The sequence below is a fragment of the Acidithrix sp. C25 genome, from assembly GCF_904848545.2.
The window spans coordinates 1-57,671 of sequence record NZ_CAJHCI020000003.1; the positions used below are offsets into that span (position 1 = coordinate 1).

The window sequence follows — 57,671 nt, forward strand, 5'->3', positions numbered from 1 at the left end:
TGAGACTTTGCTCGAAAGTGCAGGAGTGCTTGTTTCTGCGCTGACCGAGGAAGAGTTGTTGGACCCACTCTGCAAAGCGCTTGTCTCCAAGGGAGTTTTTAGCACCGGAATCTTTCTAAAGAGGGATAGGAAGTTGCGAACCCTAAGAACCGTGGCAGCCAGTGGAATCGCAGTGGATGAATTTGATCGGTTGTTAGTCGCGTTTGAGTTAGAAAAAAAGAGATCAGTTTTGGCCAAGTTGGCCTTCGGGGATTCGGTTCAAGTCTGCGATCGTAACCATAGGGATGTCGATCTGGCCCATTGGCATAAGCTTCTGCACTCAAATGGATGGATTTCGGCGGTAGCCGCTCCTGTTCGGCGGACGGTCGCGCATTTGGAGTCTTGATTGTTACCTCTAATCAGCTTGAGGCTCTATCTGACTCCGTTGTACAGATGATAAAGACGGTAGCGATGATGATTGAGCATGGATTTGGTGAGATCGATCTCAAAGTGAGTCTCAACCAAGAGCGATCCCGTCTGAGCACCTTAGCTAGTATGGACTTTTTGACTGGTATCGGCAATCGAGCTGCTTTTGAGTACCAATGCGCGATTGCGCTTGAAAATAGAAAAGATGAGATTATTGCCATTGGAATTTTGGATCTTGATGGCTTTAAGGATTTGAATGACTCTTTTGGCCATCAGGCTGGGGATCGATATCTAAAAGTCTTGAGTCAGAAGATTTTGGAAGCATCTCGCAGTAGCGAAATCGTTGCTCGTTTGGGTGGTGATGAGTTTGGCTTTTGCCTTCGAATCCAAGATGTAAGCGAGATTTCAAGTTTTGTAGATCGAATTAGTGACTTGATCCGTGATAGCACGTTTGAACTGAGCGTTACGGGTAGCTTTGGATGGGCTTTTGCACCTTTGGATGACGCTTCTTTCGACTCCCTCTTAGCTAAAGCAGACGAAGCTCTATATGCAGCCAAATCAGGAGGTGGAGATCAATTTAAGTTCTATGGTGGTGAAGTCGCTCGTAGCGTAGGTGTGCGAACTCAGTTCGTGAAAAGTTGCCTGATGCGATTGAAAAAGGTGTAGTTAGCTTCAAATATCAACCTAAGGTCCAAATTTCTACGGGAGATGTTTGTGGGTTAGAGATGCTACTTCGCTGGGGAAGCTTTGAGACCTCGGTAGTCATTGGAGAGCTTAAAAACAATCCCGTTTTAGCTCGAAGTGTTGGCAGGTATCTGATCAAAAGAGCCAGATCCGCGCGAGAGATCTTGGATCGTCAAGGGCTAGAGGCAGTGGATCTCTCGTTGAATTTTTCACCGTCGCACTTTCTTGGTTCGGACTTTGAGAATGACTTAGAGCCCCTATCTTCCAGGAGCAGATCCTTCGTAATCGAGATAACTGAAGATGTAGCAATTGAGGATTTTGAAGAAGCTCGTCTTAGAATCTCAGCACTTAAGGGCAGTGGATTTAGGATCTCCATGGACGATTTGGCAGTGGATTTACCTCTCTTTCTTCGATTGCTAAGTTGACTGTGGATGAGATTAAGATAGACAGGTCTTTCCTCTTAGAGGCTGATAATGATCCAAATACCTATGCTGTATTTAGCTCTTTATTGATGCTTGGGCGACTCGCGAACGCAAGGGTCGTTTTAGAAGGAATTGAAAGCCGAGCCCAAGAAGAACTCTGGGTGACCCTTGGCGGTAAGTTTGCTCAAGGATATCTATATGGTAGACCAAGAGACCTTGGCGAAAGCATTTCGATTATACGAAATCAACCAATAAAACCCAATTTGGATGTGGCTTTACCAGTGGAAGACTTTGAGCTGATAGGCCACTTCTTGCACTTCAGCACTTTCATACCAATAGTCGATTCCTAAGTTCCACAGATGCCTCATGTGGGCTAGGGGATTGGTTCGATCGACGTTTTGAAAAATGGGGGCTCCTCGATGAGTTCAATAGTGCAAATATGGCACATGGTCGACTTCATATCTACCTTCAAGATGCAAAGTCAAATCTTTCAAGGGCGTATATAGACGAACTGGAAGGCGAAGTTCGCGATAGGATCGTATTACTTGCTCGAGCAATAAAGGCAATCTCGGCAAACAGACAGGCTAAAGCTCATCAATTGTCTCTATCGTCTAAATTATTAATGGGATAGCGATTAAATTATTAATTGCGAGACTATCACTTCAGTCGCCTGTTTCTATATCGAATAGGGCTCGTGCGCTAGACGTCTAACTCCCCTCTATGTCAAAGTAAGGCTATTTGTTTTAACTATTTGGTTGCCGTGGCATCGTCGTTTCTTTGTGTCTTGTTTGAATTTTCTTGGGTTTGGCTCTCATCTATTCGCATAACACTCTGAAATGCTCCAATGAGCCCTTTTAATTTCTTGTAAAGTGTGTTAATCTTCTCATGACATGCTTACACCCGAGGAACTCGCCACTATTGAAGCATTCATGGCGAAGACTGAAAACATCGACGAATATAAGCGGGCGCTGGCAGTTCTCACCCTTGAAGATGGGAGTCCCCTCAACAGGACAGGCCTCTCTGTCAAGCATGTACAGCGAATTCGACGGTCATTCCGCAGCATTGGCACTGAGGCATTCAAGGACAAGCGCCATAACAACGCTCCGGTACTTCTCTCAAAGTCTCAAAGAGATGAAGTGGCAATCATGCTCACGACTACAACTCCCAATGACCACGGCTATAGCAGTTCCCCGTTTTGGTCAACACGGATCCTGGCTACAGTACTCAAGCGCAGATACGGTGTTCTCTATGCCTCTAGGACTAGCTATTACGTTCTGTTTCGGGAAAGTAAGTTCAGCTTCCATCTGCCGGGCAAACAGTACGAGAAGGCTGATCCACAAGCGGTAGCTGAATGGAAAGACGAGCAGCAAGAACGTCTGAAAGAGGCATTCTCTGATCCAGATACGGTGATTCTCTGTGAAGACGAGATGGTTCTCACTCAGGCGACAACTACTCAGAAAGTGTGGATACCGAAAGGAACCACACCAGCTGTAATTGAGACCAATGGAACCAGAATGAACCGGAGCATCTATGGGTTTTTGAACCTCAAGACAGGCAAGGAGCATGCATTTGCAACAGAGCGCCAGACTATGCATGAAACAGCGGCCATACTGCTGGCGATCCGCAAGATCTACCCAAGAGAGAAGATTCTGCTTATATGGGATGGGGCAGGATGGCACAGAGGGAGCGTCGCTCAAGAGGCAATTAGGGAGCATCACATCGAAGCAGTCCATTTCCCTCCGTATTCTCCGCAACTCAATCCCCAGGAACACGTTTGGAAGCAAGGGCGCTCTGCTGTAACCCACAATCGCTTCATTCCCAAGATTGAACCAGTCACAAAGGAATTAGTCGACTATCTCAACACGACGACATTCCCATACTCTTTGCTTGATTTCAAGGAGCAAGTCAGAGTGTGAGCTCTATAGTGTCTCTTTTGGTAATTTCCTTGTAGTATGCGGAATTAATGATTTGTGCCTTTGTTTTACCTTATGAGCGATAGAGCTCGATAAGAAAAGGACATAGGAATAAGCTCCGACCAATTGGATTAGTAATCGATGAGAATGATCGCAAATACCTTGAATCGGTGATTAGAAAGACTACCGCACCTGCAAATCAGGTATTTCGAGCAAAGATTGCCTTGATGTGTGGTGACGGGGTTGTAACAGTTGGCACAAAGATGTTCTATAACGATATGTAATGAACTTACGTGAGTGGGCACTGTCCCAAGGTATACATCCTCAAACGGCATATAAGTGGTATCGTGCCGGTACTCTGCCTGTCCCTGCGCTAAAGTAGGGCAACCCATATTGGTGGGAGATCTAGAGTCTCAACCGTCCGTATCTAAGTCTGCCGTCATATATGCACGAGTGTCTTCTGTAGATCAAAAATCAGACCTAGATCCTCAGGTTGCCAGAGTTCTTACCTGGGCTACAGAGCAGGGGTACTCAACAGATCGCGTAGTCACAGAAGTTGGTTCGGCCCTTCGCAGACATAGGCGAAAGTTTCTGTCGTTACTTAAAGACCCCACTGTAGACACAATTTTGCTACAGCACAGAGACCGCTTCTGCCGGTTTGGAGCTGAATATATAGAGGCTGCACTTGAGGCTCAGTCCAGGAAATTGGTTGTGGTAGACCCAGCCGAGGTAGATGACGATCTAGTGCGCGACGTCACGGAACTGCTCACGTCTCTCTGTGTCCGCCTCTACGGTCGCAGTTCGGCTACTAACAAAGCTCAGCCTGCTATTGATGCGGTGTGCTCATGATCGCAGTAATGCGGACAAAAGCACAGGCTCAGAAAGTGTCCGAACTAACTGTGTGTAAAGTTCTTCTTGACGAAGGTAACCCAACAAGGAAAGTATCGCTCACCGGAGATTTCGAGCAATACCGAGATGCACTAGAGTCAGTCAGCGTACTATTTGCAGCTATGTGACGATACCGGCGAGAAGGTTCACTTTGATCGTTGCCGCATCTCCTGACGGCAAGGTGCTGTACGTAGTCACCAGTGGCCCTAATGGATATGAGATCGAGACAATTAGCTTGACCTCGAATCCTCCCACGATTTCCAACACTACCAATCTTCCTAGCGGAACTCCAACCGACATCGCAATATCTCCAGACGGTAGTCATCTCGGGGTAACTTTGAATACCTCCGCTTCGCAAAACGTATCCACGGGTGAAGTGGCGATCTATCAGGTCAATCGAGATGTGATTCAGTCTTCAACTGCGCCAGCAATAATCCCAATTGCTACCACAATTCCAAATTCTCTGGCAATGAGTAACTCCTCAGTCTTCGTAACACCGAGTGCCATCACCACCAAAAATAACAAGAGCTTTTACAACTTTTCGAGTTTCGATATAGCAAGTGGTAACGCCAACTACACAACTGCCCTAACCCATCTTTCGCAGAATTCCCGAAAAATCGCCCCAATTGGCCCCTTTTGAGTTGATTTTTGAGGATTTTCGGCTTGGGTGATTTATAGATTTCCTGGTAGATGGGTATTAGGTCTTTTTGGGTCGCGAATGTAGTGTCCTAATTTTTGAGTAGTTTTGATTATGACTTGCATTAGCTCTGACATGGTGCTATTGTCTTGTTGTGTTTATCCGTGAAACTCCAACAGTTAATAAAAAGACCGGCGTTAGCTACAGTAAGTACCAACTCGTTGAGTCCTACCGCTGTGAAAAAGGTCCCCGTCAACGTATAGTAATGACCTTGACCGAACTGGACCTGGATAAGTCATTGTGGCCAGCTCTGGCCAATGCAATTGCCCAGAGACTCTCTGGAGTAACCTCACTCTTTGAATCAGATCCTATTATTGCCAGATACGTCGATCTAGCAATCACTAAGTATGCAATTCGTTCCGAAGTTGCAGCCGCTAAAGAAACAAGAGCTACTGAGGCTGACCTTGAGATGGTGGATCTCTCTAGTGCTAAGACTATCAATAGTAGAAGTATCGGTCCAGAACTCATAGGAAACTCGTTCTATGAAGCTCTTAGCTTCGATAAGATCCTAGAGAGTGCAGGTCTATCGGGTGAATCCCTTGGTATTGCCAAGGCAACGATAATAGCTCGTCTTATTCATCCTGGATCTGATCGAAAGACGTATTCGTATATCAACTCCAACTCTTCATTACCTGAGATATGTGGTATCGATCTCTCTAAGTTTCACAAGGATAAGGTCTATGCAATTGCAGATAAGCTCTATGACGCTAAAGGCGTCATAGAGCCAGCACTCTATAGAGCTAGCTCTGATCTCTTTAGGACGAATACCAGGCTCTTTCTCTTTGATCTAACTAACACCTACTTCGAAGGTTCTACTAGGGGGAACTCCCTAGCTAAACATGGACATTCCAAAGAGAAGCGTTTTGATTGCACATTAGTTTCTCTGGCACTACTTGTTGATCACAGGGGACTACCCATCTACTCAGAGATACATGAGGGCAATACCTCTGAGCCTAGAACTCTCATTAGCGTACTTGATGCCTTGGAGTCTCTATCGGATGGATCTCTCTTTGGGGATGTTGTTCCTACCATTGTGATGGATAGGGGAATTGCTACCAAGGCAAACCTAGAACTTCTTATTAAGCGCAATCTCAACTACGTAGTAATTGAGAGAGCTAACAAAAAGAGTCTCTATCGAAGCCATTTCATGGAGATGGAAGGCTTCACCGAGATCTACGATGCCCAAGGATCCCCAGTACTGGTGAAAAAGCTCCAAGTGGAACCACAAAAGCCACAAGGACAAGTGAAAACACAAGTACAAGGACAAGTGCAAACGCTAGAAGAAGACACCGGCACTGACGACAATAACAGTTACACCACCTCCGGCAACACTAGCAACAGTATCAGCAACAGCAGCAACGACACCAAAATCATCAAGAGCGACAGTAGCACCGACACTGACGAATATATCCGTAATGGTGCCACCGGCAACAATATCAGCGACAGCACCGACACTGATACTAACGCCACCTCCATCTCCTCCTCTTCCTCTTCCACCTCCATCTCCTCCTCTTCCTCCAACAACAACACCACAACCGTGGTGTTGTGTCGTTCTTTGGGGAGATCCAAGAAGGAATCAGCGATCTCTAGTCAAGCTAACGAGAGATTCTTAGTAGATATCACTTCGTTGAATACCTCAATCACAAAGGGTTCTATATCTAAGACCACAGTTGTCTCAGAGCGTATCGGACGCATCAAGGCCAAGTACCCAAGTATTGCTTCCAAATACGAGATATCCCTTGAATATCATCAAGACCATGGCAAGATCATCAAAAAGAGACGCTTTGACAAAGTAATCAATCTCACTATTACAGAAAAACCCACTAAAGCCAAAGATGATAATCTCCAAGGAGCCTACGTCATAGACACCAGCCATAGCGAGCTAGATGCAGGTGAGATCTGGAATATCTATACGACTCTCACTAAAGTAGAAGATGCCTTTAGATCCCTCAAGAGTGATCTTGGACTTCGACCGGTCTATCATCAACTAGCTAGCCGAACTGCTGCTCACCTCTTCATCTCAGTACTTGCCTATCACCTCCTTAGTGCTATTGAGCTGACCTTGAGGCAAAATAACGATAAGAGAAGATGGTCAACCATTAAAGAGCAACTCAACAGTCACCGCCGAGCCACCATAGTTCTTACATCAGATAAAGGCGTTGTCTATCACATCCGCACTAGTGGTGTTTCTGAGCCGGTTCACAAAGAGATCTACCGTCTCTTAGGAGTTAGTGATCCCCTTAAACGGATAAAGACCATTGCGACGCATTTGTAGTGTCCCAACGTAAGACCACATACTCAACTAGCTGGGAGAATAGGTTGATTTTCGGAAAGATGGGCTAACCAATGCTGGCGATCAACCGATTTGGATCACTTTGAGTCCAGACGGATCAACATTGCAGATGACGGTAAATGGCAATGGTCCGAGTTACGTAGCAGTACGTTCTGCGTCTTCAGGGTCAACGATCAAAGATGTTCCTATTACCCCAGCGTATAGTTTGCAGGGGATTGCCTACGCTCCAGATGGAAGTGCGACCTACTCGGCTGAGATCCAGCAAGTCGGTACAGACAGCGTTGCGGATGTCGACCCTTATAATTACATAACATCGGTATCGTTAGATAATATTGGTCCAGGTGTTGGCACTTCGATTGACCCGACCTGCTTGGCTGTTGGTGTGCCTTTAGCACCGGCGCCGGTGACGCCTGCTACGGTCGCACCGACGATAACTTCTCCAACTACTACTGCACCAACTACTACTTCTCCAACTACTACTTCTCCAACTACTACTGCACCAACTACTACTGCACCAACTACTACTTCTCCAACTACTACTTCTCCAACTACTACTTTGCCGGTAACAACGACTATTGTACCGACGTCGGTCTCGCAACCGTCGTCGTCTCCGACTACCGTCGCTGCTCAGCCTTCGTCCACGACTCAGTCGTCCGTGATCGTACCGGCGGTCCATACAGGTAAACCCTGGAGCTCCAATCTGTGGTGGCTGTTAGTCGCGACTGTGGGTCTTGCAGGTCTTGTTCTTTTGCGTTCCGGAAGCAATCGCCAATTGGGTGACACTGAACAAAGTTGACGGTTTGAAGTAAGTCATTCTCATCGCGTGTAGTGCGGAATGACGAATTTGTAGATGCGTAAATAAACAGAGGCTACGAGGGCGGTTCGCTCACTTAGCCTCTGTTTTATTGATCGCTAAGAATCGTCCTTTTTGCAGAAACGGATTGTCGATGAAATTGAAGAATCGGGGCTGTCAATGTTTGACTTGATTTTCTGGCACACAAAGTGTGCATGGTCTTCACGGCTTATGCAAAGGTAAAATGGTCGCGAGCTGGGTCAATCCCCGGGCTTTCCTCTGATGAGCGGAGGCGCAAGTTACGTAATCTACTTAATCTGTAGTAGCGAACGGTTACAGTTGAATCCCCATATCAGCATCGTCGATGGATCTGCTACGAAAGTAAAGTTGGGCCGCTTCACTCTGTAAGCGCAACGAGCTCGGTAAGTTTCTCCGTAGGTTTGAGAATGCCTTGGGTCTTGCGCGAAAGATCTTCCATGCCATCTTGGATGTGTTTTCGATCTGCGCTGGATTGCTAGGGAGGGTCGGTGCTTTTTGGCATGTCTTGACGAGTGAGGGCATTGGAGTTTTAGTTCGACACTCGGTGCTACGGGGAATGTGGGTCGTAAAAGCGGCAATAGTAGCTGGTATCAATTGCGCACTTGAGATGAATAGTCCGAAGGCTTCCTATGTTGAGATCAAAGCTCGAGAATATCTAGAGCCAAAAGAAACTGTTCCTCTTTCTAAATGTCCAGAGGTTACCAACGAGTTGGTAGACCTTGGTCAATATGAGCAACTCCTAATGGGCCAGGTGGCCTCATGAGCCAAGAGTCCGAACTTCTAGATATAGCTAATTACGCGAAAGCTCTACGCCTGCCTGCAATTGGTGCCAACTTCGCCGATATCTTGGCCCAAGCCAAAAGAGATGGTTGGAGTCATCTGCGATTTATCACCGAGCTTTTATCTCTAGAGCTGACCGAACGCGAGGCCCGACGATGCCAACGTCTTTTAATAGAGGCAAAGATACCTCGTACTAAATTACTAGGTGAGTTCAACTTGGCAGATTCCTCTATAACTACAGAGACTCTAGAGTTTCTCGTAAGAGGAGACTTCTGTGACGTTGCTACCTCGGTTGTTCTAGTTGGTGGACCAGGGACTGGTAAGACCCATCTCTTGATTGGAACACTTGTCTCCCTGACAGCAAAAGGAAAGAAAGTGCGCTACACCAACGCTGCCACTTTAGTAAATGAACTCCATGAAGCACAAGATGACCATAGATTGTCCAAGGTCATTGAAAGGTATCAGCGCCTTGATGTCCTTGGGATTGATGAGCTTGGGTACCTTCAACTCGATAGACGCGGTGCCGAACTACTCTTTCAGGTAATCACAGAGAGAGAAGAGCAATCCTCGTTGATGGTTGCTACCAATCTTCCGTTCTCTCAAATGGAATGGTATTTTTAGCGATCCAAGACTTGCTGGTGCAGTGGTTGATCGAATCACCTTCAACTCCAAGATCATCGAAACTGGATCTTCGTCTTTTCGTCTTCGCTCAGCAATAGCGACAAAGCAGAAGAAGTAGCACTCAATAGCTCCAAATAAACCTTGAGAGGCAACTCTTGTCAATGGTCTTTTGTGAACGTCAAGCTAACGGCTAAGAAGATGCACATGGGTAACCATACCCGTGCATCTTCTTCGGCCTTAGTGAACAACTCTCAAATGCCACCTCCATTGCCACCTCCATGGCCGTAGTGGGTTGTTATTTAGTCAATCTCAATCTGGATGAATGCAGATGGCCACCAACAGGGGTCGGCAATTACTTGGGGTGATCACTTGGGACCCAATTACAACTATCAATAAGGAGACGTAAGTGGAAGACAAAATCCCGTTAGGCAACGCTATGGCAATGCCAGCGTGTCGTTACTGTGGGAATGCAATTAGTTCAACTAGGCCAAGAATCTACTGTAGCGACAGATGTCGAGTAAATGCATGGAAGCTACGAAATAGAAACAAAGTTACCGTAGCAGAATTGCCAAAGGGTAATAAGAGAAAAGATTGCACTGTCTATGAATGCCCACAGTGCGAAACAAGATATCTAGGAGTCCAAAGATGCGATGACTGTGGCTTGTTCTGTAAGAAGGTGGAAGGTGGCGGACTCTGTCCTTCTTGTGATCAAGTAGTTGCCTTCATTGATCTCATTTGAGGATAAGGCTAAATAGTAAAACTGTACTGACCCATAGATTCAGCACATAGTGGGCCACACGAGCTCATCTGTCATCGATTATCAAGACAACCTTTGCAAGTTCAGCTATGGAGCAGATAAATTCAATTTTGCTTAGATGGGTAGAGACTATCCAATTGGAGAGTTCGAAAGGAGCGTCAAACAGCTGAATCTAACCGAAATTTGGAAATTCAAAAGGGATCTCTAAATACCAACCAAATCTCTCATGGCGCGTTGTTATAGTTGAAAGTTGAGTGGGGCCATTAACTCAAACGTGCTGGGGCCAATTCAGTCAAGCGTTTCCACAGTTTTGTTGTATCGGCCGATACCCCTCCGTGCCAACGTAAATTGGATACGGGATGGCGACACCTCTAAAGTTGCAAAATGTACTTGGTGGCTTTGAGGTCTTCGTTGAGGTAACTCTCGTTTCGGTTATACTTCCATGGCAAATTCGTTCCCTGGTAAAGAGGACATTGTGCTGCACTCTTTAAAGCAAGCTTACGACTTGGATAACGCCCTCCAGTAAGAGGGTGTCGTGCAGACTGACAGCCATTTTGCGGAGCTTCTTTTGAATCCCGCTCTACGAAATAGGGCTTTGATTAGCTGATCGAAGATGCGCAGTTCTAGAGATTGAAGTGGTTACTTGGATGTGTCGCCATTGAAGATTTAAAAACGGCCGTTGGTTTGAATTTGACTATCGATAGTGGTTCGGAGATGTCGTTGGTTGACGTCGTGCTTGCAACCCATGAATTGACGGCGGATTAGACGTAATTTCAAGGTTTCGGTTTTTCCCTTTGATAATCGTCTGCGCCTTTCCAATGTTTATCATCTCGCGTTTTGGTAGTTAACCCCCTTCGCGTTTTGGTAGTTAACCCCCTTCGCGTTTTGGTAGTTAACCCCCTTCGCGTTTTGGTAGTTAACCCCCTTCGCGTTTTGGTAGTTAACCCCCTTCGCGTTTTGGTAGTTAACCCCCTTCGCGTTTTGGTAGTTAACCCCCTTCGCGTTTTGGTAGTTAACCCCCTTCGCGTTTTGGTAGTTAACCCCCTTCGCGTTTTGGTAGTTAACCTCCTTCGCGTTTTGGTAGTTAACCCCCTTCGCGTTTTGGTAGTTAACCCCCTTCGCGTTTTGGTAGTTAACCCCCTTCGCGTTTTGGTAGTTAACCCCCTTCGCTGCACTATAATAATGGTGTGAGTGAAAGCTATCGTTCTCTTTTTAATCGTCGAATCTATAAAGTCGCTTTAGATCGCATGGAAGACGAGCCCGTCATCTTCTTACATGGACCTCGTTCGGTTGGTAAATCCACATTACTTCTTCAACTTGCAGATAATTTGAGCGTGGCTGTTATTGACTTAGATGATCCTGTAGTTCGAGATGCGGTAAAGGCAGGTCCGGTAAATGCGATGAATGACTCCACGCCGATCCTTTTGGATGAGTACCAGTATGTGCCCGAAGTATTAGATGCCATCAAAGCGCGACTCAACAGGGAGGGATCGCTACCCGGAACCGCGGTAATGACCGGGTCCACACGCTTTGATACTTTGCCACGTACGGCGCAGGCGCTTACTGGCAGATTGCACCTATTGAATATTTGGCCTCTTTCGCAAGGTGAGATATGGGGTTCGGAAGAGAATTTGATTCTAAAGTTGTTGGACGATCCGGAAAATACAGTGGCTTCATTGCCAAGATCAGACTCAACCAGACAGGAATATGTTGCCAGGATCATTACGGGTGGTTTTCCAATGGCGATCTCGCGGTCGTCAAACGTATCTCGAAATCGGTGGTTCGATGACTATTTAATGCAATCGATTGAACGTGATTCGGTGGAACTTGTTCGAATTCGTCAACGTCAAATATTACAAAGGCTCTTTTCTACGGTGGCCTCCCAAACTGCACAGATTCTAAATGTTAGCAAGGTGGGCGCGGGGTTGGAGATTGACAGGAAGACTTTAGAAAGCTATCTTCGGCTTCTCGAAGACCTCTATCTCATCGTACGTTTACCTGCGTGGGGTAAGACGCTCAGGACAAGAGCAAATTCCAAACCAAAGATTCATGTAGTAGATTCTGGTTTAGCGGCCCGGGTTTTGAGGTTGTCTTTAGAGCGCGTTTTAAGTTTTGACGCAACGGCAATTACCGTGCTTGGTAACGTTTTAGAGACTTTTGTCGTCGGAGAGCTGCGTAAGCAGATCTCTTGGCTTGACGAGAAAGTTCTTTGCGGTCATTGGCGCACTTCGGCCGATGATGAGGTTGATTTTGTTATCGAATTCGATGATGGATCCGTTATCGCTTTTGAGATAAAGGCAGGAGAGCGCATTACGGGAGCCGAATTCAGAGGACTACGTAAACTTAGGGACGCGCTAGGGAAGCGTTTTATTGCGGGGGTAGCTTTCACTATGGGATCAAGGTCTTACAACTATGAAGACCGGCTTTACGTGATGCCTCTCGATCGACTCTGGCGCACAGTCCCGTAAAGCGTCCTACCTTGTACTTAGGCCTTTGGAGTTTCGATGCTCGATCCCGATAGGTAATTGAGTTGGTTAGGTTGACTCAGTTGCGTGAAGATGACGAGCAGTCCCCCTGGAATATTGTTTCCTCGAGATTTGGTGTCCCGCCATATCGGGCAGTCTGGTGTCTCTTCAGTGGGCACTAAAAGTAGTAACGAGTCATCGATGGATCGATCTATTTTGCCTTGACAGTGTGTCAAATGACGATGGTGTTAATAGAACTGATCTTTTGGCTCGTCTCTCAATTGGCGGGATTGCAAGTAAGTAAAGAAGCGAGATTTGACGTTTGCCTAAGAGCCTTGACCAATTTGCTTGACGAATAGCTATTTCAGTAAATAGCGATTATAAATTTTCAATGACCAAGCTTAATTAGGGTTGATTCTCAATTAATCCCAAGTTAGGGCCGTGATCATGGTCACATGGCAATAGCGATCAATGAGATTATAACTTTCGCACGCAGAAGAAAAATAACCGTAGAGGCGACCTAGCGGTAGTAATCTTCGCTGTTTTTGCGATATTCGTACTTGTGACATCCCATAAGTACCTAGTGTCGGAGCCTGCCAAGGAAGTTGTCACTTTCGCACAATCTAAGCTACCTCCCTTTGGCCCCCTTTTGATTCATCTCCCACCGAACTATTCGTAGGAATAATTGGTACCTCTGATACTGGATCCCAGTCTCTGCATTTGCCCGAGATCCACCGTCCTGGTTTGGATTTGCGAGCTCCCTCGTAGAGCTCGCGCCGTCTATTTAGTAGCTCGATATGCTCTCCACTGTGTGCCTGTTGTGGGGTTACGAACTTGATACCAGAGTGCTGGTGATCGAATTTGGAGTGGATCCATCGACACTCTTCGCTAATTTCAAGAGGAGAGGTGCTATATAGCTGTGACCCCGCAAACGCTAGCGGAAAGGCAATATCTGGAGCGATCTCTCTCCACCAGGACTGTTGATCCGCTTCAATTGAGTTCAGCACAGTAAACCACCCCTTCAATCCGGCAGCCTCCACAACGAGTGGATCGTTCGACTGCTGAAAAGCGTTACTTGGGTTGCCAGTAAAGGTGAGTTTGCCCTAAGTAGCATGACTTTAGTAGTTCAGATAAGGCTTTATCGAACTCCAAGATCTCCATCTCTATAATCCAGCCAATTGCCCAGTTCTTATAGCTAGATGTCTCTACTAGAAGTTGGATGAAGCAGTTGGTTTTTTCTGCTAGCGCAAGTAGATTTTGGATCGAATCGTCTTGCGAAGAGTTCGACAACTTCAGATGGGTTTGGATCAATTCGTTTGCGCTCTCTATTATTCTGCAATCGAGATCGCCTTGTCTTGGTGCTAGATTGAGCCTTTTGGCGGCTTCGTCAAATTGGGACATCTGTCTTTTTGCGTCTCGCTTTATCTGCGACTGCTGAGATTCCAGCACTCTTTTGATATTTTATTTTTTCGAAGGCCGCTTGAGCTTTGATTTGTGAATTGCAGAGTAAATCTAATCGATCTCACTAAGTCGAAATCACGATGATAAGGTTTTGCCATGGAGATTAATTTTGTCAGCTAATAAAGAAAATCGATACGAATGGGAAGAACCCGGAGCATTCGAGGTCGTTCCAAATGTTTATCGCATTCCTTTACCGCTTCCAGGAGACTCACTTCGGGCCGTTAATGTCTATCTTTTGCTTGGCTCTGATCGAGTAGTCCTGATCGATTCGGGTCAATTTCTTGAGGTGGCACGTAAGGCCCTGACTGGGGCGCTGGCCTTAGTAGGTGTGGAGGTAGGTGACGTCTCTGAATTTCTGATTACGCATATTCATAGGGACCACTACACCCAAGCGATTGCGCTTCGGCGCGAATTTCACGGGAAGGTCTCAATTGGCGCTGGTGAACGTTCTTCCTTTGATATGATTCAACGAAATGAGCAGGATTCCTTGGAACGACAATTTGGTCTACTGAGACTTTGTGGCGCACAAGCACTCTATGAGACTGTCTCTGCCTTTGGTAGCGACGATTCAGAGATCATCAATCTATACGAGAGGCCAGATGATTGGCTCTATGATGGAACGGTTTTGCATGTCGGTGGCCGCAATTTGAGTGTGATTTCGACTCCCGGTCACACACGCGGTCATGTAGTCTTTCTCGATTCAGATTCTAAAGTATTATTTGCGGGAGATCACGTTTTGCCCCATATAACACCTTCGATTGCTCTTGAGGCCGATCGGCCGCGCCTTCCTCTTGGAGATTACTTGGGATCGCTCAACAAAGTTAGACAGATGCCAGATTCGATGTTGCTGCCAGCTCACGGCCCAGTGGTCCCAAGTTCACATAAGCGAATCGACGAGCTTCTTTTGCATCATGACCTTAGGTTGCGTCAAACCTATAGTGCTCTTGGCGTCGGTGGTATGAGCGCCTTCGAGGTAGCCAGACATCTGAAATGGACACGTAGAGAGACCGATCTAGGTGATCTGGACCTCTTTAATTCGATGCTTGCCATCTTTGAGACTAAATATCATCTGGATCTCTTGGTGGAGCTGGGAGTTTTGTCCTCTAAAGTTGAAGATGAAGTAGAGTTTTATGCTCCAAAAGCAACTCAATACCCAGGGGATCTTATCCAAAGTCGATTATTGGTTTAGTGTCTCTTTGGCTCCCATTGGCCTGGCTTCGACTTGACAGAGGGTTCGACAGTGGTACCTTGATTGAGGTACTTTGACAGAGGGCAACCTCTCTTTGATGCCTCTAGTTAATTTGCTTTGGGGTCAGCAGCTGAAGGCAGATTTGAAGATCGAGTGACAGTGGCTATCTCTGTAGCGTTGCTTAGAAGTTTTTGATTAGCTTCCAACTTTTAGGGGAGTAATTTGGGTTGGCGGTTGCGGCTTGGCGGACTTGTTCGATCTGGTCGTTTGCCAATCTTGCCAGGATCAAGGGGTGGGTTTCTTTTAGTGATGCTATGACTATGCGGACTCTGGGATCAACATCGTTGGAAAGGCGTATTCGCATCTCCTCGGTTAGTTGCAAGCTTCGAGCTGATAAAGATCTAGCGACTGGATCTGGATCTAGGGTTAGTTTTTCAAGTAGGTCCAACGAAACGTCGTAGTTTATGGTTGCACAAGCCCGAACATAAGGGTCGGGATCTTCTCGAAGTTTTTCTATAGCTTCGTAGGAAATGCAAAAGGAGCCAACTAGAGCGGATCGAACTTCGGCGCTGGGATCGTCGGTTAGCTCGAGATATCTGTCGTATGGAATTAAATCTGTTTTGGTGACGCTTGCACGAATCTTTGGGTCGGGGTCGTATGAGAGGATTAGGGCCGTCTCTTCATCCATGTTGGCATTTGAAGAGACGGCCAGACGGACCTCGAGAAGAGAATCTTGCGATAGGTAAGAGAGGATTGCAGGATCGCAGCAGGGATTTTGGGCAATTGCACACCTGATTTGTGGATCTTGGTTACGGCTCAGAAGATAGGCAATGTCGACTTCTAAATTGGAGCTATGGGCTAGATGAATTCGTAGTTGAGGCATCTCTGAATAGATTTTTAGGTGGTCATTTTCATTTAACCAATGACCTTGTGCTGCGGCGCCTTGAACTGTGATCTCTGGATCTAGAAGTAGTTCATCGATATATGGTTTGGTGCAAAAAAAGCTTCGAGCTACTGCTTGTCGTACTAGTGGACTGGGATCCTTTACCAGGCGAACAATTACGGCTTTTGGTGTTTCGATCTTTTCAACTACTAATTTACGTATCTCTGCTTCGTCGTCAAATGAGAGTTTGGTTAGAAGTTCGGGATTTTCGCTCAGCTCTATGAGATCGCTTTTAGAGATCAAGTTCAGTTTCATGAGTTCATCTGAAAAATGTGGATTTCTAGAGGTGGCTGCCACGTAGCACCAATTGACACTTTTTTGGTTCCCTGTCTGGGTGAGCCATAGCTCTTTGGGTAGCTGTTCGTTTTGGGCGAGAGCCTCAATCGTCTCAAATTCGAAACTAAGCAAAATGCGGATTACGCTCTCCCAGGAGAGATTTGGATTTCGAGAGGCTGCGATTCGAATCGACTTTTCTTTGTCAATGGCAAATTTATCCAAAAGGGCGTTGTCGATCGCGGGATTCTCAATAGCACTAATGCGTACCGATAGATCCTGGTCATGCGCGAGAAAAGATAAGATCGATTGCGGTATAAACATCGAGGACGCAGCGCTTTGTCGTTCGGTAGGGTCGCTAGATCTTGATGCAGCCAGCAGTTCTTTTATGTAGTCATCTTCTGAAAAGTTGTTTTCATGATGATTCATCAAAATTTTCGCCTTCTTGGCTGGTAGGAAAGTAGTCTTATCGCTGTTGTCCTTATAATTTACATCTAAAAAATGTTCATCGTTTAAAGATACGATCTGATCTATTGATCTTTATGGTTTGGCACTTCGAGCAATCTTGCATATGGCAATATTGGCCATTATTTGGGCTATCTCTCTGATTGAGATAGTGCTGGAATAGGTTTTTGTCCCGAGATTGGCAAGCCAAGGTGGCTCCATGATGCTATCGACTCTTAGACGAACGCAGATTTAGTGGAGCCGATCTGCTTTCGTCGGGGGGTTCGATGTGGTTAAGGTTCGGAAATAAGGCTTCTTTTTTTTCGAGGTGTGCAACAAAAGATCAGAGTTCGCTTGTAGGAGAGCAAATCGATAATTGACGCCAATCAAAGTTCGGGTTAGTGTAGTTGACGTGGCAATTGAAATTGGTAGTGGAGTCTTCGAGGTCGATACGAAACTCGGTGGTTGGGATAATATAACTGCAGGTTACCTCATTAGAGGTGATGCTCCGTTATTGATCGAAGTGGGATCACAGAGTTCGGTTGATACCGTTTTAGATGAGCTATCTAATATAGGGTTGGGCGCTGGAGACTTGGCCGGAATCGCACTGACTCATATTCACTTAGATCACGCCGGGGGCGTTGGCGACATCGCTAATGCCTTTCCAAATGCCACCATCTATGTTCACGAACGAGGTGCGAGGCATCTAGCTGATCCAAGCCGATTGATCAGCTCTGCGGAGACGGTCTACGGTGAGAAATTGGATACCCTATATGGGCGACTACTTCCAACTGACGCCTCAAGGATACGTGTCGTGGGAGATGGTGACGAAATTCGAATTTCCACTAACCACACCGTCGAGGTCATCAATTCGCCAGGACACGCAAAGCATCATTTGGGTTATTTCGACAATGTATCTGGTCTAGTTTTTACTGGAGATGCCGCTGGTGTGCTCTTGCCCGAGATTAGGTTGCTTCGGCCCGCTACACCTCCCGCTGACTTTGATTTAGCGAGCGCACTTTCATCATTGAGGAGATTTAAAGAGTATTCTCCAATCGCTCTAGCCTTTGCTCACTATGGAGTCTATGGATCTCCCGAAGAACTTTTGGACGAGGCGATTGAGTCGCTTATCTCTTGGGCAACAGTTGCAGAACGTGCCTATCTAGATGGAGATGACATCGAATCTGCTCTATATGCGCAGTTCAACTTAGAAGCCGGTGAGATTGCTCAAGAAGCGATTGAGCGCTTTGACACGTTGAATGGCATTCATTCAAACGCACAAGGTTTGAAGATTTGGCTTGAGCGGGGTGGAGCCAGTCAAAGTGCCATTGGGGAACACCATGGTCATGCCCATTAGGCCATTGCGACTTTCTCCTCGAAGACAATTGCGCAATTCATAAATCGACTCTTTCGGGTGGTATTTTTTGACTCAGAATGGAGTTACTATGCCTTGTTCGGAATTAAGTGTGGAGCTTAAAATCTAAAACGGGTAAAAATTCACTTATGCAATTGTCTCCTAGATGATGAACTAGGGTTAGCCTAGTTTTTGATATCGCTCCTAAGTCCATAATTACGGTATTGACTATCTCGTTTTGTGGACCACCATTTGCAGATTCGCTGGGCCAAGCTACCAAGGTCTCTAAGTCACACTGGTGAGCCTTAGTCAATCTGATAGAAGATTTTGATTGTTGTAGTGCAATCTAATTGGAGCGTAGTAGCGACCTTGATAAGGGGTCGCTCTATGTGATAGTTCTTTTAAGTTAGCATTTAGTCACTTGCGTGCCAGTAGCAATTTAAGCCATGTCCCTTCTGCCCTCTAGTGCTCTACCTAGGGTCAGTTCGTCTGCATATTCGAGATCGCCGCCAACTGGCAATCCGCTGGCAATCCGTGAGACTTTGATTCCGGTCGGTGAGATCATTCTGGCAAGGTACATCGAGGTAGCTTCTCCTTCAATGTTGGGATTGGTGCAGATTATGACTTCGTCGATAGCGGCGTCGCTAAGTCTTGCCATCAGTTCTCGGATCCGAAGTTGTTCTGGTCCCACGCCTTCAATTGGATTAAGGGCCCCTTGGAGCACGTGATAGAGTCCCTTGAATTCGCGCGTTCGCTCAATTGCAATAAGATCCTTGGGTTCTTCAACCACGCAGATTGTCGTTGAGTCTCGTTCTGGATCGATGCAGATAGCGCATAGGTCTTCTTCGGAGAGGTTGAAGCATCGTTGGCACCACTTGATGGTTCTTTTTGCCTCTAGTATCGACTTAGCTAGGCGATCTGACTCACCTTGCTCGCTCCGCAATAGGTAGAAGGAGATTCTTTGCGCCGATTTAGGTCCGATTCCTGGAAGTTTTGAAAATTCATCGATGAGCGCTTGCATCGACTTGGTGTAGCTCATTTGTCTTACTTTCTATCTCGTGCCAAAAGGTAGCCTCTAGGGCAATTGACGACAATTTAATCTGTTGGGGAGAGGCTATTCGGAGATTTCTGTTGCGTTGGGGAAAACCTCAAGAACCCGCTTTCGAAGGCCCAAGTCGTTTGCTACTTCGCCACGTTTGAACTCGTCGATCAAAGCCGCGGAGTCGATATTTTGATCAATTTTGGGTACGTTAGGGTTAGTTTGAACCTGTTCTTGAATCTTGATATCTATGCGAAATTCGGTCAATAAAAATTGGTCTTTGATGAGCTGGGACAGTCCACGAAGGTTCGAAGCGCAGCTTTTGGCGATAATTTCATTTGGGACACCGATGATGGCGCCAACCGGTGATACCGAGATAATTCTACCCTGTGTTAGGTTTGCGCCCTCTAGCGGTCCAACTCCGAGATCGCTAACGATCTTGGGCCATGCTCGCTGAAGTTGATCGCGATCGATCGTTCCTGGAAGATGGTCTTCGTCTGTTTTTGGATAGGTTCGATCGGTTGAACCACTTCGAAGTGGTTCTTTGAGCCCTTGCTCTGGGGTTGCAGTTTTTCTGGGTGGCTCCAGAGCGTTTTGCGTAGGTCCTTTTTGTGGGCTGGCATCATTGATATTAGGGGAATTTGAGGGTCTAACTGGTGATCCAAGGCGGGAGCCAATTCCTTGGGAGCGCGGAGTTTTGATCTCTTTCGATTCGAGGCCGGCCCGTAGACTGCTGATATCGGTTTGTGGTTTGGTCGGTCTAGAGTTTGGTCGGTCCACATTGACTGTGGATCTCGGGGTCGAATAGTCGGGCTGATCGTAGTCTTGAGGTGGATCGTTCTTGGGTGCAGCGTGAGATGTGGTCGTTGGATTTTGAGGGATGGATTGGACGACCCCTCCATTTCGCTTAATTACTTTGGTAATAACATCTTCAAGGATCGATTCAATCTCACTCGGTAGACCAAGTTGATCTTGGCTAAGTCTGATCAAGGCGGCTTCGACTGTTGCGCGAGCATCGGGTGAGTCCCTTAATTGGCCAGAAATTGTGCCAAGTACCTCGACCACCTTCACCAGTCGCTTTGTCGGAAGGCGACGATCGGCCTTTTGGGGGTTGAAGGAATCTAGGAATTTTTCCCTCGCCAGAGAGACGATCTCGGAGAGGATTCGAGACGGTTCGATCCCCTTTGCGCTCGAGGCTGCTACCGCGATCAGTACATCTTCGGGGGATTGATTGGCTATTGCCTCCATGATCTCTGTGATCCCTCTTACTGAGTCGTCTATTCCTCCAAGGGCAACCACCTGATCTAGGAATGACAGGGTGTCTCTGGCAGAGCCTCGACCTTGCTTTACTACCCAGTCCATCGCTTTTTCGTCGATATTGAGATCTGCACTTTGGCGGACTTTGTCGACAAGGTCTTCTAGGACCGATCCGTCTAAAAGTCTAAATTCATATGCTTGTGTTCGAGAGAGGATGGTCGGGAGGACCTTTTGCGGATCGGTAGTCGCTAATACAAAGATGACGCGTGGTGGTGGCTCCTCTAGTGTCTTTAGAAGCGCATTAGAGGCCGCATTGGTGAGCATGTGCACCTCATCTAAGATGTACACCTTCCATTCACCAGCTATTCCAACCGGAGCTTGTGCGATAAGGGATCTAATAGCATCGACGCCGGAGTTTGACGCTGCGTCGAGTTCGATTACGTCCATGGAACGACCTAGCGTTACTGAAATGCACGAGGGGCACTCACAACAGGGTTCGCCCGCCAATTGATTTGGACAGTTGAGTGCTTTGGCTAGGATTCTTGCGGTAGAGGTCTTGCCGGTACCTCGTGGTCCAGAAAATAAGTAGGCATGGCCGACCCGTTGGTTGGCGACTGCATTGCGAAGCGCCTTGGTTACGTGATCTTGACCTAGGACTTCTTCGAAACGTTGGGGCCTAAAACGCCGATAGAGTGCCGCATATTCTGAAGTGTTAGTCACGGTACCAAGTCTAGCTTTGGCATCAACTTGGTACCGGAGTATTGAAGATGGTTGTGGCTTAGCAAGCGTCTTTTATTGCTTGGCGTTGACTAAAGTTGCGCCTTAGCGAATTGCCCTTACGATTAGGGCGTCACCCTGGCCGCCACCACCACAAAGGGCAGCAGCGCCATATTGCTGGCCTCTACGGCCTAACTCTCCTAAGAGAGTCAGTGCAAGGCGAGCTCCAGAGGCGCCAATTGGATGACCAAGGGCAATTGCTCCACCGTTTACGTTGACTATTTCATCAGATACGCCCAAATCATCCATTGAAGCTGCAGCTACTGCAGCGAATGCTTCGTTTATCTCAAAGAGCGATAGATCACTAATTGAAAGCGAAGCTTTTGCGGCAGCATTGGCGATTGCTCGCGAAGGCTGTGTTAGCAACGAAGCATCAGGTCCAGCAACTTGTCCGTAGGAGACGACCTGTCCAATTGGCGTCAACCCTCGACGATTAAGTTCTGCTTCGGACATGACGATCAATGCTGCCGCACCATCTGAAATTTGCGATGCATTTCCGGCGGTTATTGTTCCGTCACTGCTAAAAGCGGGGCGTAAGTTGCTTAATGTTGAGAGTGTGGTTTCACCTCTAACGCCTTCATCTGTGGTGATGACCAGTGGATCTCCCTTTCGAGATGGGATCGATACTGGCGCAATTTCTGTGGCGAAGATTCCGTCTTTTATTGCCCTGGCAGCTCGTTCGTGAGAGATTTGAGCAATTTGGTCTTGGCGGAGACGAGTAACTGCTGGGAAGCCAGCAAGATATCGTTCGGTTCCTAACCCCATTGCGCACTTGTCGAAGGCACAAAAGAGGCCATCGTACATCATCGAATCGATTACTTGTGCATCGCCGATTCTAAGGCCCGATCGCGCTCCGGGCAAGAGATAGGGAGCTTGTGTCATCGACTCCATTCCACCCGCAACAACGATATCGGCTTCGCCTGATTGAATTAGAAGATCAGCTAGGTATATGGCGTTTAGGCCAGATAGACATACCTTGTTGATAGTTGTGGATGGTACATCCATTGGTATCCCGGCATTTACTGCGGCTTGACGAGCCGTCATTTGGCCCTGTCCTGCTTGAAGAACTTGGCCCATAAATACATATTGGACTTCGTTTGCTGCGACGCCTGCACGTCGAAGCGCCTCTGCTATGGCGATACCTCCAAGGTCCATCGCTTTTAGATTTGCGAGTCCTCCTTGAAATTTGCCAATTGGAGTCCTTGCTCCAGCTACTAGGTACGAACCAGCCAACTCAACCTCCGTTGATTTACATTGATGTCTACGAGTCGATTATTTATTCGGCCCGATTTCATCTATAGAAATAGGTGATATTACTTGTGACGATATAGTACTCATAATGACAAGGATGTAGCAACTCTATACAGTAAAATTTGTTTACCTTGTCCGAAATTGGTCTATGGTGAGTAATGACCGTGAAGGTTTTCTACTTAGTGCTTTCGAAGAGTTAGTAGGCAACGAAGTCGGTTATTTCGTTGAACGTTTGGTTTGGTTTTTCCATAGATCATGGATCTAACCATTGATATTGGCATTTGCCTGATCGATGGTAAGGATCTACTTTGATCTTTAGTGGATATGAAAAGTTTTAGGGCGCGACCTTTTGTTTTGCGTATATCGCGAGATGGGTCCACAGTTGAAATTGGATGAATTGACTTGAAGAATTTCCAAGAGGCTATATTGGCAGGCGCTACGGGCGCGCAGCTAGAAGCCATACCGATACCAGATCACTATAGAGGCGCATATCTCAGAAAGGAAGATGTTGGTATCTTTGAAGGCATTGCCTCTTCAGTAAAGGACCCCAGAAAGTCGCTACATTTAGGCGACGTTCCAACTCCTGAACTAGCACCAGATGAGGTGATGGTTGCAGTAATGGCTTCGTCCATCAATTTTAATACGGTTTGGTCGTCCATCTTCGAGCCGGTATCCACCTTTGGATTTTTAGAGAAGCTTGGCAGGTCAGGATCTCTTTGGGACCAGCGGCATAATCAGCCCTACCATGTCATTGGATCTGATGGATCAGGTGTGATTATAAGAGTTGGTGCCTCAGTTCGAAATTGGAAGGTGGGCGACAAGGTTACCATTCATTGCAACTACGTCGACGACCAGGATCCATCGGCGCACGATGACTCTATGATGGCGACGAATCAAAGAATATGGGGCTTTGAGACCAACTTTGGAGGACTGGCCGATTTAACGGTCGTAAAGGCTAATCAATTGATGCCAAAGCCCGCTCATCTTTCTTGGGAAGAGGCGGCTGTGAATGCCCTATGCAATTCCACATCCTATCGAATGCTTGTCTCTAAGAATGGCGCCGCCATGAAACAAGGCGATGTCGTCTTGATTTGGGGTGCAACTGGTGGAATTGGCGGATATGCGGTTCAGTATGTCCTAAATGGCGGTGGCATTCCCGTTGGTGTCGTCTCCTCCAAGGAAAAGGCAGACCTTCTTCGCGATATGGGTTGCGAGGCGGTTATTGACCGAAGCGAGATGGGGTATAAGTTTTGGAAGGATGAGACGACTCAAGACGAATCGGAATGGCGAAGGTTCGGAAAAGATATTCGTTCCCTAGTTGGTGAGGACCCCGATATCGTCTTTGAGCACCCTGGTCGGTCGACAATGGGTGCATCGGTCTATGTAGCGAAAAAGGGTGGCTTGATCATGACTTGTGCCGCCACGAGTGGGTACATGATTGAATATGACAATCGTCACCTCTGGATGAAGCTAAAGACCATCAAGTCCAGTCATTTCGCGAACTATCGTGAGGCGTTTGAGGCCAATAGATTGATCTCGAAAGGAATGATCCAACCGGTTATCTCAAAGACTTATCCGCTAGAGGAGGTCGGTGCAGCCTGTTATTCAGTCCATCGTAACGAGCATGAAGGAAAGATTGGCGTTCTGACGCTCTCTCCAAGTGAGAACTTGGGTATAGATAATCTCGAGATGCGAGAGCGTATCGGTGAGAATAAAATCGGAAGGTTTCGACGTTACTAAAGAAGGTCGCTTTACGGGGTGAATAGATTTTTTGGTGCAGCTAATTATTTGAAAGTGAGTCAGGATGCTCAATCAGATCGACCATGTAGCGATCGCAGTTAGAAATTTGGAAGATGCCATCGACTACTATCTTCGAGTTTTCGACGCTAAGGTCGTACATCGCGAGATCGTAGAAAGCGATATGATCGAGGAGGCGTTGATTAAAGTAGCCGACTCCTACATTCAACTCCTATCGCCGATTGGCGAGGAGTCTCCGGTCGCAAAGTTTCTCGAAAAAAGGGGTGAGGGGCTCCATCACATTGGCTTTCGAGTTGATTCGTGCGCGGAGGCCCTTGGTCGCGTGACCTCTGAAGGATTCATGACTATTGATGCAACGCCCCGCCCAGGATCGCGAGGTACGACCGTAGCCTTTGTCCATCCCAAAGAGGCATTTGGAACTTTGATTGAACTCGTCCAAGAATAGATTGAGAGCTCGACCCTGCTTGAGTTGGCTTTTGGATCCAGCCGAAAGGCAAGATCTTTGATGAAACTCTGGCGGCTAAATGGCCGATTTTAGGTTATTTGGCAATTATCTTCAACTAAAGGCTTTTTTACTTCGTGCGAAAAGAGCCTTTAGTTATTTAAGCCTTCCTGAACCACCTGAAGTATTCCTTGAAATCGCTAAAGAGGGTATTCGACGTAGTTGAAATCGTAAAAGGCAAAACTGCGACGATTGGTTAGAGACGATTGGTTAGATGTGGGCGATGCTCGATGCACAAGAGATGCTAGATAGACAAGATAAGAGGATCTGGCGATGAACCGCAATTTGTGATTCGTGTGGAAAATCAAAATTCAAGTCGATTTTTGATGCTGTTGATCGTGATGCTGTTGATCTTTGCTGACAAGCTATTTGACTAAATGCAAGTTAGGGCAAAACAGATGGCGGAGGGGGTGGGATTTGAACCCACGGTGCCTTGCGACACAGCGGTTTTCGAGACCGCCCGATTCGGCCACTCTCGCACCCCTCCGTAGACCTAAATATCTTAGTCAGCTTCGACGCGCGCTAAAGAACTCTTTTAGCAATTCAATGGATTCTTTTTCAAAGTTTCCGCCCCATACAAAGCATTCGTGGTTGAGTCGTGGATCGGAACCCACCCCATAGAGGCTTCCCATGGCACCAGCTTTTGGGTCGAATGGGCCGAAGTAGACTCCTCGGATTCTCGAATTTATAATTGCACCGGCGCACATAAGACATGGCTCGAGAGTTACGTAGAGATCGCATTCGTTCAAATGCCAACTATTTAGAGCGGCTGAGGCTCTTGTTATCGCGAGTATCTCTGCATGTGCAGTTGGATCATTTCTAGCTTCACGCTCATTGTGAGCGCTGGCGATTACCGATCCATCCAAGACAATCACCGCCCCTATCGGAACGTCATTCGTGGGGATCTGGGCCTGGGCTAGGGCAAGTTCCATAAATGAAGGGTTATATTCCTGACGCCACTGCAAAGGGTTCACGCCCTTTAAGCATAGGTGGCGAGTGAGTGGTGAATCGCCTTTTGACTGTGGCGCCTATGGTGGGTCGGAGTTGGGTGGGTCGGCGCTGCGTGGTTTGTGGGTTCTTACCTTGTCATGATGTTTGGTTTATTTGGCGCCAAGAACTGAGTCTTTGATCTGTTTTTATCCATGGTCTTAGTGAGATGGTCGAGATTGAGCCTCATTGACCTTTATGAGCTATTTCGAGGAGGAGATCTTGTTTACGATGACGGTGATGGGCGATAGCTATTTGGGTGTAGATTTTGTTTTGAAGCCCGATTATTGGCATCTTGAAAACATATTCTGACCCCCGGAGGGAATTTTTAGTCAATTTTTTTAGGAATTTTGCTCCAAAAATATTTATCCAAGGTCCCCATTGGCCGAATTTGAGGTGGTTGAGGCTATTTTTTGGTGCTACCTGTGAGCTGAAATTTTGTTATTTGGCTTTCCATGATCAATTAATATTTTTTGAATCAAGGAGGGTGTTTTGCCGGTGGATATCTCTATTACACCAGCTCAGGAAGGTTACTGGCGGAGGAGGTGGGATTTGAACCCACGGAGAGTTTCCCCTCACACGATTTCCAGTCGTGCCGATTCGGCCGCTCTCGCACTCCTCCGTTGCAATCCAGACTAGTCTTAAATATGTAGATGGGTGCCATCGGAGTAGATCGGGCCCTGCGCGGCTTGTGATCGTGAACCGAGTCAGGGCCGGAAGGCAGCAGCTCTCAGCGGAACCATAAGGGTGCCGCAGTAAGTCTGATCTCTCCGATGGCACCCATTGCTAGCGTTTGGGGCTTGGATCCACCGTTTCCGATATGATGCCCATTTCTGCTCCGCCACGACCGCCACGACCGCTCCTTGGAACGGAACCACGCTTCGGAACCACAGCTTCGTCGGCATAGGCCAATGTCTGCTTTGCTGCTTCGAATTTCTTCATCTTTGCTATTTCGGCTTGGCTTTAAAATTTTTGGTGGGTTGCATTTTTTCAATTCTTTGCTCCTGACGAAGAGATCTCCGCCCAATCAGGGTTAAAAGGCGAAGAATTTTGCCTACTTAAAAAGTGCATTAAGGGCAAAAAGTGGCCAAAATCTCGGGAATTCACAGAAAACCCCCATTATTTCTGTAATTTTTTACCAAATGTCATATTAAGTTTTCCTCTGGTTAACCAAATGCGGCCATCGTATGTAAGTGATATTTAATTTGAAATCCAACAAAAACAAAAAGTCCAAGTTGACAGCAAAGATCTTGGCAACCGCGGCGCTTCCAGTAATTATTGCAGCCTGCGGGAGTAGTTCGAGTGCTACCACTACCTCCGCCGCAGGATCGACAGCTACTACTGCGGCAAAGGTACCTTTGGTTGTCTATTCCGCACAGGGTTACGACTCTGCTATGACCACCGCTTTTCAAAAGGCAACCGGAATTACAACGACATTGGTCGACGATTCAACGGGTCCGCTTCTGACTAGAGTTCAAGCCGAAGCCTCAAATCCTAAGTGGGGCGTATTGTGGGTCGATGGTGATGAAGCCTTTGCAGCCTTGGATCAGCAGGGATATCTCCTAAAGAACTGGGAGCCCAAAGTAAATTGGACTTCTGCAGCAAAATTGGTTATTCCAAAGGATGGTAGCTACATTCCAACAGGGCTAACAATGGCCGGAACCTTGGTATATTCCACCAAGACCGTCCAATCTCCTCCAACTTCATGGAATGCACTTTTATCGCCGCAGTGGAAGGGTGCTGTTGGAATGAACGACCCGGCAGTCTCTGGACCCACATTTCCATTTGTTGCCGGTATGATGAACTACCTTGGTGGTGTCACCCAAGGCGAATCCTATTATACGAAACTGAAGAATAATGGTCTTCAGGTCTTTCAGACAAATGGCGATACTCTGCATGCCCTTGGCACTGGTCAGATCAAACTTGCTTTGATTCAAAGTTCAGCGGGTATTGGTGCAGGTATTAAAGATCCAACTATCAAGACCGCCTTTTTGGCGCCTTCGACACTGCTACCTGGTGTGATTGGCATTGACGGCAAGGCATCGGCTGCTGAAATCGCCGAAGCAAAGCAGTTTGTCAAGTTCGTTCTCTCTCCTGCTGGGCAGAAGGTTCAACTTTCTGGTGATCCATCTGGAGACTCTCTCTATTGGCCAGTCCTCCAAGGTGTGAATCCAGAGTCTGCTGTACCACCGTTGAGTGGAATCAAATATCAAGTTGTGAACCCTTACAAGTGGGGACCCCAAGAGAATACGATCAATGGTTGGTTTACGTCTAATATCGTAAACTGATACTTTTCTTTCAAATTTATCTTTAGGTTCCGATCGATGGTCTATTTCCGTCGATCGGAACTTTGTTTTTTTTACAATTTTCGTGAGGTTAGCCCAGTGGTTGCGGTTGAAACCGAATTAAACGCCGATGAGACGTTACCTTCGCCGAGGCGAATAAAAAAAGCCGGGGGGAAGGGATCGATTCCTGGCTTTGTTGTAGCGATACTTATCGCTGGAGTGCTTTTAGTTCCTGTACTTATCTTTCTGGTCCAGGCCTTCTTCCCGGGCCTTTTTAGTAGTTCCCAGCCCCTATTTAGCCTCTCTGGTTTTAAATATGCGATCACCGGTGGATCGCTGCGAGGAATTATCGACTCCCTCTTTGTATCGATTCTGGCAGGATTTATTGCTACCGCATTAGGGCTAGCAGTTTCCTGGATCCTTCGAAGAACTGACATCAAGGGCAAGAGGATCTGGTCGGGAGCGATCTGGTTTCTCCTGCTGGTGCCAACCTATCTCACTACTGAGGGATGGCAACGACTGCTAGAGCCGAGTGGTGTTCTTTCCAAGGCTAATATCAATGCCGCACCTATCTACCATATATTCTTCGGACCGGTTGGTGTTATTTTTGTCCTTGGAATGTCTGGAATTCCATTTGCATATCTAGCTATTTCAGCTACATTGGCGAATTTGGGCGGAGAGCTAGAAGATGCTGCACGAGTCCACTCTGGATCGCGTATCGACTCGTTTAAGATTGTTATCCCAGTTATCATGCCGGCTCTCATGTCGGCATTTGCTATTGTTTTTGCCGAATCGATGAGCGATTTTGGTGTTGCCTATACCCTTGCTGCAAATGCACATTTCCCGATTGCAACTTATACCTTGTTCTCAGCTATCGACAGTGTGCCTTTGAACTTCCAACAGGCCGCTGCCATTGGTTGGCTTTTGGTAGCTTCTGCCATGGTTCCCATCGTCCTACAGCGTAGGGTGACTAAATCCAAGAGCTATGCAGTGGTGGGGGGCCGGCGACGTGCTGCCAAGATTATGAACATAACTGGCAGGACAAGGGTTATCATGTATGCCTTCATGATCGTACTAATGGTCTTAGCGGTCATGGTTCCACTTCTCGGGATGGTAAGTGCCTCATTTATAAAAGGACTGGGTACTAATTTCGGTGCAACGTCGCTGACGCTCTCTAACTATAGACGTGTCTTTTCATTGACATTGGGTGGCTCGCCACTGCGCTTCTCTGGCTATCTCTCTGTCTTGACCGCTACGGCAACGATTATCTTTGGAGCTTATTTAGCGCGTATATTGGCTAAACGTGATACCGGGTTTTTTGGGCAGGCCCTAGATCTCCTTTTGATTGGATCGGTGGCATTGCCCGGAATTGTTTTGGGTGCTGGATATATCTTTAGCTATAACCAGCCATTTCTCTCCAATATCGGAATTAATTTGTATGGAACTTCTAAACTTTTGTTCTTGGGATATTTAGCCTCTTCCTTGCCAGCGACATCAAGAATATTGATAGGTCCGTTGGCTCAAATTCAATCAAATATGGCATATGCTGCTCGAGTCCATGGTTCGAAGGCGATTCCCGCATGGTTTCAAACCGTATTTCCAATTCTTTCGAAGGCGTTGTTGTCAGCGTGGTCCCTTACCTTTGCTAAGACTTTGCTTGAGTTGCCGCTCTCGCAACTTCTATATCCGCCGGGTTCGATTCCGCTTTCGGTTGCAATTAATAAGTTGACAGCTGGATACGACTATGGCGGAGGTACCGCCATGTCTGTACTTGCTCTAGGGGTCGCTTTGTTGGTTATAGGTGTGGTAAATGGCGCCTATCGTATCTTCGCTCCTGAGGGATGGAAGAAAATGGGAGGAATGTTCAACAATGAAGGAAATTGATATAAGTCAAGATAGGCAGTCGGCTTCGGTTGCTTTGGAGCTTTCCTCCATTTCTAAGAGTTACGATGGACGGCGAGATGCCGTAAAGAGTGTCTCTCTTGCAGTAAATCACGGTGAGTTTTTGGTACTCCTAGGTCCGTCGGGATCGGGAAAGTCGACCATCCTTAGATCTATCGCAGGTATTGAGCGGATTGCGTCTGGTCGGATAGATATCTTTGGTAAGACTGTAGCCTCCACAACAATGCATACGCCACCTGAGGCCCGAGGTATCTCGATGGTTTTTCAGGACTATGCTCTTTGGCCCCATATGAGCGTCTTGGATAACGTTGCCTTCGCACTCAAGCGAAACAAGGTGGATTCTAAGACCAGAGCAATTAAGGCCCAAGAGACGCTTTCGCGAGTTGGCTTGGGTGATAAGGGTGCTCGTTTTCCTTCTGAACTGAGCGGTGGCGAGCAACAGCGTGTTGCTTTGGCAAGAGCTCTAGTCGGCCACAGTGGGTTGATCTTATTCGATGAGCCTTTATCTAACCTTGATGCCGATCTTCGAGAACGCCTTCGAATCGAGATCGCCACTCTTACTCGAGAGTCTGGCGCGACTGCGGTATATATAACCCACGATCAGTCCGAAGCATTTGCCTTGGCTGATAAAGTTGGCGTACTCTCTCGGGGCGAGTTGGTTCAGATTGGTGCGCCAGAGGACATCTATTTGAGCCCTGCAAATCAATTTATAGCACGCTTTACCGGCCTCTCTGGCGAACTCAAAGGGGTAGTTCGAGATAAACTTGGGAATGGTTTAGTAGGGGTGAATATACCTGGAGTTACCGATAACTTGGTTGCTAAAGCAATGTGTACCTTGCGCGCAGGACAAAATGTCGTAGTCGCGATTCGCCCAGGTGCTATCGCAATTGATCCTATCGGAACTATACCTACCTGCAATGCTTGGATTTTAGATGTGGCTTATCGCGGTAGGGGCTATGAGCATGCGGTATCGATAGGCGATGTCGTGCTTCAATCGGTATTTTCTACGAAGCGTTTTCCACGCGGAAGCCAAATATCGCTTGGGATAGATCCGATTGGAGCATTAGCTTTTGAAGATGATGAAAAGTCGACCTCTAATTCGGTAGAGGTCGAATCGAGATTTAGTGCAGATCTAGATGGAGTTGCGAGTTGAGCACTTATGTATTGGTTGCTGCTGTATTTTTGGCCTCTTGTGTCGAGATGGTCGAAGCGCTGACGATTGTTTTAGCTGCTGGAACTTCTAGGAGTTGGAGGTCAGCACTCGAAGGGAGTGCGGCTGGAATTGCAGTGCTGACCCTTTTGGTGGTTGGCATTGGCCCTTCTTTGGTCAAATATGTACCAATTGGATCGCTCAGATTTATAATTGGAGCGTTACTATTGATCTTTGGTCTTCAATGGCTACGAAAGGCGATTCTTAGGTCTGCGGGTCTCAAGGCTATGCACAATGAAGATCAAATCTTTGAAGACGAAGTAAAGCGGCTGAGGTCAATTCCAAAGTCAACCTCTGGTAGGGATTCCACTGCCTTTGCTGTAGCTTTCAAGGGTGTTTTTCTAGAGGGCCTCGAGGTGGTCATAGTAGTTCTAACGCTAGGGCTCACCAATCATAAGTTGCTGCTCGCTTCGGTCTCTGCCTTGGCCGCAGTTATTCTCGTTGGAATCGTAGGAGCAATCGTCTCAAAGCAACTCTCAAAGGTCCCAGAGAATGCAATGAAGATGGGCGTTGGTCTGATGCTCGTAAGTTTTGGAAGTTTTTGGTCGGGCGAAGGAATGGGTGTCCATTGGCCAGCCTCAGATGCCTCCATCTTGCTCTTATTGCTAGCCTATAGCGTTGCTACAGCCCTCATGATCCGTCTACTGTCCTGGCAATACAAAGGGCGACTAACGTCGCGTGGAGCGGTGTAATAAGATGAAATATTTGCGAGCATTTGCTATGTTTTGGTGGGATTTCCTAATTGGAGATACCCCGGAGATCTTTATCGGAATAGTTGTAGTGTTGGGAATAGTCGCACTATTGGGTAAGGGTTCGTCTGTTCAGCCTTTCGCCCTTGCCGTGTTGGTTATTGCGACTGTCTTTGTCTCTGTTTGGGTAGAGTTTTCACGTAAGGTTAAAGCTTCCAAGAAGTAGCGTTAATCAAGAGATAGCTTTAGCGGACTGATTAAAGTAGGTCTTTTTGCTTTTTATGGTCTATTTGACGCTTATTTCGCGACAATAGTGGTATTTTCGCATAAAGATATATTTTTTAGCATTATTATCCCTGCAATAACATCTTAAAGAGAGATTTGCGTCATAGGGGTAATATTGTTAGTCAGCTTTGAGATTGAGAATTGGGGGCCGTTTTCGAATGTAGAGACGGTCTCTTTTATTGCTGGTCGTGAGCGCCAGCACAGGCAAACTCTTAGCTCTGTCCCTCGCTATAAGATGTCAATCCTCCCCATCGTATCGTTCTTTGGCGAGGCTGGAACAGGCAAGACCGCGCTGATTGAGGCGCTTTCATTTTTGCGTGCTGTTGGCGTTGGCGATTCATTATCCCAAAGCACCACCTTTGATTTTTTTAGGATGACATATGGTAGATATGCCAATGATCCAAGCCGGACAATCTCTATCGCAGCAATGGTTCTAGTCGGCGATGACTTGCTGGAATACAGGATACATCTCTCTCATAGAGGTCTAGAGAGAGAATTGATTACTCAGGTTGGGGTGACAAGTGACAAGGTGCTAGTTGAGGCAACTCCATCATCTTTGAGTACCGATGGATCCAAATCCCAGAGAAGATCGTTGTCACCATACTTGGGAAGCTATAGCTTTGTTGCCGACGGCCCAATCCTCGCCTACTTGGGCAAGCGTGCTACCGAGGTTGCTAGCGATCTGGCATCGAAGAAAGGGCGCAAAAGAGAGGTCGATGAAAAAGAGGCGATGAACTTTGACTATCTAATGGTGCGCCGTCTATATGACTGGTTTTCAGAGTCGGTAGAGATCTTTGGATTAGGTGATTCTAACTCCGGCTCGATCTCGATTAGAGATTTTTCTACACAGATGTTGTCGGACCTTTCTCGAGCGCTTAATCGCTATGAGATGGATATCGATTTGATATCCATCGACGAGACGGTCTTTGATAAGGAACTCCTAGTTCCATATAGCTCAGTCCTGAAAGATGGATCTGATCAGGTCGAGCTGTTGGCCGGACTCCTTGGCCATTCATCTGGCTGGCTAGTTTCAAGGGGTGAGACCTGGGTCCTCCGGCGCCTTATTGCTAGGTCCGCTCGAGATGGACGATCTAGAGCTCTCTCTTTATATTCTCCAGGTGAGCAGCGCGCAGTAGCACTTGTAGCGTCGGTTTTTTTTAGTCATAAAGATAATATTTCTCGCTTGATTGCTTATGACGATGCTGATTTAAGGATTTTTCCATCTTTGATGAGGAAAATTCTCCTTGATTTTATCGAGGCTGCCCCTCGTGATCCGTCGATCCAACTGATGGTTACACTCGGGAGCCCGCTCTTGTTGGACCAAGATATCTTTCGTCGCGACGAGATGGTGATAGTTGAGGCTAGCGGAGGTCAGCATAATCTAGCTTCAATTAGCGACTTTAGTGGTATTCGCTACGATCGAGATATTATGCGTCTCTACCTAGATGGTCTCCTCTCAAGCGCGCCAACCGAGGAAAGTGGTGGATGAGCGGGGAACTTTCACTGCTTTTATTGTGGAAGTTATAATAAAAGCAGTGGCTCGCTCAAGCAGCGCTCGTGCCTAGCCCATTTCTTCATTTAGGGTTGCTATGAGCGCGGTTATCCTATCTAAATACGACATGATTGTGTCGTAGTCTGCACTCGGTAGCCAAAATAGAACTCTAGATACCGAGTGCTTTTGGTATTCGATTATCTTTTTGGCTGAGATTGGAGCACCATAGAGATAGATTGGCGGGATATCACGTCCGACTTGTTGGGCGTATTCTTTGAAGGCTTGAACACGAAGGCCGAATTCCTCAGTTGTGTTTCGAGCAATAGGCATCCAGATGTCGCCGTAGTCCAAGGTTCGAGCAAATGCTGATTCGCCATCGCCACCTACGAGTATTGGTGGATGAGGGCTAGTAAGAGGCTTTGGCCAACTCCAGATGTTGTCAAAGTTTACAAAGTCACCATGGTATGTGGCGTTGTCGTTCGTCCAGATCTCCTTCATGGCTTCAATGCGCTCTTTTAGAAGTTTGAACCTTGAAGTTGGTTCCGTGCCATGATTTGACATCTCTTCACGATTCCAGCCAGCCCCGACTCCAAATTCGAATCTGCCCCCAGAGAGATAGTCGAGTGAGGCCACCTCTTTGGCTAGGACGATTGGATCTCTCTCCACGACTAATGAGATGCCGGTGCCAATCTTTAGAGTTTTAGTCTTAGCCGCAACGATCGAGAGTGCTACAAAGGGGTCGAAGGTGTGGGCATATTCTTTGGGTAGTTCGCCGCCACCGGGATATGGCGTCGTTCTTGATGCGGGAATGTGAGTATGTTCGGGAAACATAAGGCTAATTAGCCCCCTGTCTTCCATCTCTATCGCGAGGAGTTCAATTGGAATGGAGTATTGAGTCGGAAATATCAGGGCGCCATATTGCATAGTCTGATCTTAAACGCCATTAGTCCACCGTCGGATCGAAGTTTTCTATTTTTGCGTAGTTGACGAGAGTCATGGCTGGGTGAGCCTTGCATGGTTTTCTTCTGGTTTTGTGCTCGGATCCACTTTCGGTCCACTTGGGTTTTTATCTCCTCCTTGAAAAAATAGGCGGGTTGTGATGGTTGATATCGTCTCGGCCGTTGATTTCAATTGCCTACTTTTACTGTTTTGTCCCTATTGGAGCTTGCCAATAGGCGTAGATGATCACAATTTCAATTCGAAATCCCATCGAAGGGAACTGGCTAATGCAGAAGTTCTTTGAGTTCTTGGTGGAATCGGCCTATTATTTGTTTTGTGAATAAAATCAACTTTGAATCCCGCATATTGGACCTTGGCTATATTATTCCGGAGGCACCCGCTCCTCAAGGAAGTTATCTCCCTTGCAGGGTAGTTGGGAATCTTGCCTTCATGTCTGGAGTGCTACCAATGGAGGCTGGTGTGATATCTCACAGTGGCATTGTGGGTGTCGATGTTACTCTAGATGAGGCGAGAGCTGCAGCTCGAATTTGTATCTTTAATTTGCTCTCTAACCTAAAGGCAGAGATTGGGGATTTGAATCGGATCGAGGCGATAGTCCGATTGGGAGGTTTTGTAGCATCTGCTGCCGACTTTGGAGACCATCCAGTTGTCATTAATGCAGCTAGTGACCTTTTGGTTGAGATCTTTGGCGACGTTGGGCGCCATAGCCGGGCCGCTGTAGGGGTGGCTAGTCTCCCTCGAAATGCATGTGTTGAGATCGACGCAATTATTTCGTTCATCTAGCTCTATTTAAATCGTAAAGACTGATTTTTGGGCTATTGGCCGACGGATCGGATTGCTCCGAAGTAGAGGCCCACTCCTAAAAGGGCGATTCCGATCACATCGGCCAAGGGGTTGCCGCCGTTTTGACCAAGTATCAGGGCGCTAACCAATGCACCGACTGGAATCAACCCCGGAAAGAGGCCGACTAGTTCTACACGTATTCGTGCTAGGCCGATATACCAGGCTACGAAGGCGCCGACGGTAACAAAGAGGCCTTGGAAAACCAGCGCGATAATCTCTTGATGGGTAAAGGTGTTTGGTGGCTTTGATGGCTCGAAGATAAAGTGAATAATTATCAGACTTATTGATGCTATAGAAGTTGTCCAGAAAGAAAGTGTATATGGACCGACTTTTTTGACAAGTGGAACGCTGAAGATCGAAAAGCTTGCATCTCCGAAAAGGGCGAAAATCGCCCATAAAATACCAGCAAGGCCCGCCTTCGAAGCCCCTTCTATGATTGTGGTTCCGGCTAAGACTATGCCAGCACTAATGATTGGCCTGATAGTAGGTCGTCGATTTTCGATGAATGGACCAATGATTGCGATCAGGACTGGTGCAGCGCCGATAATTATTGCTACCGAGGGCGCTGTAGCACTTTTGAGTGCCTCAAGCGACGCAACTGAAAATCCCACGAGACCAAAGGCAGATACCACGAAAAGGTAAAACTTGTCCTTGGCGGAAAATTTTAGGTTTTTGGATCTTTCTGGTCTAGCTAAAAAGTAGAGAATGATTGCGCCAACGCCATAGCGTATAGCTTGACTTTGAAAGACAGGTATGGTTATCAAATATGTAGAGGCGGTTATCCCGGCTCCTACGGTGAGCGTCGCGAAGGCGGCCATGATGTAGCCGCTGTAGTTTTTAGGTTGGGTCACAGCTTTTAATAAAGCATAAGGATCCTGTGGACAACGATGGTCTCCTAGGGAGATTTAATCGCTCTAAGTTACCCATTTCGCCAAGAACCCTAGTGTGCTGATAGTCACATTGGGACTTGGACCTGCTTTTGTAGGGCGATTTCGCCTGTGCGCGTTATAGCTAGTACCCGCTCCGAAATACATATACATTCATATGCACCTCTTTTGTTTTCGCTCTCCAGACGCCTTTGCGTGTTCTGCCACATCCACGGGGACAGAACTAGGGCGAGTCGGTGGTTGCACACCTCCCACGTCCAACTCGCGTTGTCGTGGTATCCTTGGAGTCCTGCCGTGAGCGCTAGCCTTGGCATCTTCGAGGATGTTCCGGCTTTCCATTTAGCGTAGGAACCTCGCGTCAAGAATCTTTCTCACTTCCGTGTAGGGAGTGAACCGGTCGATCTGGTGATCTTGGATCCTTGATTTGATGTTCATGGAGGCTACGTGATCTGCATCGCCCTGCCAATTGCAATCCCAATAGGGGTTACGACAGTGAAACACATCCCCGCTTCGGTTGTCGAAAGAGACATACCCACACGTTGGATTAGGAGATGTTTGGCTGGTGTAGGCCGCGTTGACCGTTTTAATGCCGGAGGTTCCGACATGCGCATGTACCATAATGCGTTCTTGGTTCTCGTCCCTTGCCCACGATGAGCAGAGTCGAGATATCTTCTTAGACTTAGCCTTACCCCCTAGGTGAGACAGATCTTCGGTGATGATTTCTTTTGGCCGTTGTGATGGATGTTGGGGAGCTCGTCCATTAGCTCTGGTGCGATTGCCCTCTCCGTAGACCACTTCTTTGATTGCAGCGCCCGAAATTGTCTGTAGTTGTGCCTTTGCACGCCTGAGTCGAGCTTTTTGTTTCTTGGTCCCTAGGTTATTTCGTGAGATGTGCTTGGTTCTTCTGGAGCCAGCATCTCTCTTTGATAGAGCGTGAAGTTTGTTCCTTGCCTTGCCGGTCTTATGCCTGCGCTTAGTCATGGAACTAAGCGCTCGGCCATACTCGTCGCCATGATGAACTCCCGAGTCATCAGTGCAGACCTCGGTGATTCCCCAGTCGAGCGATACAGCGGGGCCGGTGGCCTTGGCTAGAGCTGCAACGTCGTAGCTAACGTGAATGAAGGCCCGCTTGTTCTCTTCATCAAGTACGACCCTGACATTCCCCGACACACGAGAAATGCCAGACAGGGGTAGCGAGATGCGTTTGTTGCGAGTTGAGCTGACAACTTTGACATAGCGTCGGTCTTGCCTTTAGCTGTGTCGTTGTCGACCACTGAATACAAGGTAGAGTCCAAAGACATAGAGTGAGACTTGATAACGGTTGGCCAGCTACCATCGAGTGCATCTCGAATGACGCGATGTAAGTACGAGGCTATCTTTGCACCCGTTTCGGGGGAGGTAGTCACAGTGGAGATCTCTGGCACGCCGCCACCCATGATTTGGCCAATAGCCGAGTATCTCGTTAGACAAGCATAGGCATAATGCCTCTCATCTTCGTCTGTGAAGCGTCTCCACACCCTTGCCTTGACGTTAGCTCTTACAAAGCAGGACTCGATGTGGCGAATACAGGTATCCACGGCGTCAAAGGCAGCTTGGTCTACCAAATGGACGTTGATGCCCTCTGGGTATAAGCCCTGTGCCTTTGCTTAGTCACGAAAGCTTTTGCTTCTATCAAGCAGCCTCCATAGGCTAGTCTGGCGCAGATGAGCTACAAAGACGCGCTTTGCGTCGCTATAGTGCCCAATCACAGAGCGCGTCTCGTCATACTTGTTCTTGTTCAGTGGCAACGTGGCTAGACGTACCGTGCGCTTCATAATGCTAACCATAGAGTGAGGCTCGGAGATCGGATCATGGAGTTACCTCTTTGGCCACCTCTTGAAGCCGTTCCATAACCTTTTTGTTTTTATGGTTACGCGATCCATATAGCCAGCCCGAGAAGACGGTTACGATTTCAATGACATCGTTTGTCAGATCTTCTTCAAAGGTTGAATCCTCGCTAGCGTTGATAATGATTACTTCGACTCCAAAATGCTCACAAAGAGACAAAACAAGCTCTGACCCAAAACGAAGCAGTCTGTCCTTGTGACTGAGCACCAGTCGTCCAACCTCGCCGGAGCAAATCCAAGAGATAAGCACTTTTAGTCCACGCTTATGATAGTTGAGTCCTGACCCTACATCGGAGATGACCTCATAGCTCCACCCGTTTGCGGCGCAATAGCTCTCTAGGAGAGCCACCTGGCGAACCAAGTCGTCTTTTTGAGCGTTGGTTGACACGCGGGCATAGGCGATGGTAGCTCTGGTGGATGGAGCTTTATGAGAGTAATAGCACGAAGCTTAGATAGGTCATAACGCCTTCTGCCTCCTTGTGTGCGTATAGGAGGATCGATACGTCCTTCTGCTTGTCATCACCGTAGCGTCACGGGGTGTACCCCAAGCTCCTGTGCTGGCACCCCAATAGGCACTAACCTCGTCATATAGGCATTATAGTAAACTTCGTTTAAGAGTGCTCAGCTGGAGAGTAGCAGTAGCGAGCCCCAAGGGCTAATAACTAAGGTGTTGTTGTGGAATCGGCCCATGAAGGTGCAAAGTTTCATAGAAATCGGTGATTTTTTAGCACGTGACATACTAGCCATATAGATAGGGGCTATTTGCGTCGATGATATATCATATGACTCAACTAGTATCTTTTAGGGTGATAACCCCCCGACGTGTTTTGTTTGTTCCTCTAGCGATGAGCATTGGTGCGTTGATCGGAGCTTGTGGAAGTACTACTTCGTTGGCAGCGGTCGCTAAAACTACCACAACTGCGGCCTCTGCATCCCCAACGCTGGTCGCTTCGCCACTATCTCCAACAGGCTCAACTTCAACTACATTGCCGTCGACAACTACGACATCGCCATCGGTGGTGCCAACCCAAGTTTCTCAGACTTATAGTAAAAGTGGTTCATCGCCTAGTTTTTCGGTTAATATTTCATATCCCGTGATATCGGGTATGACGTCGAGTTCTGCTCAGAATGGTATCAATAGTCAGATCTATGGGGCTGTGGCTAGTTGGGCAAATTCCTTCATGCAAAATGTTGCGATGGCTGCATCGAGCGGCTCGGGCCCAAATGGAGTGTCTAACCTAACCGGTTCCTATAAAGTTACTCTTTTGGACGCCAGATTGGCATCTTTCCAATTTGTATTAAACACGGCTGCCGCAGCAGCCTCCGCTCCCAATACCAGCATCCAAGCCCTGACCTTCTCATTGGCAAGCGGAACTGTACTGTCGCTTTCTGATCTATTTGGTACTAATAATTCCTTTCTTACGACCCTTTCCAATCAAGCTCGAGCCCAACTAACTACTCAATTGGCGGCTCAAGGGGTACCTTCCGCTCAGATCCAAAGCGCACCGGGGTTAAATCCGCTGCTTTCTAATTTTGCTGCTTTTAACATAACTTCCAACTCGTTGATCTTGGGATTTTCACAAGGTCAGGTCATATCAAGTGCCATTGGCGACCTAACTGTCAATATTCCCCTGGTTGACCTCAAGTCGATTATTGATCCGACTGGACCGCTCGCAAATCCATAAGTTGATATTTTGATGGGCGGTTCGCCGTTGCCTTACTTTTTCATAAACCGTGATAGCTGGGATTGTTTTTAATGAAGCTCTTACTAAATTAACGACAAGTTCAACCAAGGCATTGCTTGGTGGATCTTTTAGTACGAGGAGATATTTTGAATAGCACCAGAATACAGAGAAGAGATATAAGGGTTTTGTCAGACTTTGTCTCGACTAACGCCATCTCTGATGTGATAGCCGTGATGATTTATGCGAGCTTCATTGGTTTGTCAGCTCAGGTTGTAATCCATCTACCGTTTACCCCTGTTCCGTTTACTGGACAGACCTTTGCCGTTGTGCTTGGAGCAAGCGTACTTGGTATGTCACGAGCACTCTATGGATCAATTCTGTACCTATTTGCAGGGCTTATGGGAGTTCCGTGGTTCGCAGGCGGCAGTGGAGGCTTTAGCGTAGCGTCAACACCAACTTTTGGATATATCGTTGGCTTTCTATTTGCATCAGCACTCGTTGGCTATCTCGCCAATAGAGGATTCGATAAGAAGATCCCAAGTACGATTGCCCAGATGGTTATCGGAAATGTGGTTATCTATCTCTTTGGCGTAACCTATCTGAGCTACTCTCTCAATCTATCGCTAGCAAAGGCGATATCGCTGGGTGTTGCTCCTTTTGTCCTTTCTGACCTGGCTAAGGTTCTCCTTGCAGCAATATTGTTGCCAAGTGCCTGGAAGTTCCAAAACTGGTTCAGCTCGCATAGGTAGTCGCCCCAAAGTGTTTAGAGTGATCTAGGGAAGAGGACGAGCTCAAAGAGCAAATCAGTCGCTTCCCTGGCTCTCACTATCGATTATCTCCAAGTAGACATTCCAAGGGATCGTAGTCGCTCCCATGTACTCAAGATGGGGAGTAATCCATTGGGTGTCAATCATAACCCAACCCTTTTGCTCAGCTAGGTCCATTAAAGCTAAAAGCGCAACTTTAGATGCATCGTTTCTTTTGTGAAACATAGATTCACCTGCGAAAAAATCTTCGAAAGCTACTCCATAGAGCCCCCCGATTAGTTCAGTGGGGTTTTTCTTGTCCCATACTTCGATCGAATACGCTTCACCTAGGTGGTGCAGTTCGCTATATATCTTGACTATCTTGTCGTTAATCCATTTACCGGGGCGGTCTGCCTCTGCGCAGCTTTGGATAACTTGGCTAAAGTCGTAGTTAACGGTCACTGTCATCGATTTAGCCGAATGGCGAAGACTCTTTGGAACCTTTATTAATTTGGAGTTGATTGGCGGCGGAATTGAGATTACACCTCGAACTTTAGGAAAGAACCAGCCATAGATGTAGTTTCCGAGGCCAAGATGGTCAAGTGGCATTGCGAATAGACCGATCCGATATCCATGGCGCACCATCTCCAAGGTTGGAGGGTCACTTAAAAATAGGAGGTCGCCCTCGAGCTTAAATGCCATATTGGCCACTTCGGATGCAGTGATATTCATGAATGAGTCAAAAGACTTTGGTGATAATGGTGATGTTGCCATTGAAATTGATTTTCTAATTGTTGCGGGCGATTATTGTTATGATATATGTCCGAACAGAACATGTCCGATAAAATTGCGGAACTAAATACCCGTAGGGAACAAGCTTTACACGCGGGAAGCGCTCGCTCGGTCGAGCGACAACATCAAAAAGGTAAATTGACTGCTCGTGAGCGCATCGATTACCTCTTAGATGAAGGATCATTTCAAGAGCTAGACATGCTTGCGCGCCATAGGGCCCACGGCATGGGACTAGAAGACAATCGCCCATATACCGATGGAGTGGTAACGGGTTTTGGGACGATTGAAGGCCGGAGAGTATGTATCTTTTCCCAAGACTTCACGGTCTTTGGTGGTGCGCTTGGCGAGGTCTTTGCTGAGAAGATTCATAAAGTTATGGATTTGGCGACTTCGGTCGGAGTTCCCATGATTGGCCTCAACGATGGCGCTGGTGCGCGCATCCAAGAGGGTGTGGTCGCGCTGCACTCTTATGGTGGAATCTTCTATCGAAATGTAGCATCCTCTGGCGTCATACCTCAACTCAGTGTGATTTTAGGGCCATGCGCGGGTGGAGCAGTCTACTCCCCAGCGATGACAGATTTTATCTTTATGGTAAAAGAGACCTCGCATATGTTTATTACCGGCCCAGACGTTGTAAAGACAGTTACAGGTGAAGACGTTACTCTTGAAGAGTTAGGTGGCGCAATGAGTCACGCTACCAAGAGTGGTGTGGCTACTTTTGTCTATGACGATGAAAAGCAATGTTTGGATGAAGTGCGCTATCTGCTCTCCTTCTTGCCATCCAATAACCTAGAGATGCCTCCATCCCAGGAGCCAACTGACGATCCGGAGCGACTAACTCCAGAGCTGGCAGAGATGATGCCAACGAGTTCCAACCAACCATACGATATGAAGAAGGTAATCTCTACCGTATTAGATGATGGCGACTATCTAGAGTACTTTCCGCACTGGGCTCAAAATATTACCTGTGGATTTGGCCGACTGAACGGAAATGTCGTAGGGATCGTGGGAAATCAGCCAGCGGTATTGGCTGGAATTTTGGATATTGACTCTTCTGAGAAGGCAGCACGCTTCGTGCGAACCTGCGACTCCTTCAACATCCCAATCGTGACCTTCGTGGACGTTCCAGGGTTTATGCCCGGGGTGGATCAAGAATATGGCGGAATCATACGCCACGGTGCCAAGTTGCTCTATGCCTATTGTGAGTCGACTGTCCCTCGAATTCAGGTCATAACCAGAAAAGCATATGGCGGGGCATACGTCGTTATGAACTCCAAGAGCGTAGGCGCTGATTTTGCCTTCGCATGGCCCTCTGCCGAATTGGCTGTTATGGGTCCACAAGGAGCGGTCGAGGTCGTCCATAAGCGCGAACTTGCGGATTCCGTGGATCCAAGTGCTCGTCGAAAAGAATTGGTTGATGAGTATGTGGACCGCTATGCAAATCCTTACGTAGCGGCTGAGCGTGGCTTTGTGGACGATGTTATCGACCCAGGAGAGACCCGAAGGGTGCTCATAAAAGCTCTAGCAGTTTTGGCGACTAAAAAGGAAGAGCTTCCACGTCGCAAGCATGGCAACGTTCCACTTTAGGAGATTGCGCTAGCGTTCTAGATTTCTAAATTATAAGAGAGTGTCTAAATTGAAGGTTACCCAAGTCCCAATTACCGATGAGGAGGCGCTGGCAGTCGTGGTTAGCGCATATCTTCAGATCTTGTCTTCCGAACAGGGGCAGGGATCTGCTCCAGCATCAGATAGCTATTCTTCGATGGTGGGGTGGAGGTTCTCGGGAAGGTGGTGGAGCCTTCCAGTTCCAGCAAGGCGGTCGCGTCCCTGGTAGCCGCTCTAATTTTCAATAGCACCCCAGACCGCAAGATTTTGGTTGCATTGGGGTGCTAAACGAACGGAGCGGTTCTTGTAACTTTTCTTTTACCTTTGCGTGGATCGCATAAATTAGATAAGTGATAGGCAAGTAAATCGTAATAAAGTCATAATAAAGCGCGTACTTTGATGGGCAGTTGCTATTGCCAGTTACTTACCCTACCTATCATGACCAGAACTCTATAGAAAAGTTTCGCGCCAACTTATTCAACTTTTAAAAATAGATTGTCATGTGTCGGCTTGACCTATTGTTGCCTAGAGATTGTCGGACTGGGCATCAAAATTTACAGTTTTGATGGCGCCCGCGATCTTTACTAGGCGTGATATGGAACTGTCGGCGCGACTATTACCTTACCGATTCCGGGCTCATTGGATGCGGCCAAGGCGTGCTCTAGAGCTAGGGTCGACCTTCCGAAGAGCTCCTGGGGTGCTGCCCCGTTGGTTGGATATCCAGCAACACCAGCAGATATCTTATGCACTATCGTACTTCCAGCTTTGATCTGGGCCACCTGGACTCGCTCGGCTACCCAAGCAGATCCCTCTTCATCGGTATCCTCTAGGATTAGTCCAAAGCGGTAGTCCCCAATTCGGGCTACGACGTCAGCTTCGCGCAGGGTAAGCCTTAGCAGGGATGCGAAACTTATGATCGAAGATGCAATCTCTTCATTTGATGGAGTCACCTGATCGATAAAGGATAGCTGAATTTGAACTACAGTTACTGGCCAAAGGCGTCTGCGAGCAGTTGCTACCTTGGCTTCTAAAATTGCCTTGAAGACAGGAAAGGTGGAGAGACCCGTTTCGGGATCAGTGCCTAGATGCGTTTGGCTTAGATCTGATGGCGTATTTGTCTCTGATTTTTCAACACCCTTATCGAAGTCTTTGGTCGATATGATAATCTTCTGTGCTTCGCGACGCTCGTCTTCCTGGGATGTGATTTTTGCACCAATCTGGAGCATCGATACCACAGCTAACGCTACCAATAGCAAGCTAACCAGGAGTACTGGGGCGTAAAAATATCCTATTACGCCCGCTACAACTGCGCACAGAAGGAAGACTATTGGGAGACGAAGCTTATTCACTCTTTTAGTTATCGGCACTTTTCCTCCAAGCTTTTAGCTATTTTTGGAACTTGATTAAATCAATTGCTATCGAAAGGAGATTATTGACCATGTCGATGTTTATCGACCAGCATCATAATATCCTCCATTATCTGCGTCATCTCAAAGTTCTTTGGTGTGTATATCGCACCCACGCCAGCATTGTGTAAATATTGGTGATCGACCTCGGGGATTATTCCTCCGGCTATGACCAAAGCCTCAGAGCCGAGGTGTCTCATTTGTGAGATGATTTCGGGGATTAGTTCTAGGTGGGATCCAGAGAGGATAGAGATGCCAACGACGTCAACGTCCTCATCGATAGCGCCTTGAGCGATTTCTAGAGGCGATAGACGAATTCCTTGATATATAACTTCAAAGCCCGCATCTCTGGCCGCTACGGCTATCTGTTCAGCTCCATTTGAATGTCCATCCAATCCAGGTTTGGCAATTAATATGCGGGGCGGCCCACCTTGCAGGCTGGCAGCAGCCACCCGCAGGGTTGCCATCTTGTCGCCTTTGGAGCCCGATACCTTTGAGATACCAGTTGGAGCCCTAAATTCGCCAAATATCTCACGTAGTGTGTCGGCCCATTCTCCTGTTGTACCACCGGCGATCGCTAAGGCTATAGAGGGTTCCATAATGTTGGTGCCACTTTTGGCTGCTTGTGCGAGATCTAAGAGCGCCTGTTGCACGGCTTGGTTATCGCGATTTTGCCGCCAATTCGCGATCTCTGTTCTCATCTTCTCCTCTATTGCCGAATCTACGACTAGGTGGGAGGCCTCCTCGTTGGCAGTGAGTGGGGATTTCTCGGTCTCTCTGAATTTGTTGACGCCCACGACGATTTGATTTCCCGCTTCGATTTTGCGAGTTCGATCGGCTTGAGATTGAACCAGGCGCCCCTTCAATTCATCGATGGCGTCAAAGGCACCACCTAGGGCCAAGATCTCATCTAGTTCCCTTTTTGCATCCTTGGCAATTGAGTTGGTCAATCCTTCAACGACCACAGAGCCCTCAAAGATATCTGGATAATCAAGTAGATCTGTCTCGTAGGCGAGGATCTGTTGAATTCGTAAAGACCATTGTTGATCCCAAGGGCGAGGGAGTCCCAATGCTTCATTCCATGCGGGTAGCTGGAGAGCCCGCGCTCTGGCATCGCGTGATAAGGTGACTCCAAGTGCCTCTAAGACGATCCTGGTCATATTGTTTTCAGGCTGTTGCTCTGTCAGCCCGAGCGAATTTACTTGGACGCCGTACCGAAATCGCCTAAGTTTTGGATCGCTGACTCCATATCGATCGAGACAGATCTCTTCCCAAAGCTTAGAAAAGGCACGCATCTTCGCGATCTCTTCAATGAAACGAATTCCTGAATTTACAAAGAATGACATTCGTCCAACCACTGCAGGAAATTCATCGCTGGTCAGTTGCTTTGACTCGGCGACTGCATCCAGTATCGCTATCGCATTTGCAAGGGAGAAGGCAATTTCTTGTACGACTGTGGCACCAGCCTCTTGGAGATGATAGGAGCAGATGTTGATGGGATTCCATCTCGGAACGTTGCGAACGGTATAGGTGATCATGTCGACGATGAGCCGACGTGAATGCTCTGGCGGAAAGATAAATGTACCGCGAGAGAGGTACTCTTTTATAATGTCGTTTTGTGTTGTTCCGGCTAGATCTTTGGGGGCAACCCCGTGATTGGTCGCATTTGCAATGTAGAGAGCGAGCAACCAAGGCGCAGTGGCATTGATCGTCATCGATGTGTTCATATCTTCCAGAGGAATTTGATCCAACAGTTCTGACATGTGACCAAGGTGAGCGACAGGTACACCAACTTTGCCAACCTCACCCTTTGCTTGGCTTGAATCAGGGTCTAAGCCAATCTGGGTTGGAAGATCAAACGCTATCGAAAGGCCAGTTTGTCCTTTTGTGAGATTTGTTCGATATAGCAAATTAGATGCTTTGGCGCTCGAATGTCCGGAGTAGGTTCGAAGTACCCACGGTTTGTCGGGCTTTGGAAGTCGAAATTGGAAACTGTTATCTTCTGTCATAATTAGAACTTCAACCTTGTGATGTGGCGCAACCCGACTGAAAGAGTGGCTTATCCTTGTGGATAAGTTCCTACGTATCTTATTTAGCCTAGCAAATCGTTTTCTTATCTTTGTGAACTTAGCCATCTAGCGATGGTTTTAATCTTAGATTCTAGAACTATAGGGTTCTATTATCAACCTATGTAGTTTGTAGATCCGAGATCTTGAACCTTCTTAATAGATCCTTTGCCTAGGGGTAATTCGCCGTTTGAAATCAGGAGTGATTTAGATCTAATTGGTAAATTACTCCCCTTTATAAGGATTGCCCCTCTCGTCAATAACTAGCTGGCGGGAGGGGCATATGGCAATGAGGTGCAGTCGCTCTATGGGTCTTTATTTAATCCCGGCAACTTTAGCGATAGTCAAAGAAACCTCGTTTTGATTTGCGGCCCAAATATCCAGCCGCCACCATGCGTCGAAGGAGCGGTGATGGAGCGTAGTTGGGCTCTTTGAACTCTTCATATAAGGCGTTTAGGATTGCCAAGGAAGTGTCAAGTCCGACCAGATCCAAGAGTGCGAAGGGGCCCATCGGGAAGCCGCAGCCACCTCTCATTGAGATATCTATCTCTTCCATGGTTGCCATCGCACTTTCATAGAGTTTGATGGCATTGTTTAGGTATGGAAATAGCAGTGCATTCACAATGAAACCAGCTTGGTCCTTCACCGTAACAACATCTTTTTTACAGGCACGGGCGAAGGCTTGTGCGGCTTCGATCGTTTCATCTGAGGCAGTGATTGGCTTTACGATCTCAACTAGCTTCATCAAGGTAGCGGGATTGAAAAAGTGAATCCCGCATACTCGCTCTGGATGTTTGGTTGCGGCAGCGATCTCGACTACAGCAAGGGTCGACGTGTTGGTGGCTAAAATAGCCGTCTCCTCCACGATTAGGGAAAGCTCTGCAAAAAGATGCTTTTTGATAGTGAGATCTTCAACCACTGACTCAATGAGGAGGTCGCAAGGAGCAAGAGCTTCGATATTGGTGGTCACCCTTATCTTTGAAAGAATCTCCTTCGCCTCTTCTTGGCTTATTTTTCCTCGTTCTATCTTGCGAAGAAGCGACTTTTCGACGTTATGTCGCATTTGGTCGGCAGTATCTTGCTTGCGAGAGCGCAGCGTTACCTCAAATCCAGCCTCTGCGGCACATTCTGCAATCCCAGAGCCCATGATTCCAGAGCCCAATACTCCAATGTGACGAATTTCCATTCAAATAATGTAGCGCTAAATTTCAGATTCGCCAATATCAAAGTAGTGGTTTCTGCGCCGTTGACATTGGGAAGATAGTTTGGTTCCGAATGGATTGTAGTTTTAATTAGAGATAAGGCTTATAAATCTAGCTCTATTGTGTCGTGCTGGCTTTTTTATAGCTGAGATTATGGTTCGACAGTATCTTATTTTGGTTCTTGTTAGCGAATGAATTTAATAGGAGTATATATTTTCCTATTTTGATTTTATTTCGAATTGTTTTTAAATATAGATTCGAAAATAGCCATAGTTTGCTAAAGATATACCTAGAATTGCCGACTTTCAAGGTAGCTCGCGTGGATCCCAAAGGGTTTATGCCGTGATCTATTAACTAGGGTATGCGAGATCAACCATGCCACTTATGAAGCGAACGATGACAGGATTGGTGATAGTTGGCGGCATGCAACTCTTGGGGTCGGGGTTGTTGGTTTACTCTGCTGCCTCCAGCGCCTCTAGCTTAGCGACGAGTTATAAGTCCAATGATGCAGCCATTGGTAGAACATTGACCACTATTGACTCACAATATTGGAAGATGGACGATGATTTGAATAACTTCGTCTACTACGTGGCAAAACGAGATAAGGTAAATTCTCAAGGATTCAAAGTAGCGGCAAATGGGAATTTAGCAGCGATCGATTCAAGTCTTCAGAGAGCTTTAAAGTTAGCTAACGGAACTCCTTTGGTCTCGACTCTCAATCGGATTCAGAATGATATCTCTGGATATGCCAAGAATAGTTCAGGTGTCTTTAGCGCAGCCTCTGTGGGCAATTCGACTTTAGCTTACAACCTTCAGATCAACGGAAACGCCAAACAGTCAAACGACCTTACCTCTGTTCTTCCCCTTGCTAGTTCTCAGTAGAAGGCTCTTTCGGCGGCGAAGTTGAACTCTGTCGTCTCTAAATCGTCCCAGTTGATATTGATTGCTATCTTGGATTCGCTGCTGGGGTTAGGGCTATTGACAGGCCTAGGATTCGCCTTTAAGACGACAGTGTTGAGGTCGCTGAGCAAGGCGATAGCGGCTCTAGCGGCCTTGAATGACGCAAGCATGGCTAACGACGATTTGGATGAAATGCGTCCAGATGAGTTTGGGGAATTAGCTAAATATTTTCATCTTTATTATGGCCGCTATCAGAGGTTTTATAGTAACGATGGAGGTATTGAACTCAGACTCTAAGTTAATTGGAGAGAGATCTTCGCAGATCCTTGCGACTTCTCAAGACACCACCAGTCGTGTTGAAGACGTAGCGTGGGAGGCGGATTCGGTTACTCACCATATTGAGGCGGTCGCCAATGCTACATATGATATGCGCTTAGCGATAGCAGAGATCTCCGAGAATGCCACAAAGGCCACATCGGTAGCAACTCGCGCGGTAGAACTAGCCGCTAAGAGATCGGGGACTGTTGACGTCTTGTCTGAATCTGCCAACGAGATTAAAGGCGTTATCGAGGCGATTACCTCAATAGCTGAACAGACTAACCTGCTTGCGCTCAATGCGTAGATCGAGGCAGCTCGAGCCGGTGACGCAGGTCGAGGATTTGCGGTAGTCGCAAGCGAGGTCAAAGAGTTGGCGAGTGGGACTGCAAGGGCAACGGAAGATATAGCCTCTAAAATTGCGGCGATTCAACACGATATGGCAGATACTATCAATGTGATTAGTGAGATTCGCGGTGTTATCGATATGATTAGTGATTTTCGGAGTTCTATTTCGTCTGCTGTTGAGGAGCAATACGCGACCACTGCGGAGATCGTTCGGGTCACTCAGGTGAGTTCCACGGAATCACACGCAATTGCAACTGCAATTCCTTTCGATGGAGAGGCGGCTGCTGCGACAAATACAGCTTCGATCAACGCTGCCAGTACCGCCGACGCCTTTTCAAAGAAGTTGGCCCAGGAACTTACATCACTAATAGGACGCTTTGGAGGTAGCTCGACTGCTCCGTCTCAGAGTTCCACTGTTGGAAATCATTCAGCACTCAGAGCTCAAAAAGGACCTAAGCGTGATCGATTCGGCCAGGGTCCCTCTCGGGCAGGACGATCTACCGCAAATTTTTCTGGCAGTCGTAGCTCAAAGAGATAGGGGAATCGGGTGCCGCTAATTCCCTCAAGTCGGTGTTACTTTGGTATCGCTATGCATTGGCGATGTGGTTGATCGATGTAAGGTCTCCTATTGGGAGGAGACCTTACATCTAGACAGGGTTTCTCGTCATGTAATACCTAGCGTAAGGCCAATCGATTTGCCTTGGCAGAAGATGGCGGGAAGCCGAAGAACGCGTTCGGATTCTAATTGAGGATCTTGACTTTTGGCGGCATGGGAAAATCTTCCTCATCGTTATGAAGATAGCCATTGGGAATACTCAACTAGTTTCTGTATCGAATTAGTTGGAGTTAAGGTGCCGTTTCAGTCGCTGAGCCTGGTTTGAAAGTGGATTTTCCAGCAAGCTCCCCTCTTCAAGTATGTCGTTTTTAATCCTATCTTTCTCCTTGTCATAACGCCGCGGCGAATCTGCATGGATAGTGCCATAGGATCTAAAGTTAGTTTGGTGGTCCAATTCGGTGGCCATCAAGATCTTTCGGAGACAAGATCTTTCGAATAAGGGATGGGACATTATAAAAAAATGACTTATGGGGTACTTGGCTTTGTTGGAGGCAATGAGTGGGGGAAGGATTGCACGTTTGATCAGAGGCTACTTGAAGTCTCTGGTGCTAGCGAAGTTCTAGTACTTCCTACGGCTGCTGCTTATGAATATCCAATGCGGGTTATTCAAAATGCCACAAATTATTTTGACGATTTTGGTGTTACCACAAAAGGATTGATGGTCCTGAGCCATGATGACGCCAATGATCGTCGCAACGCCCAGACCATAGCGCAAGCCAAGTTTATCTATTTGAGCGGCGGGTCTCCTCTGCATCTGAGAAGTGTTCTCAAGGAGTCTCTTTGCTTTGGGGCACTTCGTGATGCTTGGCAAAATGGCGCTACGTTGATCGGTTCAAGCGCTGGAGGTATGGTTCTTACGGATCCTATGGTGGATCCAAGAGGCGGTGCGTTTACCCTTGGATTGGGTTTGGTGAAGAAGTTTGCCTTTAGTCCTCACTACTCCGAATGGTCTCAAGAGAGGCGCAAGAGAACTCATCTTTTGGAGGGTTCGGATTTTGTCACAGTTGGAGTCGACGAGCAAACCGCGCTCATTAGATGGTCAAATGGTGAATGGGAAGTCCTTGGAAAGGGCAGTGCCGAGGCGTACTATTTCGGTAAGGAAATTAGCCTCGGCGACCTTGAATATCACATCGAGATCCCTTGATCCCTTAGTGGTTATTCGGCTTCTGCTATTACAACGCTTTCAATGACTATGCGCTCTTTGGGCTTGCCAGAACCGGTTCCCACGGCCTCTATTGAAAGAACTACTTCCATTCCCTTTATGACCTGACCAAAGAGGGTGTAGAGGGGTGGAAGTGAGACGCCCGATTCGCCGGTAATGACGAAGAATTGACTTCCGTTTGTATTGGGGCCAGCATTAGCCATTGCTAAGGAACCGATTTGATACTGGTTCGCCTTAGGCAGCTCATCTTCAAATCGATAACCGGGCCCGCCAGAACCTGTTCCGGTGGGGTCTCCACCTTGGATGACAAATCCAGGAATGATACGGTGGAAGATCACTTCGTCGTAGTAGTGATATCTGGCTAGAAAGACGAAATTATTTACCGTCTTTGGAGCTTTGATCGGATCTAATGCTACGACGAATTCGCCCTTATTTGTAGTAAAGGTAGCGCTATAGCGCTTGTTTACATCAATACATTCGGGCGGAGCCGATGTGAATTGTTGGATCTTTGGGCTCGATCCATCGGGGTTGGGACAGTCCATTTGAAGCCTCTTTTTTCCTAGTCCAAACATTTAGTATCGGGACCACCTTCTCGGTTAAGTGACCATTTGCCAATAACTTGAATCTATGTTGTATTTTTGCAACTCACTCCAAGTTATTAGCAAATGTGTGGACTACGGTCCGGTAATTGTTACGGAAAGCATTTTATGTACTACTTTTGGCGTACCAGAAGCCGTCCCATCTGCTGCAATCGCATTTACCGTCGACATTCCTGAGGTTACTTGGCCGAAGATTGAATATTGGTATGGAAGAGTCGTTCCTTGGGCTCCAACCACAATAAAGAATTGACTTCCATTTGTATTTGGTCCAGAGTTAGCCATTGCTACAGTTCCGATCTTATAGCTTTGGCCAGGTGGCAATTCGTCAGCGAACTGATAACCCGGTCCGCCAGTTCCAGTTCCGGTAGGGTCTCCGCCCTGAACTACAAAGCCTGGAATAACTCGATGAAAAATAATTCCATCAAAATAGTGGTACCGGGCAAGGTAGACGAAGTTGTTGACTGTTATTGGATCGGTCTTAGCATCCAAGCTGATCACAAAGGAGCCGACATCAGTCTTTACCGTGGCCGTATAGGTTGCGGCAGGATTGATGCACATTGGCGGGGCTGCCGGAAACTTTATGATCCTTGTAGCTGAGCCACCAACTGGTGGGCACGCAAGTGGCGTTGGAGCAGCCGTAGTGGTAGTGGCTGCCGTCGTAGTTGGAGCAGCCGTCGTAGTAGGCGTCGGGTTAGTAGAGGTCGTTGCCGAAGTTGCCGACTTCGTCGTCTTTGAACCCGAAGGTCTTGAGACGAGATAGACGGCCACAATGGCCAATACCACAAGGATCGATCCGTAGATTACCTTTTTATTTCTAGTCTTTTTCTTAGCCACAGCTACCTGCTCAGCTCTCTTTTTGGCTTGGTTAGCCCTTATACGTTCTCGTTTAGCACTTGGCACGTAGAAAAAAGCTAGTCGCACTTTGAGCAATTCCCAAACAATCGGAGCTCGGAATCGTCGTATTTTTACAGATAAGTCAATTAGTTTTATATCCCGTGGCGTTGATAATACAGAAATTTGGTGGAACGTCGGTCGGCGACGCAGATCGCATCAGAGCAGTGAGCGATTATGTGGCGAGAACCAGACGTAAGGGTGATCAGGTTGTCGTGGTAGTTTCTGCGATGGGAAAGACGACGGACGACCTGATTCGGCTTTCGAAGGAAGTCTCTAAGACTCATCCGGGTAGGGAATTGGATATGCTACTCACGGCGGGTGAGCGCATCTCAATGGCCCTTATGTGTATGGCTTTGGCTGATCAAGGAGTTCCTTCGGTTTCATTTACTGGATCGCAAGCGGGAATTATTACCGACACAGATCACACCAAGGCAAAGATCCTAGAGATCCGCCCCGATCGCCTCTTTGAAGCCCTAAGCGAAGGTAAAGTGCCTGTCGTGGCTGGCTTTCAAGGTGTGTCGACTGAAAAGGATGTGACTACGCTCGGTCGAGGTGGTTCTGATACGACTGCAGTGGCCCTAGCAGCTGCTCTAGGTGCTGATCGGTGTGAAATCTATACTGACGTCTCGGGCGTCTTTACTGCTGACCCTAGAGTGGTTCCAAATGCCCATAAGATTTCGAAGATCTCCTTTGAGGAGATGCTTGAGATCGCAGCATCAGGTGGCCGGGTTTTGGCGCTAAGATCGGTTGAATTTGCTAGGAATTTCCACGTCCCGCTCCATGTGAGATCTAGTTTTACCTGGGAACCGGGGACTATAGTTCAAGAGGAGGACGAGACTATGGAACAGGCAGTTGTATCTGCGATAAGTCATGACATAACAGAGGTCAAGGTTACCATTACGGGGGTTCCGGATAAGCCAGGGATCGCAGCAAGGGTTTTTCGCGAAATTGCGAATCGAAATATTAACGTAGATATGATCGTCCAGAACACCTCTCACGAAGGTGCCACCGATATCTCCTTTACGGTACCTCAGAGCGATATGGCTTCTAGTTTGGAGATAACGAGGTCGATAGCCCTAGATATTGGGGCCGGTGAATCATATGCTGACTCTGGAATTGGACGGGTCTCCTTGATTGGCGCGGGTATGAAGTCGCACCCAGGTATAACCGCCACAATGTTTGAGACACTTGCCCTCCATGGCATTAATATCGAGATGATATCTACCTCTCCCATCAGGATCTCTTGTGTCGTTAGACAAGAGGCGGTTGAGGATGCCGTACGCGCCCTGCACGATGCATTTGAGCTTTAGGGTGGTCGAATATGAGGAGCTTTCGAGCAATTAGAGGAATGGCAGATCGGTCCTAATTGCCGATTTTTCATGAGCCGCTAATTTAGATCGAGAGCTCTGATTCAGACAGCTGATAGTGAGAGCTGATCTGGCCCAAACAATAAAATCACTGTCGCAGGGGTGTTGGAAATCCTCATTAAGCCTCTTTGGGTAGTTGGATGGATAGTTGATCTTTGCGGGGGTTTGTACGTGATATCGCGCTCATTGGCCTAGCAACTCATTTTCATTGTCCACAAAGTGTGGTTCCGACTCTTAGTTTGTGATATTAGGCTCTATGGCTATGAATTTGGCGATCTTTGGAGCTACAGGTCAGGTTGGCGTTGTGATGCGTCGACTGCTTCTTGAACGAGGCTTAGACGTAGGAGATGTTCGTTTCTTTGCATCCTCTCGATCTGCGGGAAAGCAGCTGCAATTTGGAGACAAAACCGTTGTTGTAGAAGATTCATCCGATGGCGATTTTCGAGGGATTGACGTGGCGCTATTTTCAAATGGGGCTAGCGCTTCAGTTGAATTGGCGCCAAAGGTTGCACAAGCCGGAGGAATCGTAATCGACAACTCTTCTGCTTGGAGAATGAATCCTTCTGTGCCTCTTGTCGTACCTGAGGTCAATGGAGACGAACTTTACTCGATACCTCTCGGAATTGTTGCTAATCCAAATTGTACAACGATGGTCTGCATGAGTGCTCTTTCTGTTATATCCACCCATTGGGGATTAAAGCGAGTAGTGGCATCGACTTACCAAGCCGTTTCTGGTGCGGGTATCGCTGGGGTTAGCGAACTGAAAGATCAACTCAAAGCTGGAGGCGATCGGCTTTCGGAGTTGACCTTCGATGGTGACGCGATTGATTTTGGTGAATTGAAAAATAAGTTTGTTGAACCGATAGCCGCTAATGTGATTCCGCTTGCGGGATCTCTGGTCGATGACGAGACAAACGAGGAGCACAAGTTCCGAGACGAAAGCCGTAAGATTCTTCGACTGCCAGATCTCGCAGTGGCCGCTACGTGTGTTCGAGTGCCGGTCTTTACGGGTCATTCTATCTCATTAAATTTGGAGCTAAATTCTGCCTTTGAAATCGATCAAGTGCGTAAGGTCCTTTCGGAGGCTCAGGGTGTTGTCTTGGACAACGTCCCGACTCCCCTCAAGGCCGCGGGGATTGATCCTAGTATTGTGGGTCGAATCCGAAGAGACTCAAGTGTGCAAAACGGTTTGGCACTTTTTATCTCGGGCGATAATCTTCGCAAGGGGGCTGCCCTCAATACGATTCAAATTGCAGAGGCCCTTATTGAGCGTGGGTTGGTCTAGAGATAGGGGCTTTGTGTTCATTTGCCTTACTTGTTTGTTTTCGCGGAGTTTTTCCGAGATTAATGACAGGGAGAACTTCCATAGCGCTTTAGAGGTGGGCTTGGCCCCTATTGTGCGCCAATCTTCGATTGGCACTTTTGGGGCTCGCTACTGCTACTCTCCAGCTGAGCACTCTTGAACGAAGTTTACTATAACGCCTATATGACGAGGTTAGTGCCTATTGGGGTGCCAGCACAGGAGCTTGGGGTACACCCCATGACGCTACGGAGATGACAAGCAGAAGGACGTATCGATCCTCCTATACGCACACAAGGAGGCAGAAGGCGTTATGACCTATCTAAGCTTCGTGCTATTACTCCTCATAAAGCTCCATCCACCAGAGCTACCATCGCCTATGCCCGCGTGTCAACCAACGCTCAAAAAGACGACTTGGTTCGCCAGGTGGCTCTCCTAGAGAGCTATTGCGCCGCAAACGGGTGGAGCTATGAGATCATCTCCGATGTAGGGTCAGGACTCAACTACCATAAGCGTGGACTAAAAGTGCTTATCTCTTGGATTTGCTCCGGCGAGGTAGATCGGCTGGTGCTCAGTCACAAGGATAGACTGCTTCGTTTTGGGTCAGAGCTTGTTTTGTCTCTTTGTGAGCATTTTGGAGTCGAAGTAATCATTATCAACGCTAGCGAGGATTCAACCTTTGAAGAAGATCTGACAAACGATGTCATCGAAATCGTAACCGTCTTCTCGGGCTGGCTATATGGATCGCATAACCATAAAAACAAAAAGGTTATGGAACGGCTTCAAGAGGTGGCCAAAGAGGTAACTCCATGATCCGATCTCCGAGCCTCACTCTATGGTTAGCATTATGAAGCGCACGGTACGTCTAGCCACGTTGCCACTGAACAAGAACAAGTATGACGAGACGCGCTCTGTGATTGGGCACTATAGCGACGCAAAGCGCGTCTTCGTAGCTCATCTGCGCCAGACTAGCCTATGGAGGCTGCTTGATAGAAGCAAAAGCTTTCGTGACTATGCAAAGGCACAGGGCTTATACCCAGAGGGCATCAACGTCCATTTGGTAGACCAAGCTGCCTTTGACGCCGTGGATACCTGTATTCGCCACATCGAGTCCTGCTTTGTAAGAACTAACGTCAAGGCAAGGGTGTGGAGACGCTTCACAGACGAAGATGAGAGGCATTATGCCTATGCTTGTCTAACGAGATACTCGGCTATTGGCCAAATCATGGGTGGCGGCGTGCCAGAGATCTCCACTGTGACTACCTCCCCCGAAACGGGTGCAAAGATAGCCTCGTACTTACATCGCGTCATTCGAGATGCACTCGATGGTAGCTGGCCAACCGTTATCAAGTCTCACTCTATGTCTTTGGACTCTACCTTGTATTCAGTGGTCGACAACGACACAGCTAAAGGCAAGACCAGACGCTATGTCAAAGTTGTCAGCTCAACTCGCAACAAACGCATCTCGCTACCCCTGTCTGGCATTTCTCGTGTGTCGGGGAATGTCAGGGTCGTACTTGATGAAGAGAACAAGCGGGCCTTCATTCACGTTAGCTACGACGTTGCAGCTCTAGCCAAGGCCACCGGCCCCGCCGTATCGCTCGACTGGGGAATCACCGAGGTCTGCACTGATGACTCGGGAGTTCATCATGGCGACGAGTATGGCCGAGCGCTTAGTTCCATGACTGAGCGCAGGCATAAGACCGGCAAGGCAAGGAACAAACTTCACGCTCTATCAAAGAGAGATGCTGGCTCCAGAAGAACCAAGCACATCTCACGAAATAACCTAGGGACCAAGAAACAAAAAGCTCGACTCAGGCGTGCAAAGGCACAACTACAGACAATTTCGGGCGCTGCAATCAAAGAAGTGGTCTACGGAGAGGGCAATCGCACCAGAGCTAATGGACGAGCTCCCCAACATCCATCACAACGGCCAAAAGAAATCATCACCGAAGATCTGTCTCACCTAGGGGGTAAGGCTAAGTCTAAGAAGATATCTCGACTCTGCTCATCGTGGGCAAGGGACGAGAACCAAGAACGCATTATGGTACATGCGCATGTCGGAACCTCCGGCATTAAAACGGTCAACGCGGCCTACACCAGCCAAACATCTCCTAATCCAACGTGTGGGTATGTCTCTTTCGACAACCGAAGCGGGGATGTGTTTCACTGTCGTAACCCCTATTGGGATTGCAATTGGCAGGGCGATGCAGATCACGTAGCCTCCATGAACATCA

54 protein-coding genes, 2 tRNA genes, 1 other RNA gene and 5 pseudogenes (1 of these 62 running past the window's edge) are annotated in these 57,671 nt (G+C 47.5%); 38 read left to right on the top strand and 24 right to left on the bottom strand.

Translation table 11 applies throughout. From position 1 onward, the window contains the following. The 15 genes and pseudogenes from ACIDITHRIX25_RS99075 to ACIDITHRIX25_RS99145 form a co-directional block, all read left to right on the top strand. Nucleotides 1-385: hypothetical protein (locus ACIDITHRIX25_RS99075; protein ID WP_213333469.1), on the top strand; the 385-nt coding region annotated here is incomplete at its 5' end. After that, on the top strand, nt 382-1,071 hold the full coding sequence (locus ACIDITHRIX25_RS99080; protein WP_201731806.1) for a GGDEF domain-containing protein: 690 nt from the start codon (nt 382-384) through the stop codon (nt 1,069-1,071). The genes ACIDITHRIX25_RS99075 and ACIDITHRIX25_RS99080, both read left to right, overlap by 4 nt. Further along, nucleotides 1,044-1,861 (top strand): annotated as a pseudogene (locus ACIDITHRIX25_RS99085) (EAL domain-containing protein). Before ACIDITHRIX25_RS99080 ends, ACIDITHRIX25_RS99085 begins: the two are co-directional and overlap by 28 nt. Before the next feature lie 89 nt (nt 1,862-1,950). Next, on the top strand, nt 1,951-2,142 hold the full coding sequence (locus tag ACIDITHRIX25_RS99090) for a hypothetical protein (RefSeq protein ID WP_201731808.1): 192 nt from the start codon (nt 1,951-1,953) through the stop codon (nt 2,140-2,142). 259 nt (nt 2,143-2,401) lie between these two features. Then, nucleotides 2,402-3,427, top strand: a complete 1,026-nt coding sequence (locus ACIDITHRIX25_RS99095; protein WP_201731809.1) for an IS630 family transposase — start codon at nt 2,402-2,404, stop codon at nt 3,425-3,427. A gap of 280 nt (nt 3,428-3,707) precedes the next feature. Beyond that, nucleotides 3,708-4,273: pseudogene (locus ACIDITHRIX25_RS99100) on the top strand (IS607 family transposase). Next, nucleotides 4,270-4,440 (top strand): hypothetical protein, encoded by a 171-nt coding sequence (locus ACIDITHRIX25_RS99105; protein WP_201731810.1) that lies wholly within the window; start codon nt 4,270-4,272, stop codon nt 4,438-4,440. Before ACIDITHRIX25_RS99100 ends, ACIDITHRIX25_RS99105 begins: the two are co-directional and overlap by 4 nt. Before the next feature lie 23 nt (nt 4,441-4,463). Next, nucleotides 4,464-4,952, top strand: coding sequence for a lactonase family protein (locus ACIDITHRIX25_RS99110; RefSeq protein WP_201731811.1), 489 nt, complete (start codon nt 4,464-4,466; stop codon nt 4,950-4,952). A 151-nt stretch (nt 4,953-5,103) separates the two neighbouring features. After that, nucleotides 5,104-7,284, top strand: coding sequence for an IS1634 family transposase (locus ACIDITHRIX25_RS99115; RefSeq protein WP_201731812.1), 2,181 nt, complete (start codon nt 5,104-5,106; stop codon nt 7,282-7,284). A 100-nt stretch (nt 7,285-7,384) separates the two neighbouring features. Continuing rightward, the gene (locus ACIDITHRIX25_RS99120; RefSeq protein WP_201731813.1) at nt 7,385-8,098 is read left to right on the top strand and encodes a hypothetical protein; all 714 of its coding nucleotides are present in this window, start codon (nt 7,385-7,387) and stop codon (nt 8,096-8,098) included. A 448-nt stretch (nt 8,099-8,546) separates the two neighbouring features. Next, nucleotides 8,547-8,897 carry a hypothetical protein gene (locus ACIDITHRIX25_RS99125; protein ID WP_201731814.1) on the top strand — a complete coding sequence of 117 codons (351 nt, stop codon included), beginning with the start codon at nt 8,547-8,549 and terminating at the stop codon, nt 8,895-8,897. Continuing rightward, nucleotides 8,894-9,535 carry an ATP-binding protein gene (locus ACIDITHRIX25_RS99130; RefSeq protein WP_201731815.1) on the top strand — a complete coding sequence of 214 codons (642 nt, stop codon included), beginning with the start codon at nt 8,894-8,896 and terminating at the stop codon, nt 9,533-9,535. Before ACIDITHRIX25_RS99125 ends, ACIDITHRIX25_RS99130 begins: the two co-directional genes overlap by 4 nt. Nucleotides 9,536-9,557: 22 nt before the next feature. Then, the gene (locus ACIDITHRIX25_RS99135) at nt 9,558-9,653 is read left to right on the top strand and encodes an ATPase (RefSeq protein ID WP_407071681.1); all 96 of its coding nucleotides are present in this window, start codon (nt 9,558-9,560) and stop codon (nt 9,651-9,653) included. Between the two features lie 288 nt (nt 9,654-9,941). Further along, entirely contained in the window at nt 9,942-10,274 is a 333-nt protein-coding gene (locus ACIDITHRIX25_RS99140) for a hypothetical protein (protein WP_201731816.1), read from the top strand. A 1,205-nt stretch (nt 10,275-11,479) separates the two neighbouring features. Further along, nucleotides 11,480-12,760 (top strand): ATP-binding protein, encoded by a 1,281-nt coding sequence (locus ACIDITHRIX25_RS99145; RefSeq protein WP_201731817.1) that lies wholly within the window; start codon nt 11,480-11,482, stop codon nt 12,758-12,760. Between the two features lie 620 nt (nt 12,761-13,380). On the opposite strand, the gene ACIDITHRIX25_RS99150 is transcribed toward ACIDITHRIX25_RS99145, so the two are convergent. Both ACIDITHRIX25_RS99150 and ACIDITHRIX25_RS99155 read right to left on the bottom strand, forming a co-directional pair. Further along, nucleotides 13,381-13,764 carry a hypothetical protein gene (locus tag ACIDITHRIX25_RS99150; RefSeq protein ID WP_201731818.1) on the bottom strand — a complete coding sequence of 128 codons (384 nt, stop codon included), beginning with the start codon at nt 13,762-13,764 and terminating at the stop codon, nt 13,381-13,383. A 64-nt stretch (nt 13,765-13,828) separates the two neighbouring features. Next, the gene (locus ACIDITHRIX25_RS99155) at nt 13,829-14,206 is read right to left on the bottom strand and encodes a hypothetical protein (RefSeq protein WP_201731819.1); all 378 of its coding nucleotides are present in this window, start codon (nt 14,204-14,206) and stop codon (nt 13,829-13,831) included. A 121-nt stretch (nt 14,207-14,327) separates the two neighbouring features. On the opposite strand from ACIDITHRIX25_RS99155, the gene ACIDITHRIX25_RS99160 reads away from it, so the two are divergent. After that, a complete protein-coding gene (locus tag ACIDITHRIX25_RS99160; RefSeq protein ID WP_201731820.1) occupies nt 14,328-15,407 on the top strand; it encodes an MBL fold metallo-hydrolase in 1,080 nt (359 codons plus the stop codon). A 181-nt stretch (nt 15,408-15,588) separates the two neighbouring features. On the opposite strand, the gene ACIDITHRIX25_RS99165 is transcribed toward ACIDITHRIX25_RS99160, so the two are convergent. Then, a complete protein-coding gene (locus ACIDITHRIX25_RS99165) occupies nt 15,589-17,052 on the bottom strand; it encodes a HEAT repeat domain-containing protein (RefSeq protein WP_201731821.1) in 1,464 nt (487 codons plus the stop codon). A 391-nt stretch (nt 17,053-17,443) separates the two neighbouring features. On the opposite strand from ACIDITHRIX25_RS99165, the gene ACIDITHRIX25_RS99170 reads away from it, so the two are divergent. Next, complete coding sequence (locus ACIDITHRIX25_RS99170) at nt 17,444-18,424, top strand: MBL fold metallo-hydrolase (RefSeq protein ID WP_201731822.1); 981 nt, start codon at nt 17,444-17,446, stop codon at nt 18,422-18,424. Between the two features lie 436 nt (nt 18,425-18,860). On the opposite strand, the gene recR is transcribed toward ACIDITHRIX25_RS99170, so the two are convergent. The 3 genes from recR to ACIDITHRIX25_RS99185 all read right to left on the bottom strand — a co-directional run bounded on the left by recR (nt 18,861) and on the right by ACIDITHRIX25_RS99185 (nt 22,727). After that, nucleotides 18,861-19,460, bottom strand: coding sequence for a recombination mediator RecR (gene recR / locus ACIDITHRIX25_RS99175; RefSeq protein ID WP_052606909.1), 600 nt, complete (start codon nt 19,458-19,460; stop codon nt 18,861-18,863). A gap of 75 nt (nt 19,461-19,535) precedes the next feature. Beyond that, nucleotides 19,536-21,437: a DNA polymerase III subunit gamma/tau gene (gene dnaX, locus ACIDITHRIX25_RS99180; protein WP_201731823.1), complete on the bottom strand. Its 1,902-nt coding sequence runs from the start codon at nt 21,435-21,437 to the stop codon at nt 19,536-19,538. A 102-nt stretch (nt 21,438-21,539) separates the two neighbouring features. Continuing rightward, nucleotides 21,540-22,727 carry an acetyl-CoA C-acyltransferase gene (locus ACIDITHRIX25_RS99185; RefSeq protein ID WP_052606907.1) on the bottom strand — a complete coding sequence of 396 codons (1,188 nt, stop codon included), beginning with the start codon at nt 22,725-22,727 and terminating at the stop codon, nt 21,540-21,542. Between the two features lie 420 nt (nt 22,728-23,147). On the opposite strand from ACIDITHRIX25_RS99185, the gene ccrA reads away from it, so the two are divergent. Further along, a complete protein-coding gene (gene ccrA / locus ACIDITHRIX25_RS99190) occupies nt 23,148-24,485 on the top strand; it encodes a crotonyl-CoA carboxylase/reductase (RefSeq protein WP_201731824.1) in 1,338 nt (445 codons plus the stop codon). Nucleotides 24,486-24,549: 64 nt separating this feature from the next. Next, nucleotides 24,550-24,948, top strand: coding sequence for a methylmalonyl-CoA epimerase (gene mce, locus ACIDITHRIX25_RS99195; RefSeq protein WP_052606905.1), 399 nt, complete (start codon nt 24,550-24,552; stop codon nt 24,946-24,948). Between the two features lie 456 nt (nt 24,949-25,404). Here mce and ACIDITHRIX25_RS99200 read toward each other — a convergent pair. The 3 genes from ACIDITHRIX25_RS99200 to ACIDITHRIX25_RS99210 form a co-directional block, all read right to left on the bottom strand. Beyond that, nucleotides 25,405-25,492, bottom strand: a tRNA-Ser gene (locus tag ACIDITHRIX25_RS99200). Between the two features lie 19 nt (nt 25,493-25,511). Beyond that, a complete protein-coding gene (locus ACIDITHRIX25_RS99205; protein ID WP_249685790.1) occupies nt 25,512-25,979 on the bottom strand; it encodes a nucleoside deaminase in 468 nt (155 codons plus the stop codon). A 547-nt stretch (nt 25,980-26,526) separates the two neighbouring features. Beyond that, a tRNA-Ser gene (locus ACIDITHRIX25_RS99210) sits at nt 26,527-26,614 on the bottom strand. Nucleotides 26,615-26,663: 49 nt separating this feature from the next. On the opposite strand from ACIDITHRIX25_RS99210, the gene ffs reads away from it, so the two are divergent. Further along, nucleotides 26,664-26,762, top strand: an RNA gene (gene ffs, locus ACIDITHRIX25_RS99215) — signal recognition particle sRNA small type. 16 nt (nt 26,763-26,778) lie between these two features. Here ffs and ACIDITHRIX25_RS99220 read toward each other — a convergent pair. Then, nucleotides 26,779-26,934, bottom strand: coding sequence for a hypothetical protein (locus ACIDITHRIX25_RS99220; protein ID WP_160291900.1), 156 nt, complete (start codon nt 26,932-26,934; stop codon nt 26,779-26,781). A gap of 293 nt (nt 26,935-27,227) precedes the next feature. On the opposite strand from ACIDITHRIX25_RS99220, the gene ACIDITHRIX25_RS99225 reads away from it, so the two are divergent. From ACIDITHRIX25_RS99225 to ACIDITHRIX25_RS99250, 6 genes are all read left to right on the top strand, one after another. Then, nucleotides 27,228-28,280 (top strand): ABC transporter substrate-binding protein, encoded by a 1,053-nt coding sequence (locus ACIDITHRIX25_RS99225; RefSeq protein WP_152626156.1) that lies wholly within the window; start codon nt 27,228-27,230, stop codon nt 28,278-28,280. Between the two features lie 96 nt (nt 28,281-28,376). Beyond that, a complete protein-coding gene (locus tag ACIDITHRIX25_RS99230; protein WP_052606902.1) occupies nt 28,377-30,161 on the top strand; it encodes an ABC transporter permease in 1,785 nt (594 codons plus the stop codon). Then, nucleotides 30,148-31,332: an ABC transporter ATP-binding protein gene (locus ACIDITHRIX25_RS99235; protein ID WP_201731825.1), complete on the top strand. Its 1,185-nt coding sequence runs from the start codon at nt 30,148-30,150 to the stop codon at nt 31,330-31,332. The genes ACIDITHRIX25_RS99230 and ACIDITHRIX25_RS99235 overlap by 14 nt, the downstream gene beginning before the upstream one ends. Next, nucleotides 31,329-32,081, top strand: coding sequence for a COG4280 domain-containing protein (locus ACIDITHRIX25_RS99240; protein WP_201731826.1), 753 nt, complete (start codon nt 31,329-31,331; stop codon nt 32,079-32,081). Before ACIDITHRIX25_RS99235 ends, ACIDITHRIX25_RS99240 begins: the two co-directional genes overlap by 4 nt. Nucleotides 32,082-32,085: 4 nt before the next feature. Then, complete coding sequence (locus tag ACIDITHRIX25_RS99245; protein WP_052606899.1) at nt 32,086-32,304, top strand: hypothetical protein; 219 nt, start codon at nt 32,086-32,088, stop codon at nt 32,302-32,304. A 174-nt stretch (nt 32,305-32,478) separates the two neighbouring features. Beyond that, entirely contained in the window at nt 32,479-33,852 is a 1,374-nt protein-coding gene (locus ACIDITHRIX25_RS99250) for an AAA family ATPase (RefSeq protein ID WP_052606898.1), read from the top strand. 72 nt (nt 33,853-33,924) lie between these two features. On the opposite strand, the gene ACIDITHRIX25_RS99255 is transcribed toward ACIDITHRIX25_RS99250, so the two are convergent. Further along, nucleotides 33,925-34,779, bottom strand: a complete 855-nt coding sequence (locus ACIDITHRIX25_RS99255; protein ID WP_052606897.1) for an LLM class F420-dependent oxidoreductase — start codon at nt 34,777-34,779, stop codon at nt 33,925-33,927. Nucleotides 34,780-35,130: 351 nt separating this feature from the next. Here ACIDITHRIX25_RS99255 and ACIDITHRIX25_RS99260 point away from each other — a divergent pair, with 351 nt between their 5' ends. Continuing rightward, nucleotides 35,131-35,598: a RidA family protein gene (locus tag ACIDITHRIX25_RS99260; protein ID WP_200891316.1), complete on the top strand. Its 468-nt coding sequence runs from the start codon at nt 35,131-35,133 to the stop codon at nt 35,596-35,598. A gap of 32 nt (nt 35,599-35,630) precedes the next feature. On the opposite strand, the gene ACIDITHRIX25_RS99265 is transcribed toward ACIDITHRIX25_RS99260, so the two are convergent. From ACIDITHRIX25_RS99265 to ACIDITHRIX25_RS99290, 6 genes and pseudogenes are all read right to left on the bottom strand, one after another. After that, entirely contained in the window at nt 35,631-36,509 is an 879-nt protein-coding gene (locus ACIDITHRIX25_RS99265) for a DMT family transporter (protein WP_152626155.1), read from the bottom strand. A 189-nt stretch (nt 36,510-36,698) separates the two neighbouring features. Further along, the gene (locus ACIDITHRIX25_RS99270; RefSeq protein ID WP_201731827.1) at nt 36,699-36,884 is read right to left on the bottom strand and encodes a hypothetical protein; all 186 of its coding nucleotides are present in this window, start codon (nt 36,882-36,884) and stop codon (nt 36,699-36,701) included. Then, nucleotides 36,885-37,715: a zinc ribbon domain-containing protein gene (locus tag ACIDITHRIX25_RS99275; RefSeq protein WP_201731828.1), complete on the bottom strand. Its 831-nt coding sequence runs from the start codon at nt 37,713-37,715 to the stop codon at nt 36,885-36,887. Further along, nucleotides 37,634-38,149 carry a hypothetical protein gene (locus ACIDITHRIX25_RS99280; protein ID WP_201731829.1) on the bottom strand — a complete coding sequence of 172 codons (516 nt, stop codon included), beginning with the start codon at nt 38,147-38,149 and terminating at the stop codon, nt 37,634-37,636. Before ACIDITHRIX25_RS99280 ends, ACIDITHRIX25_RS99275 begins: the two co-directional genes overlap by 82 nt. A 42-nt stretch (nt 38,150-38,191) precedes the next feature. Then, nucleotides 38,192-38,359, bottom strand: a complete 168-nt coding sequence (locus tag ACIDITHRIX25_RS99285) for a hypothetical protein (RefSeq protein ID WP_201731830.1) — start codon at nt 38,357-38,359, stop codon at nt 38,192-38,194. A gap of 34 nt (nt 38,360-38,393) precedes the next feature. Beyond that, nucleotides 38,394-39,019, bottom strand: a pseudogene (locus ACIDITHRIX25_RS99290) (IS607 family transposase). Nucleotides 39,020-39,213: 194 nt separating this feature from the next. On the opposite strand from ACIDITHRIX25_RS99290, the gene ACIDITHRIX25_RS99295 reads away from it, so the two are divergent. Both ACIDITHRIX25_RS99295 and ACIDITHRIX25_RS99300 read left to right on the top strand, forming a co-directional pair. Next, nucleotides 39,214-40,116 (top strand): DUF3298 domain-containing protein, encoded by a 903-nt coding sequence (locus ACIDITHRIX25_RS99295; protein WP_201731831.1) that lies wholly within the window; start codon nt 39,214-39,216, stop codon nt 40,114-40,116. Between the two features lie 146 nt (nt 40,117-40,262). Next, on the top strand, nt 40,263-40,865 hold the full coding sequence (locus ACIDITHRIX25_RS99300; protein WP_052606137.1) for a biotin transporter BioY: 603 nt from the start codon (nt 40,263-40,265) through the stop codon (nt 40,863-40,865). 54 nt (nt 40,866-40,919) lie between these two features. On the opposite strand, the gene ACIDITHRIX25_RS99305 is transcribed toward ACIDITHRIX25_RS99300, so the two are convergent. Further along, nucleotides 40,920-41,636: a leucyl/phenylalanyl-tRNA--protein transferase gene (locus tag ACIDITHRIX25_RS99305; RefSeq protein ID WP_052606127.1), complete on the bottom strand. Its 717-nt coding sequence runs from the start codon at nt 41,634-41,636 to the stop codon at nt 40,920-40,922. A 45-nt stretch (nt 41,637-41,681) separates the two neighbouring features. On the opposite strand from ACIDITHRIX25_RS99305, the gene ACIDITHRIX25_RS99310 reads away from it, so the two are divergent. Next, nucleotides 41,682-43,241, top strand: a complete 1,560-nt coding sequence (locus ACIDITHRIX25_RS99310) for an acyl-CoA carboxylase subunit beta (RefSeq protein ID WP_249685793.1) — start codon at nt 41,682-41,684, stop codon at nt 43,239-43,241. A 49-nt stretch (nt 43,242-43,290) separates the two neighbouring features. Then, nucleotides 43,291-43,488, top strand: a complete 198-nt coding sequence (locus ACIDITHRIX25_RS99315; RefSeq protein ID WP_052606123.1) for a hypothetical protein — start codon at nt 43,291-43,293, stop codon at nt 43,486-43,488. A gap of 355 nt (nt 43,489-43,843) precedes the next feature. Here ACIDITHRIX25_RS99315 and ACIDITHRIX25_RS99320 read toward each other — a convergent pair whose 3' ends face one another. From ACIDITHRIX25_RS99320 to ACIDITHRIX25_RS99330, 3 genes are all read right to left on the bottom strand, one after another. Next, nucleotides 43,844-44,626, bottom strand: coding sequence for a GGDEF domain-containing protein (locus ACIDITHRIX25_RS99320; protein ID WP_152626058.1), 783 nt, complete (start codon nt 44,624-44,626; stop codon nt 43,844-43,846). 62 nt (nt 44,627-44,688) lie between these two features. Then, entirely contained in the window at nt 44,689-46,674 is a 1,986-nt protein-coding gene (locus ACIDITHRIX25_RS99325) for an ethylmalonyl-CoA mutase (protein ID WP_052606119.1), read from the bottom strand. Between the two features lie 391 nt (nt 46,675-47,065). Further along, nucleotides 47,066-47,917 carry a 3-hydroxyacyl-CoA dehydrogenase family protein gene (locus ACIDITHRIX25_RS99330; protein WP_201731833.1) on the bottom strand — a complete coding sequence of 284 codons (852 nt, stop codon included), beginning with the start codon at nt 47,915-47,917 and terminating at the stop codon, nt 47,066-47,068. A 412-nt stretch (nt 47,918-48,329) separates the two neighbouring features. On the opposite strand from ACIDITHRIX25_RS99330, the gene ACIDITHRIX25_RS99335 reads away from it, so the two are divergent. Continuing rightward, nucleotides 48,330-48,815 carry a hypothetical protein gene (locus ACIDITHRIX25_RS99335; RefSeq protein WP_213333470.1) on the top strand — a complete coding sequence of 162 codons (486 nt, stop codon included), beginning with the start codon at nt 48,330-48,332 and terminating at the stop codon, nt 48,813-48,815. On the opposite strand, the gene ACIDITHRIX25_RS99340 is transcribed toward ACIDITHRIX25_RS99335, so the two are convergent. Further along, the gene (locus ACIDITHRIX25_RS99340; RefSeq protein WP_152626057.1) at nt 48,809-49,003 is read right to left on the bottom strand and encodes a hypothetical protein; all 195 of its coding nucleotides are present in this window, start codon (nt 49,001-49,003) and stop codon (nt 48,809-48,811) included. The two genes, ACIDITHRIX25_RS99335 and ACIDITHRIX25_RS99340, sit on opposite strands and share 7 nt — an antisense overlap. Nucleotides 49,004-49,260: 257 nt before the next feature. Here ACIDITHRIX25_RS99340 and ACIDITHRIX25_RS99345 point away from each other — a divergent pair. Both ACIDITHRIX25_RS99345 and ACIDITHRIX25_RS99350 read left to right on the top strand, forming a co-directional pair. Next, nucleotides 49,261-50,034: pseudogene (locus ACIDITHRIX25_RS99345) on the top strand (methyl-accepting chemotaxis protein). A gap of 538 nt (nt 50,035-50,572) precedes the next feature. Next, the gene (locus ACIDITHRIX25_RS99350; RefSeq protein ID WP_201731834.1) at nt 50,573-51,256 is read left to right on the top strand and encodes a Type 1 glutamine amidotransferase-like domain-containing protein; all 684 of its coding nucleotides are present in this window, start codon (nt 50,573-50,575) and stop codon (nt 51,254-51,256) included. A gap of 11 nt (nt 51,257-51,267) precedes the next feature. On the opposite strand, the gene ACIDITHRIX25_RS99355 is transcribed toward ACIDITHRIX25_RS99350, so the two are convergent. Continuing rightward, nucleotides 51,268-51,846, bottom strand: coding sequence for a peptidylprolyl isomerase (locus tag ACIDITHRIX25_RS99355; protein WP_152626055.1), 579 nt, complete (start codon nt 51,844-51,846; stop codon nt 51,268-51,270). Nucleotides 51,847-51,948: 102 nt separating this feature from the next. Beyond that, nucleotides 51,949-52,794 carry a peptidylprolyl isomerase gene (locus ACIDITHRIX25_RS99360; protein ID WP_249685795.1) on the bottom strand — a complete coding sequence of 282 codons (846 nt, stop codon included), beginning with the start codon at nt 52,792-52,794 and terminating at the stop codon, nt 51,949-51,951. A gap of 74 nt (nt 52,795-52,868) precedes the next feature. Here ACIDITHRIX25_RS99360 and ACIDITHRIX25_RS99365 point away from each other — a divergent pair, with 74 nt between their 5' ends. The 4 genes and pseudogenes from ACIDITHRIX25_RS99365 to ACIDITHRIX25_RS99380 form a co-directional block, all read left to right on the top strand. Next, on the top strand, nt 52,869-54,077 hold the full coding sequence (locus ACIDITHRIX25_RS99365; RefSeq protein ID WP_052606106.1) for an aspartate kinase: 1,209 nt from the start codon (nt 52,869-52,871) through the stop codon (nt 54,075-54,077). 313 nt (nt 54,078-54,390) lie between these two features. Continuing rightward, nucleotides 54,391-55,419 carry an aspartate-semialdehyde dehydrogenase gene (locus ACIDITHRIX25_RS99370; protein WP_052606104.1) on the top strand — a complete coding sequence of 343 codons (1,029 nt, stop codon included), beginning with the start codon at nt 54,391-54,393 and terminating at the stop codon, nt 55,417-55,419. A 201-nt stretch (nt 55,420-55,620) separates the two neighbouring features. Beyond that, nucleotides 55,621-56,247: pseudogene (locus tag ACIDITHRIX25_RS99375) on the top strand (IS607 family transposase). Nucleotides 56,248-56,281: 34 nt separating this feature from the next. Next, nucleotides 56,282-57,671: the 5' portion of a zinc ribbon domain-containing protein gene (locus ACIDITHRIX25_RS99380; RefSeq protein ID WP_201731835.1), read on the top strand. It continues 86 nt past the right edge of the window; only the first 1,390 of its 1,476 coding nucleotides appear in the window; the start codon lies at nt 56,282-56,284; the stop codon falls past the right edge of the window.

Excerpts from the sequence above, each read along its gene's own strand:
- ACIDITHRIX25_RS99090 (WP_201731808.1), top strand. The coding sequence starts at position 1,951 with ATGGCACATGGTCGACTTCATATCTACCTTCAAGATGCAAAGTCAAAT.
- ACIDITHRIX25_RS99095 (WP_201731809.1), top strand. The coding sequence starts at position 2,402 with ATGCTTACACCCGAGGAACTCGCCACTATTGAAGCATTCATGGCGAAG.
- ACIDITHRIX25_RS99105 (WP_201731810.1), top strand. The coding sequence starts at position 4,270 with ATGATCGCAGTAATGCGGACAAAAGCACAGGCTCAGAAAGTGTCCGAA.
- ACIDITHRIX25_RS99130 (WP_201731815.1), top strand. The coding sequence starts at position 8,894 with ATGAGCCAAGAGTCCGAACTTCTAGATATAGCTAATTACGCGAAAGCT.
- ACIDITHRIX25_RS99165 (WP_201731821.1), bottom strand. The coding sequence starts at position 17,052 with ATGAATCATCATGAAAACAACTTTTCAGAAGATGACTACATAAAAGAA.
- recR (WP_052606909.1), bottom strand. The coding sequence starts at position 19,460 with ATGAGCTACACCAAGTCGATGCAAGCGCTCATCGATGAATTTTCAAAA.
- mce (WP_052606905.1), top strand. The coding sequence starts at position 24,550 with ATGCTCAATCAGATCGACCATGTAGCGATCGCAGTTAGAAATTTGGAA.
- ACIDITHRIX25_RS99220 (WP_160291900.1), bottom strand. The coding sequence starts at position 26,934 with ATGAAGAAATTCGAAGCAGCAAAGCAGACATTGGCCTATGCCGACGAA.
- ACIDITHRIX25_RS99235 (WP_201731825.1), top strand. The coding sequence starts at position 30,148 with ATGAAGGAAATTGATATAAGTCAAGATAGGCAGTCGGCTTCGGTTGCT.
- ACIDITHRIX25_RS99245 (WP_052606899.1), top strand. The coding sequence starts at position 32,086 with ATGAAATATTTGCGAGCATTTGCTATGTTTTGGTGGGATTTCCTAATT.
- ACIDITHRIX25_RS99255 (WP_052606897.1), bottom strand. The coding sequence starts at position 34,779 with ATGCAATATGGCGCCCTGATATTTCCGACTCAATACTCCATTCCAATT.
- ACIDITHRIX25_RS99270 (WP_201731827.1), bottom strand. The coding sequence starts at position 36,884 with ATGGAAAGCCGGAACATCCTCGAAGATGCCAAGGCTAGCGCTCACGGC.
- ACIDITHRIX25_RS99285 (WP_201731830.1), bottom strand. The coding sequence starts at position 38,359 with ATGAAGCGCACGGTACGTCTAGCCACGTTGCCACTGAACAAGAACAAG.
- ACIDITHRIX25_RS99295 (WP_201731831.1), top strand. The coding sequence starts at position 39,214 with ATGACTCAACTAGTATCTTTTAGGGTGATAACCCCCCGACGTGTTTTG.
- ACIDITHRIX25_RS99305 (WP_052606127.1), bottom strand. The coding sequence starts at position 41,636 with ATGGCAACATCACCATTATCACCAAAGTCTTTTGACTCATTCATGAAT.
- ACIDITHRIX25_RS99310 (WP_249685793.1), top strand. The coding sequence starts at position 41,682 with ATGTCCGAACAGAACATGTCCGATAAAATTGCGGAACTAAATACCCGT.
- ACIDITHRIX25_RS99325 (WP_052606119.1), bottom strand. The coding sequence starts at position 46,674 with ATGACAGAAGATAACAGTTTCCAATTTCGACTTCCAAAGCCCGACAAA.
- ACIDITHRIX25_RS99330 (WP_201731833.1), bottom strand. The coding sequence starts at position 47,917 with ATGGAAATTCGTCACATTGGAGTATTGGGCTCTGGAATCATGGGCTCT.
- ACIDITHRIX25_RS99335 (WP_213333470.1), top strand. The coding sequence starts at position 48,330 with ATGACAGGATTGGTGATAGTTGGCGGCATGCAACTCTTGGGGTCGGGG.
- ACIDITHRIX25_RS99340 (WP_152626057.1), bottom strand. The coding sequence starts at position 49,003 with ATGCTTGCGTCATTCAAGGCCGCTAGAGCCGCTATCGCCTTGCTCAGC.
- ACIDITHRIX25_RS99350 (WP_201731834.1), top strand. The coding sequence starts at position 50,573 with ATGACTTATGGGGTACTTGGCTTTGTTGGAGGCAATGAGTGGGGGAAG.
- ACIDITHRIX25_RS99355 (WP_152626055.1), bottom strand. The coding sequence starts at position 51,846 with ATGTTTGGACTAGGAAAAAAGAGGCTTCAAATGGACTGTCCCAACCCC.
- ACIDITHRIX25_RS99370 (WP_052606104.1), top strand. The coding sequence starts at position 54,391 with ATGGCTATGAATTTGGCGATCTTTGGAGCTACAGGTCAGGTTGGCGTT.